Annotated in this window: 50 protein-coding genes (2 of these 50 running past the window's edge); 31 read left to right on the top strand and 19 right to left on the bottom strand. The window is 70.5% G+C overall.

The window, feature by feature from the left end:
• Window positions 1-1,125, bottom strand: partial view of an ABC transporter substrate-binding protein gene (locus GH747_RS13055; protein ID WP_149770000.1) — the 5' portion only. 78 nt of this gene lie to the left of the window's left edge; only the first 1,125 of its 1,203 coding nucleotides appear in the window; its start codon is at window positions 1,123-1,125; the stop codon falls past the left edge of the window.
• A gap of 208 nt (window positions 1,126-1,333) precedes the next feature.
• Here GH747_RS13055 and GH747_RS13050 point away from each other — a divergent pair, with 208 nt between their 5' ends.
• The 4 genes from GH747_RS13050 (at window position 1,334) to GH747_RS13035 (ending at window position 5,712) form a co-directional block, all read left to right on the top strand.
• Window positions 1,334-2,197: a branched-chain amino acid ABC transporter permease gene (locus GH747_RS13050; RefSeq protein ID WP_149769999.1), complete on the top strand. Its 864-nt coding sequence runs from the start codon at window positions 1,334-1,336 to the stop codon at window positions 2,195-2,197.
• A gap of 2 nt (window positions 2,198-2,199) precedes the next feature.
• A complete protein-coding gene (locus GH747_RS13045) occupies window positions 2,200-4,053 on the top strand; it encodes a branched-chain amino acid ABC transporter ATP-binding protein/permease (RefSeq protein WP_149769998.1) in 1,854 nt (617 codons plus the stop codon).
• A complete protein-coding gene (locus GH747_RS13040; protein ID WP_149769997.1) occupies window positions 4,053-4,790 on the top strand; it encodes an ABC transporter ATP-binding protein in 738 nt (245 codons plus the stop codon). The genes GH747_RS13045 and GH747_RS13040 overlap by 1 nt, the downstream gene beginning before the upstream one ends.
• Window positions 4,791-4,911: 121 nt before the next feature.
• Window positions 4,912-5,712, top strand: coding sequence for a FadR/GntR family transcriptional regulator (locus GH747_RS13035; RefSeq protein ID WP_163695585.1), 801 nt, complete (start codon window positions 4,912-4,914; stop codon window positions 5,710-5,712).
• On the opposite strand, the gene GH747_RS13030 is transcribed toward GH747_RS13035, so the two are convergent.
• Together GH747_RS13030 and GH747_RS13025 are read right to left on the bottom strand one after the other, a co-directional pair.
• A complete protein-coding gene (locus tag GH747_RS13030; RefSeq protein ID WP_149769995.1) occupies window positions 5,699-6,487 on the bottom strand; it encodes an enoyl-CoA hydratase/isomerase family protein in 789 nt (262 codons plus the stop codon). The genes GH747_RS13035 and GH747_RS13030 overlap by 14 nt on opposite strands.
• The gene (locus GH747_RS13025) at window positions 6,484-7,398 is read right to left on the bottom strand and encodes an LLM class flavin-dependent oxidoreductase (RefSeq protein ID WP_149769994.1); all 915 of its coding nucleotides are present in this window, start codon (window positions 7,396-7,398) and stop codon (window positions 6,484-6,486) included. The genes GH747_RS13030 and GH747_RS13025 overlap by 4 nt, the downstream gene beginning before the upstream one ends.
• A 112-nt stretch (window positions 7,399-7,510) precedes the next feature.
• Here GH747_RS13025 and GH747_RS13020 point away from each other — a divergent pair, with 112 nt between their 5' ends.
• From GH747_RS13020 to GH747_RS12980, 9 genes are all read left to right on the top strand, one after another.
• On the top strand, window positions 7,511-8,653 hold the full coding sequence (locus tag GH747_RS13020) for an acyl-CoA dehydrogenase family protein (RefSeq protein WP_194842911.1): 1,143 nt from the start codon (window positions 7,511-7,513) through the stop codon (window positions 8,651-8,653).
• Window positions 8,650-9,627, top strand: a complete 978-nt coding sequence (locus GH747_RS13015; RefSeq protein ID WP_149769992.1) for an acyl-CoA dehydrogenase family protein — start codon at window positions 8,650-8,652, stop codon at window positions 9,625-9,627. Before GH747_RS13020 ends, GH747_RS13015 begins: the two co-directional genes overlap by 4 nt.
• Window positions 9,628-9,643: 16 nt before the next feature.
• Window positions 9,644-10,180 (top strand): nuclear transport factor 2 family protein, encoded by a 537-nt coding sequence (locus GH747_RS13010; RefSeq protein WP_149769991.1) that lies wholly within the window; start codon window positions 9,644-9,646, stop codon window positions 10,178-10,180.
• Window positions 10,177-10,821, top strand: coding sequence for a PaaI family thioesterase (locus tag GH747_RS13005; protein ID WP_149769990.1), 645 nt, complete (start codon window positions 10,177-10,179; stop codon window positions 10,819-10,821). The genes GH747_RS13010 and GH747_RS13005 overlap by 4 nt, the downstream gene beginning before the upstream one ends.
• Window positions 10,818-11,813, top strand: a complete 996-nt coding sequence (locus GH747_RS13000; RefSeq protein WP_163695582.1) for a TIGR03619 family F420-dependent LLM class oxidoreductase — start codon at window positions 10,818-10,820, stop codon at window positions 11,811-11,813. Before GH747_RS13005 ends, GH747_RS13000 begins: the two co-directional genes overlap by 4 nt.
• Before the next feature lie 61 nt (window positions 11,814-11,874).
• Entirely contained in the window at window positions 11,875-12,885 is a 1,011-nt protein-coding gene (locus GH747_RS12995; RefSeq protein ID WP_163695579.1) for an acyl-CoA dehydrogenase family protein, read from the top strand.
• Window positions 12,885-14,045, top strand: a complete 1,161-nt coding sequence (locus GH747_RS12990; RefSeq protein WP_149769987.1) for an acyl-CoA dehydrogenase family protein — start codon at window positions 12,885-12,887, stop codon at window positions 14,043-14,045. Before GH747_RS12995 ends, GH747_RS12990 begins: the two co-directional genes overlap by 1 nt.
• Window positions 14,046-14,085: 40 nt before the next feature.
• A complete protein-coding gene (locus GH747_RS12985) occupies window positions 14,086-15,714 on the top strand; it encodes an AMP-binding protein (protein ID WP_149769986.1) in 1,629 nt (542 codons plus the stop codon).
• A gap of 25 nt (window positions 15,715-15,739) precedes the next feature.
• Entirely contained in the window at window positions 15,740-16,225 is a 486-nt protein-coding gene (locus GH747_RS12980) for a nuclear transport factor 2 family protein (RefSeq protein WP_149769985.1), read from the top strand.
• On the opposite strand, the gene GH747_RS12975 is transcribed toward GH747_RS12980, so the two are convergent.
• Complete coding sequence (locus GH747_RS12975) at window positions 16,222-17,178, bottom strand: NADPH:quinone oxidoreductase family protein (RefSeq protein WP_149769984.1); 957 nt, start codon at window positions 17,176-17,178, stop codon at window positions 16,222-16,224. The two genes, GH747_RS12980 and GH747_RS12975, sit on opposite strands and share 4 nt — an antisense overlap.
• 30 nt (window positions 17,179-17,208) lie before the next feature.
• On the bottom strand, window positions 17,209-18,432 hold the full coding sequence (locus tag GH747_RS12970; RefSeq protein ID WP_149769983.1) for an acetyl-CoA C-acetyltransferase: 1,224 nt from the start codon (window positions 18,430-18,432) through the stop codon (window positions 17,209-17,211).
• Window positions 18,433-18,522: 90 nt separating this feature from the next.
• Between GH747_RS12970 and GH747_RS12965 the strand changes: the two genes are divergently transcribed.
• Genes GH747_RS12965 through GH747_RS12950 form a run of 4 tightly spaced genes read left to right on the top strand, consistent with a single transcriptional unit; the run spans window position 18,523 to window position 22,686 of the window.
• Complete coding sequence (locus GH747_RS12965; RefSeq protein WP_149769982.1) at window positions 18,523-19,389, top strand: SDR family NAD(P)-dependent oxidoreductase; 867 nt, start codon at window positions 18,523-18,525, stop codon at window positions 19,387-19,389.
• A 3-nt stretch (window positions 19,390-19,392) separates the two neighbouring features.
• Complete coding sequence (locus GH747_RS12960; protein WP_149769981.1) at window positions 19,393-21,042, top strand: class I adenylate-forming enzyme family protein; 1,650 nt, start codon at window positions 19,393-19,395, stop codon at window positions 21,040-21,042.
• A gap of 4 nt (window positions 21,043-21,046) precedes the next feature.
• Window positions 21,047-21,925 carry a MaoC/PaaZ C-terminal domain-containing protein gene (locus GH747_RS12955; protein WP_149769980.1) on the top strand — a complete coding sequence of 293 codons (879 nt, stop codon included), beginning with the start codon at window positions 21,047-21,049 and terminating at the stop codon, window positions 21,923-21,925.
• A complete protein-coding gene (locus tag GH747_RS12950) occupies window positions 21,922-22,686 on the top strand; it encodes an enoyl-CoA hydratase/isomerase family protein (RefSeq protein ID WP_149769979.1) in 765 nt (254 codons plus the stop codon). The genes GH747_RS12955 and GH747_RS12950 overlap by 4 nt, the downstream gene beginning before the upstream one ends.
• A gap of 9 nt (window positions 22,687-22,695) precedes the next feature.
• Here GH747_RS12950 and GH747_RS12945 read toward each other — a convergent pair whose 3' ends face one another.
• Genes GH747_RS12945 through GH747_RS12935 form a run of 3 tightly spaced genes read right to left on the bottom strand, consistent with a single transcriptional unit; the run spans window position 22,696 to window position 25,333 of the window.
• Complete coding sequence (locus GH747_RS12945; RefSeq protein WP_149769978.1) at window positions 22,696-23,532, bottom strand: CoA-transferase subunit beta; 837 nt, start codon at window positions 23,530-23,532, stop codon at window positions 22,696-22,698.
• Window positions 23,529-24,416 carry a CoA transferase subunit A gene (locus GH747_RS12940; RefSeq protein WP_149769977.1) on the bottom strand — a complete coding sequence of 296 codons (888 nt, stop codon included), beginning with the start codon at window positions 24,414-24,416 and terminating at the stop codon, window positions 23,529-23,531. The genes GH747_RS12945 and GH747_RS12940 overlap by 4 nt, the downstream gene beginning before the upstream one ends.
• Before the next feature lie 5 nt (window positions 24,417-24,421).
• On the bottom strand, window positions 24,422-25,333 hold the full coding sequence (locus GH747_RS12935) for an enoyl-CoA hydratase-related protein (RefSeq protein ID WP_149769976.1): 912 nt from the start codon (window positions 25,331-25,333) through the stop codon (window positions 24,422-24,424).
• Window positions 25,334-25,430: 97 nt separating this feature from the next.
• Here GH747_RS12935 and GH747_RS12930 point away from each other — a divergent pair, with 97 nt between their 5' ends.
• Window positions 25,431-26,585, top strand: a complete 1,155-nt coding sequence (locus tag GH747_RS12930) for an acyl-CoA dehydrogenase family protein (protein WP_149769975.1) — start codon at window positions 25,431-25,433, stop codon at window positions 26,583-26,585.
• 115 nt (window positions 26,586-26,700) lie between these two features.
• Here the strand turns inward: GH747_RS12930 and GH747_RS12925 are convergent, their stop codons facing one another.
• From GH747_RS12925 to GH747_RS12910, 4 genes are read right to left on the bottom strand one after another with little or no spacing between them, the layout of a single operon-like run.
• Window positions 26,701-27,834 (bottom strand): NAD(P)H-dependent amine dehydrogenase family protein, encoded by a 1,134-nt coding sequence (locus tag GH747_RS12925; protein WP_149769974.1) that lies wholly within the window; start codon window positions 27,832-27,834, stop codon window positions 26,701-26,703.
• A gap of 41 nt (window positions 27,835-27,875) precedes the next feature.
• Window positions 27,876-28,766 (bottom strand): TIGR03619 family F420-dependent LLM class oxidoreductase, encoded by an 891-nt coding sequence (locus GH747_RS12920; RefSeq protein WP_149769973.1) that lies wholly within the window; start codon window positions 28,764-28,766, stop codon window positions 27,876-27,878.
• Window positions 28,763-29,515 (bottom strand): SDR family oxidoreductase, encoded by a 753-nt coding sequence (locus GH747_RS12915; protein ID WP_149769972.1) that lies wholly within the window; start codon window positions 29,513-29,515, stop codon window positions 28,763-28,765. The genes GH747_RS12920 and GH747_RS12915 overlap by 4 nt, the downstream gene beginning before the upstream one ends.
• Before the next feature lie 4 nt (window positions 29,516-29,519).
• Complete coding sequence (locus GH747_RS12910; RefSeq protein ID WP_149769971.1) at window positions 29,520-30,698, bottom strand: thiolase family protein; 1,179 nt, start codon at window positions 30,696-30,698, stop codon at window positions 29,520-29,522.
• Between the two features lie 117 nt (window positions 30,699-30,815).
• Between GH747_RS12910 and GH747_RS12905 the strand changes: the two genes are divergently transcribed.
• From GH747_RS12905 to GH747_RS12870, 8 genes are read left to right on the top strand one after another with little or no spacing between them, the layout of a single operon-like run.
• A complete protein-coding gene (locus GH747_RS12905; RefSeq protein WP_149769970.1) occupies window positions 30,816-32,396 on the top strand; it encodes an AMP-binding protein in 1,581 nt (526 codons plus the stop codon).
• Window positions 32,393-33,547, top strand: coding sequence for a CaiB/BaiF CoA transferase family protein (locus tag GH747_RS12900; RefSeq protein ID WP_149769969.1), 1,155 nt, complete (start codon window positions 32,393-32,395; stop codon window positions 33,545-33,547). The genes GH747_RS12905 and GH747_RS12900 overlap by 4 nt, the downstream gene beginning before the upstream one ends.
• Before the next feature lie 31 nt (window positions 33,548-33,578).
• Window positions 33,579-35,186, top strand: a complete 1,608-nt coding sequence (locus tag GH747_RS12895) for an AMP-binding protein (RefSeq protein WP_149769968.1) — start codon at window positions 33,579-33,581, stop codon at window positions 35,184-35,186.
• Window positions 35,183-36,049: an enoyl-CoA hydratase/isomerase family protein gene (locus GH747_RS12890; protein WP_149769967.1), complete on the top strand. Its 867-nt coding sequence runs from the start codon at window positions 35,183-35,185 to the stop codon at window positions 36,047-36,049. Before GH747_RS12895 ends, GH747_RS12890 begins: the two co-directional genes overlap by 4 nt.
• Window positions 36,046-37,128: an acyl-CoA dehydrogenase family protein gene (locus GH747_RS12885; protein ID WP_149769966.1), complete on the top strand. Its 1,083-nt coding sequence runs from the start codon at window positions 36,046-36,048 to the stop codon at window positions 37,126-37,128. Before GH747_RS12890 ends, GH747_RS12885 begins: the two co-directional genes overlap by 4 nt.
• Window positions 37,125-38,231, top strand: a complete 1,107-nt coding sequence (locus tag GH747_RS12880; RefSeq protein WP_149769965.1) for an acyl-CoA dehydrogenase family protein — start codon at window positions 37,125-37,127, stop codon at window positions 38,229-38,231. Before GH747_RS12885 ends, GH747_RS12880 begins: the two co-directional genes overlap by 4 nt.
• Complete coding sequence (locus GH747_RS12875) at window positions 38,221-39,045, top strand: enoyl-CoA hydratase/isomerase family protein (protein ID WP_205602922.1); 825 nt, start codon at window positions 38,221-38,223, stop codon at window positions 39,043-39,045. Before GH747_RS12880 ends, GH747_RS12875 begins: the two co-directional genes overlap by 11 nt.
• 52 nt (window positions 39,046-39,097) lie before the next feature.
• The gene (locus GH747_RS12870) at window positions 39,098-40,657 is read left to right on the top strand and encodes an AMP-binding protein (RefSeq protein ID WP_149769964.1); all 1,560 of its coding nucleotides are present in this window, start codon (window positions 39,098-39,100) and stop codon (window positions 40,655-40,657) included.
• A gap of 262 nt (window positions 40,658-40,919) precedes the next feature.
• On the opposite strand, the gene GH747_RS12865 is transcribed toward GH747_RS12870, so the two are convergent.
• From GH747_RS12865 to GH747_RS12845, 5 genes are read right to left on the bottom strand one after another with little or no spacing between them, the layout of a single operon-like run.
• Complete coding sequence (locus GH747_RS12865; RefSeq protein ID WP_149769963.1) at window positions 40,920-43,034, bottom strand: hydantoinase/oxoprolinase family protein; 2,115 nt, start codon at window positions 43,032-43,034, stop codon at window positions 40,920-40,922.
• Window positions 43,031-45,355, bottom strand: coding sequence for a hydantoinase B/oxoprolinase family protein (locus GH747_RS12860; RefSeq protein WP_149769962.1), 2,325 nt, complete (start codon window positions 45,353-45,355; stop codon window positions 43,031-43,033). The genes GH747_RS12865 and GH747_RS12860 overlap by 4 nt, the downstream gene beginning before the upstream one ends.
• A 5-nt stretch (window positions 45,356-45,360) precedes the next feature.
• Entirely contained in the window at window positions 45,361-47,460 is a 2,100-nt protein-coding gene (locus tag GH747_RS12855) for a hydantoinase B/oxoprolinase family protein (protein ID WP_149769961.1), read from the bottom strand.
• A complete protein-coding gene (locus GH747_RS12850; RefSeq protein WP_149769960.1) occupies window positions 47,457-49,550 on the bottom strand; it encodes a hydantoinase/oxoprolinase family protein in 2,094 nt (697 codons plus the stop codon). Before GH747_RS12850 ends, GH747_RS12855 begins: the two co-directional genes overlap by 4 nt.
• The gene (locus GH747_RS12845; protein ID WP_149769959.1) at window positions 49,547-50,605 is read right to left on the bottom strand and encodes a hypothetical protein; all 1,059 of its coding nucleotides are present in this window, start codon (window positions 50,603-50,605) and stop codon (window positions 49,547-49,549) included. Before GH747_RS12845 ends, GH747_RS12850 begins: the two co-directional genes overlap by 4 nt.
• A gap of 93 nt (window positions 50,606-50,698) precedes the next feature.
• Here GH747_RS12845 and GH747_RS12840 point away from each other — a divergent pair, with 93 nt between their 5' ends.
• From GH747_RS12840 to GH747_RS12830, 3 genes are read left to right on the top strand one after another with little or no spacing between them, the layout of a single operon-like run.
• Window positions 50,699-51,868 (top strand): acyl-CoA dehydrogenase family protein, encoded by a 1,170-nt coding sequence (locus tag GH747_RS12840; RefSeq protein ID WP_163695576.1) that lies wholly within the window; start codon window positions 50,699-50,701, stop codon window positions 51,866-51,868.
• Window positions 51,865-52,983: an acyl-CoA dehydrogenase family protein gene (locus tag GH747_RS12835; protein WP_149769957.1), complete on the top strand. Its 1,119-nt coding sequence runs from the start codon at window positions 51,865-51,867 to the stop codon at window positions 52,981-52,983. Before GH747_RS12840 ends, GH747_RS12835 begins: the two co-directional genes overlap by 4 nt.
• Window positions 52,980-53,765, top strand: a complete 786-nt coding sequence (locus GH747_RS12830) for an SDR family NAD(P)-dependent oxidoreductase (protein ID WP_163695573.1) — start codon at window positions 52,980-52,982, stop codon at window positions 53,763-53,765. The genes GH747_RS12835 and GH747_RS12830 overlap by 4 nt, the downstream gene beginning before the upstream one ends.
• Before the next feature lie 15 nt (window positions 53,766-53,780).
• On the opposite strand, the gene GH747_RS12825 is transcribed toward GH747_RS12830, so the two are convergent.
• Window positions 53,781-54,371: a TetR/AcrR family transcriptional regulator gene (locus tag GH747_RS12825; protein ID WP_163695570.1), complete on the bottom strand. Its 591-nt coding sequence runs from the start codon at window positions 54,369-54,371 to the stop codon at window positions 53,781-53,783.
• 303 nt (window positions 54,372-54,674) lie between these two features.
• Between GH747_RS12825 and GH747_RS12820 the strand changes: the two genes are divergently transcribed.
• The gene (locus GH747_RS12820) at window positions 54,675-55,274 is read left to right on the top strand and encodes a TetR/AcrR family transcriptional regulator (protein ID WP_149769954.1); all 600 of its coding nucleotides are present in this window, start codon (window positions 54,675-54,677) and stop codon (window positions 55,272-55,274) included.
• On the opposite strand, the gene GH747_RS12815 is transcribed toward GH747_RS12820, so the two are convergent.
• On the bottom strand, window positions 55,266-55,859 hold the full coding sequence (locus tag GH747_RS12815) for a TetR/AcrR family transcriptional regulator (RefSeq protein ID WP_149769953.1): 594 nt from the start codon (window positions 55,857-55,859) through the stop codon (window positions 55,266-55,268). The genes GH747_RS12820 and GH747_RS12815 overlap by 9 nt on opposite strands.
• 55 nt (window positions 55,860-55,914) lie before the next feature.
• Between GH747_RS12815 and GH747_RS12810 the strand changes: the two genes are divergently transcribed.
• Window positions 55,915-57,014: the 5' portion of an acyl-CoA dehydrogenase family protein gene (locus GH747_RS12810; protein ID WP_149769952.1), read on the top strand. 40 nt of this gene lie beyond the right edge of the window; 1,100 of the gene's 1,140 nt are visible here — the first part of the coding sequence; it begins with the start codon at window positions 55,915-55,917; its stop codon lies off the right edge, out of view.

Genomic DNA, 57,014 nt, shown 5'->3' with positions numbered 1-57,014 from the left:
CGGGAAGTGGTTCTCGGGTGAGAAACCGACCGGCATCACGTAGTTCGGCATGTCCTCCGGGCTCGCCTTCTCCAGGGCCTCCGTCATCTTCTCGGGGTCGAAGCTGCCGGCGAGCTCGGCGGCGTACGCGGCCAGCACCACGTCGTCGTACGCGACGAGGTAGGTGTTGATCGGGAACGGCAGCGTGCCGCCGGCCTCCTTCTTCACCGCCTCGTAGAACTTCTTGAAGGCCTCCGACTCCGTCTGCGGCGTACCCTTCACGTTGGCCGCGAGCTGCTGGAACTCGATGCCCTCCAGCGCTTCGGGCTCGGCGATCGAGTCGAGGTTGTTGGCGGAGAAGGTCTGCGCGGAGATGGTCGGAATGTCGGTGCCCAGCTTGGCCCGTGCCGCGACGACTGCCGTGGCGCCGGGGAAGTAGCCCGCGAGCACGAGAGCGTCAGGATCGTCCGAGAGGACCTGCTGCATCTGCGGGGTGGCATCCACCGCGCTCGGGGAGACGGCTGCAAAGGTCGCCTCGATGCCGGCCTCCTCGAGCGCCGGCTTGGCCACCGCTTGGAACGCCTGGCCAGAGGCGTCATCAGAGTTCAGCACTCCGACGCTCGTGTAGCCGTCCGCCTTCAGCTTGCCGACAAAGCTCGCGACGTAGTCGGGGATCGTGTGAGCGTTGCCGAAGACGAGTGGATACTCCTTCGGGTCGTTGAAGGTGTCGGCGGTGAAGTGCTGCGACGTGAACACCTTCGCGTTGTCGAGGATCGGGATCCCGGCCGGGATCTCCGACGCGCTGCCCGGCAGGACCGCGTGAGGCTTCCCGCCGGCGAGGAGCTCCTGTAGCTTGGCGGCCAGCTGGTCAGGGCTGCCGCCGCTGTCGGTGATGTTCAGCTCGAGCGGCTCGCCGAGGACACCTCCGTCGGCGTTGATCACGGCGACCGCCGCCTTGTTGCCGATCGACATCGCCTCGCCGACAGGAGCGACCGGCCCGCTGAGGGCCTGGAAGCTCTCGATCACCATCGGGCCTTCGGCCTCCGACGACGAGTCGGAACCCTCGGGATCGGAGCTGGCGCAGCCGCTCACGATCAGCAGCGCGGCGGCGAGTGTGCCGAACAGCGCAGTGCGTTCCAACCTCATTTTGCAGATCCTTTCCCGCGAAGTCTGTGACCATATAACCTCTATATGATTCAGATGTGACCCTAACCACACCTCTCGACGAGCGTCAAGGGAAGTTCACGACTTCGGATCCTAATCATTTAGTTGATTTGGGGTGACCGAAGTCATATGGTTCGGGGAACCGGCGAACCCGCTGGGCAGCTGACCTCCGTATGACAGGGGTGCACTCATGACCGTCGTTTGGGCTGGGTTGTCGGTCGGTGCGGTGTATGCACTGATCGCGATCGGCTACAACATCACGATGACGTTCGGTGGAACGTTCAACTTCGCCCACGGAGCGCTCGTCGTCCTTGCGGGCTTCTTCACCTGGTTCGTCGTGGTCGAGCAGGGCATGCCGTGGTGGGCAGCGGCGCTGAGCGGCGCCGTCCTCGGAGCGCTGGTGGCGGTGGTGGAGGAGCTGGTCGCGATCAGGCCGGTCATCAACAAGGACTCTCACGCGCTCCTGGTCACGACAGTCGGCGCGCTCGTCGTGATCGAGGGCGTCCTGATGGCGACCTGGGGTGACGAGCCGCGGTCGGTCCCCTTCTTCGGCGGGCAGGAGTCGTTCACGCTCCTCGGCGGCCGAATCTCGCCGGTCGACGTCTGGCTCATCGTCATCGCGGTCGGCGTCGGCGTCGGGTTCCATCTCTTCGCCCGACGAAGCCTGTGGGGTCTCGCTGCTCGTGGTGCCACCAGCGATCCTGACGCGGCGAAGGTACGAGGGATCAACGTGGCGGCCCTGCGTACGGGCTCGTTCGCTCTCGCAGGAGCCCTGGCAGGGCTCCTCGGCCCGGTTCTCGTCCCGAAGACCGGTGCGAGCGTCGGCATCACGATCACCCTGACCGTCTTCGGATTCGTCGCCCTGGCAGTCGGCGGCTTCGGCAGCTTCCTGGGCTCGATCGTCGGGGGGATGGTCATCGGGCTCGTCCAGGCGTTCGGCAACCGCTACCTGGGTGTCGAGTACCCGCCGTTGCTGCTCTTCGGGCTGCTCCTGCTCATCCTGCTTCTCAAACCCAGCGGCCTCTTCGGTCAACGCGGCGTCAGGACGGTGTGACCATGCTCGACAAGCTTCGGACCCTCACGATCAGCACGCCCTTCGTCGCCGTGCTCGTGTTCATCGTCGTGATCGAGCTGCCGCTGTTCGGACTGGATCTCTACTGGCAGCGCCAGGTGATGCTGATCGCGGTCTACACGCTCGTCTGCAGCGGCCTGAACCTCAGCTTCGGGTACGCCGGCGAGCTGGCCCTCGGACAGGTCGCGGTGTTCGCGGCGGGCGCCTACGTGGCCGCCATCCTGTACAACGAGGGCTACACCGACATCCTGCTCGCGATCGGCGCGGCAGTCGTGGTCGCGGCCGTCGCGGGGCTGGTCTCCGGCATCCCCGGACTGCGGCTGAGCCACTGGTCTCTCGCGCTGGTGTCGTTCTTCTTCATCCTGCTGATCCCCAGCATGGTCTCGATCTTCCACGGTGTCACCGGTGGCAGCGCAGGGCTCCCCGGCATCATCGGGCCGACGTTGTTCGGACGCGTGCTGTACGGGCCGGAGTTCTTCCAGGTGACGATCGCCCTGACCTTCATCTGGATGATCATCTTCCGGAACATGGTGGTGTCGCGCTTCGGCACCATCCTGCGGGTGTTGTCAGCCAGTCCGACTCTGACGGAGACGCTCGGAGGCTCGGTCTATCGGCTCAGGGTCCAGGCGTACGTCATCGGTGCGCTGCCGGCGGGCATCGCGGGCGTCTTCTACACCTACATGGCGGGGTTCATCAGTCCGGAATCGTTCACCATGACACTGACGATCGCGTTGCTCGCGGCCACGGTGCTCGGTGGAGCCGACAGCGTGTGGGGTGCGCCGGTCGGCGCAGCGATCCTCGTGCTCGGACCTTTGCAGGCCGCATCGTTCGAGCGCTACTCCGTTGCTGCATACGGCGTGTTCCTCATCGTGGTCGGGATCGCTCTGTCCGCCGGCCTCGCCGGCATCGCTCGCCGGGTGATCACGAAGCTCGATCGCCGCTACCTCGCCCGCCCGTCGCAGATCAAGAGCGTCGAGGCGGAGGCGAGCCTGGCGGTGCTCTCGATCCCAGGGCAGAGACTCGAAGTTCGCGGAGTGACCAAGGCGTTCGCCGGTCTCAAGGCGCTCAACGGCGTCGACCTGACGGTGGAACCCGGCACGATCACCGCGATCATCGGCGCAAACGGTGCTGGCAAGACGACGCTGCTCAATGCCGTGTCCGGTGTGCTGCACCCTGACGCGGGAACGATCCAGCTCGACGGCGTCGACCTCGTCGGACTCAAGGCCAACAAGGTGGCACGTCTCGGAGTCGGTCGCACGTTCCAGACGCCGCTCATCCCCAAGCGCATGACGGTCCTGGAAGTGGTCGAGACCGGAAGGCTCCGTCACGGTGGCCTCAACCTGATCGCAGCGATCCTGCGCCTGCCGGTCCACTACCGGGTTCGCCGCAAGGACCGCGAAGCCGCACTCGCAGCCTTGTCGTTCGCGGGCCTGGCGCACCTCGCGCACGAGGACGCACAGTCGCTCCCGCTGGGCACACGCCGGCTCCTGGAAGTCGTACGCGCCGTCGCTGGAGAGCCGCACGTCCTGCTGCTGGACGAGCCGGCCGCCGGCCTCGACGACGAGGGCCTGCGCGAGCTGGACCTCTTGATGCGGCGCACGCGCGACTCAGGCGGCACGGTCGTCCTGGTCGAGCACAACGTGCCGTTCGTGATGGAGACCGCCGACCAGGTCTTCGCGATGGAGCTCGGCACGGTGATCGCCTCCGGCCCTCCGGAGGTCGTACGTCGTGATCGGCGGGTCATCGACAGCTACCTCGGCCGTCGTGGCGATCCGTCCACAGAGGTCGTGTCGACTGCCGCGTCGAGCGCGGACGCCAACGAGACGGGAGCCGGCTGATGACGGTGGACAAGCACGTGGACGCTCCTGAGCTCGAGGTGGACAGCGTGAGCGTGGCGTACGGCGACCTCGTCGCCGTGTGGGATGCGTCGCTGGAGCTGCGGGCGGGCAGCATCACCGCGCTCGTCGGGCGCAACGGCGCCGGGAAGACGACCCTGATCTCGGGAGTGTGCGGGCTCCTCCCGCTGCGCTCGGGCAGTGTGCGGCTGCTCGGAGAGGACGTGACGGAGGTTCCCCCGTGGGGCCGGGTTCCCCGCGGGATGTCGGCGGTGCAGGAGGGCAAGCGAGTCTTCCGCGATCTCACGGTGCGAGAGAACCTGCTTCTCGGGCTCCGGGGCAACCGAGTGAAGCGTGCCCAGTTCGACAGCGCGCTGGCGGAGCTGTACGACCGGTTCCCGATCCTGGGGGAGCGCCGTGACCAGCGGGCAGCCGACCTTTCTGGCGGTCAGCAGCAGATGCTGGCGATCGGGACCGCGCTCGCGTCGCGGCCGAAGGTGCTGCTCGTCGATGAGCCGTCGTCGGGCCTCGCTCCGGTCTTCGTCGACGTGGTGTTCGAGTGCCTCGAGCGGCTGCGCGACGAGGGTATGGCGATCCTCCTGGTCGAGCAGCTGGTCGAGGAGGTGCTGGGCGGTATCGCCGACGAGGTGATCGTGCTCGAACGCGGTCGGGTCACGCTCCGTGACGCAGCTGCCAACCTCTCCGTCGATGACGTGGCGCGAGGCATCTATTCGTCGTGACGACGCCGCCAGGCGCTAGTGTCGGTGACCGAGCAAGACTGCGTAAGAGGCGGGTGCCACTCTCCCGCCGGAGAGGAAATCCATGGCTGGCAACGAGCGCGAGCCCACAACGGCGCGCGCCATGCCTCAGCCCCAGCGGCTCAACACCCCGAGTGTCGCGGAGGCGGTGGCGTCCCAGCTGCGTTCACGGATCCTCGACGGTGACCTCGTCGACGGGTCGGAGCTGCCGCCGGAGGCGACGCTGCTGGCGCAGTTCCCGGTCAGTCGGCCGAGCCTCCGTGAGGCCTTTCGCATCCTGGAGACCGAGGGGCTGATCACGGTCCGGCGCGGCAAGCGTGGCGGCATTCTCATCACGCACCCGCAGCCTGCCGGCGCCGCGTACCACGTCGGCCTGCTTCTGCACTCGCGGCACACCTCGCTCGCTGACCTGGCCGATGCTCGCAACCTCGTCGAGCCGTTGACGGCCGAGCAGGCCGCCCGCCGCCGCAACCATCGCAGGATCGGCCGGGAGCTGAGCGCTCTGACGCGTGAGGCTGAGGAGCAGCTGGAGGACGGCCTCAAGTTCACCGAGCTCTCGACCCAGTTCCACCACCACCTGGTCATGTCCGCCGGCAACGAGACGTTGCAGATCCTGGTCGGCGTCATCGAGGGACTGTGGAACACCCAAGAGCTCACCTGGGCCGCGTCGGCCGTCGTCGAGGGCCAGTACCCCGCGATCGCACTGCGGCGCGAGGTCGTCCGCGCTCATCTGCGCATCAGCGACGCGATCGAGCAGGGCGACGCAGACGAGGCACTCAGGCTGACCCGGGCCCACCTCAAGGCCACATCGCGGTTCGTCGCCTCGTCCGGTGGTGAGGTGCGCGTGCTCGACGAGCACGGCGGTCGGCGGCAGGTCCCGGTCCGGGTCATCACTCACGGCTGAAGACCGGCTTGGTCCGTTCGATGAAGGCGTCGATGCCGATGCGGACGTCGGGCCGGTCCATGTGCGCGGTGAGCAGGGCCTTCTCGAGATCGAGGCCTGCCGCGAGCGGACCGGCGTCCAGCCCACCCTTGATCGCCCGCTTCATCGCCGCGATCGAGGCTGGGCTGCGCTCGGCGAGCGTGCGGGCCATGTCGAGGCTGGTCGAGAGCACCTGGTCGGCAGGAACGACCGCGTTGACCAGGCCCGATGCGCGGGCGAGCTCCGGGTCGACCGGCTCGCCGCTGAACAGCATCCACGCGGCCAGTCGCGCCCCGACCATCCTCGGGAGCCGCTGGGACGCACCTCCACTCGGCATCAGGCCCCAGACCGAGTGTCCGTCACCGTAGTGGGCGTCGTCTGCGAGGACGACCAGGTCGCACGCGAGCGTCAGCTCGAACCCGCCGGCCACCGCCGCGCCGCGGACGGCGGCGATCGACGGCACCGGGCAGTCCGCCAACCGGTCCAGCACCCGTCTCCAGAGGTCGGCGTGGGCGCTGAGCTCTTCCGGATCGCTGACGCGCGCCCTGCCGGCGACGAGATCGGCGCCGGCGCTGAAGGCGCGGCCAGCACCCCGAACCACCAGACACCTGATGGTGCGATCCTCCTCGACCTGCGCGACGGAGGCCTCGATGTCGTGCAGCATCTGCGTGTCGATGGCGTTCAGCTTGTCGGGGCGGTTGAGGACGAGCTGGGCGACGGGACCGTCGGAGTCGAGGTAGGCGTGCGAACGAGTCATGAAGCGGCCACCTTCGGCAGGACCTCTGAGATCAAGGTCTGCATGACGCGTTGACGGTCCACGGGACCGTTCGCGGCGACTTGCAGGACGATCGTCTCTGCTCCTGCCCCGGTGAACTCGGCGATGCGGGAGCAGACGTCGTCGGAGGAGCCGAGAAGGAGGTACTGAGCGGCGAGCGGTGCGAAGTCCTGCTGATAGGTGCGGCTGACGTTCGCGGTGCCTGTCCGTCGTGCCCAGGCTGCGTCCTCGTCGGCGCAGACGAACGCGAAGAGCGCACCACGGATCGACGCGGGATCGCGTCCCGCCTCCTCTGCTGATCGTCTCGCCTTCAGCAGTCCCTCCGCGAGACGCTCAGGCGAGACCATGTACGGCATCCATACTCGCGCGACGCGTCCGGCGCGCCGCAGTGCACCATCGCCCCGTCCGCCGAGCCAGATCGGTGGACCTCCGTCCTGGACGGGCGGCGGATCGAGGGCCACGTCGTCCAGGACGGTGAACTCACCGTCGTACGAGACTCGCTCGCCGGTGAACAGCAGTCTGAGGACGTCGAGCGACTCGTCGAGCCGGCGGAAGCGCGTCGCGGGGTCCACCCCGGCGGCCGCGAACTCAGCCTCGTACTCTCCGCCGGCGCCGACGCCGAGATCGAAGCGTCCACCGGAGACCTGGTCGAGGGTCGTCGCGAGCTTGGCGGCCAGCGCCGCTGGATAGAGGGGAAGCAGGCTGACGCTGCTGAGGAGCCGGATCCGTGTCGTCGCAGCGGCGGCCGCTGCGAGCTGCACGTACGGGTTCGGGGCACCGCCGTGGTGGAACAGATGCTCGCCGACGGCCACCAGATCGAAGCCTGCGGCCTCGGCCTGCTCGGCCTCCGTCGCTACGAGGGCTGGATCGCTCAGGGTCAGGCCGATCGCCATGCCGCATCTCCTGTCTGCTCCCGGACACGTCGCCGCAGTTCGGGCAGAGGGTTGCTTGAACCCTCCTGGCTGATATAAATGATCTATATCATAAGCGACCGAGGGAGTGGATGTGGATCTCGATCTGGGCGACCCCGCCGATGCGCTTCGTGCCCGCCTGCGCGAGCTGCTGACGGAACTCCTCCCGGATGACTGGGCTGGGCCGTTCAGCGACGACCCCGAGGTTCGGCGTGTCGTCCGCTCCGTGCTTGACCGACTCGCCGACGAGCGCCTGCTCACCATCGACTGGCCCGTCGAGTACGGGGGCGCTGCCGCATCGGTGTGGGAGTCCACGGTGCTCCGCGAGGAGATGTGGGCCCACCTTGAGCCCCGCGGCCCGCAGTACATGGGGTTGAGCTGGGTCGGTCCAACCCTCATGGCATTCGGCACCGAGGCGCAGAAGAGGACGCATCTCCCGCCCATCGCGGCTGGGAGGCGGATCTGGTGCCAGGGATTCAGCGAGCCCGAGGCGGGGAGCGACCTCGGGTCGCTGTCGTTGCCCGCGACCGCCGACGACGACGGCTGGGTCATCAACGGGCAGAAGATCTGGACGTCGTACGCACCGATCGCAGACTGGTGCTTTCTCGCTGCCCGCACGAGCCATGACGTCCGCTCGAAGAACCGCGGCGTCACGATCTTCCTGCTGCCGATGGACCGTGCGGGCATCAGTGTCCGCCCGATCGCGTCGATGATGGGGGAGCAGCATCTCAACGAGGTCTTCTTCGACGAGGTTCGCGCGAGCCGCGCCGACGTGCTCGGGGAGGTCGACGAAGGCTGGCAGGTGATCAAGTACGTCCTCAACCACGAACGCGTCGGCATCCCGAGGTACGCGCGCGACGAGCGCCTGCTCGCCGAGCTTGCCGAGACCACCCGCGACGCGGACCCGGCCTCGCGCGCCGATTTCGCTCGCGCGCTGGTGCATGCCCGAACCGCGAGGCTTCTGAACCACCGTGCTATCGCCCTGCGGGAGCAGGGCGGGTTGACCGACCGCGCGGCGTCAGGTGCGCGGATCGCGTCGATCCAGCTCGACCAGGAGGTCGCCGGCCTGGTCCTCGACATCCTCGGCCCAGCCGGGCTGCGGCCAGGTACCGACGGGTTGCTCTCGCACGCTGAGGATGTCTACCGCTACGCCCGTTCGGCCACGATCGCGTCCGGAACCATCGAGATCCAGCGCATGCTCGTGGCTCGCTCCCTGATGCAGGAGGCCAAGCAGTGAACCGTGCGTGGGCACCAGAGGCGCGCGATCTCCAGAGCGCCGTACGGTCGTCGCTGGCCGGACTCGGGGGCGTCGAGCTTGCTCGTGCCGCCGAGGAGAAGGCGGCAGTGCGGGTTGAGCAGCTGCGACCCGCGCTGGAGTCCCTCGGGGTCCTCGAGCTCGATCCGTTGGGTGAGGAGGTGGAGTCGTCGGCGGCTGTGCTGGCGGTCCGTGCGTGCGGCGAGGTGGTCGCGCCGTACCCGGTCACTCGCGTCCTGTCGGTGCCGGCTGCGATGCGGCCCGGCGTCGACGCGCTGTACGTCGTCGACGGCTGCGCGGGCTTCTTGGAGCACGCTGACCTGTTCGAGCAGGCGATCGCGGTCGACGCGAACGGAGGGGGCGTGCGTCGCGCTGCCAACCGTTCTGCTGCTGTGCGCGCCCCGCTCGACCCCTTCGGTGCGGCCGTGGACCTCGTCGACGGTGCCGGTGGGGTTGCCGTGACCGAGTCGGCGGTACTGATGTCCTACGTGCTCGACGCGTTCTGGATCGCGGGTGCGCTGCAGACGGTCGCGACCGACGCGGCGCGATACGCCACGCAGCGTCGCCAGTTCGGTAAGGCGATCGCGACGTTCGGCGAGATCCGGTGGCGGCTCGCGGACATCGCCGTCGCCGTGGACGGCCTCGACGAGATGGCGACGTTCACCTGGTTCCAGGTCCGGCGAGGTCGTGCGAGCATCGCTGATGCCCTGGCCGTACGGCTGGCGATGCTGGAAGCCGCGGGCAGCGTGCTGCGCAACGCGCACCAGGTCCTCGGAGCCATCGGGCTGTGCGAGGAGCACGACCTGACAGTGGTCGACCGCCACGTGACGCCGACGTTGATCCGGCCGTTCGGGCAGGGCAGGACTGTGGCGCTGCTCGTCGATGCGATCGACCGCTTCGGCTACGGCGGGACCTTCGACGTGGCGCCGGGCGACGGTTCTATTCCAACCATCTAGTTGGTAGGGTACGCAGATGGACGACGAACTTGACCGGCTCCGTCGCGAGGTGCGGCAGCTACGTGACCACGAGGAGATCCGGCAGCTGCTCTTTCGCTACGCGCGAGGGGTCGACCGGGCCGATCTCGAGCTCATCCGCTCGGTGTACGCCGAGGGGGGCACGGATCACCACGGTCCGTTCGACGGGCCGGGGCACGACTTCGCCGGTGTCGTGGTCGACGGGGCGAAGGCGGTCTGGGATCACGTCGGCAACCACCACATCACCAACCACTACATCGAGCTCGACGGCGACCGTGCTCGCGCCGAGGTGTACTTCCTTGCCTGCCATCCTCATGCCGACAACGGCCATCCCGAGCTGGCCGTCATGTCGGGCCGCTACCTCGACGAGCTCGAGCGCCGTGAGGGCGCCTGGGGGATCGTTCGGCGCACGGTGATCTCGGACTGGACGCGCAACCACTTCGGTGGAGCCGAGTGGGAGAAGACGACCGAGCGCGGGGGCTACCCCGGCGGCCGCCGCGGCGGTGCTGACCCTTCGTACGAGTTCTTCGGGTGACTCGCGTGTCCGTGGACGACGACAACCGGATCGCGGTTCTGAGCCCGCACTGGAAGAGCTGGGCGGAGGCGGCCATCCGGCAGATGGCGCCAGGGTGGCAGGACATGACCGCCAGCCTCGGCAGCCTCCAGGACACGCTCGCCGGTGCAGTCCCGCCCGAGGATGTGGTCGAGGAGGCGACCGTGCTGATGGAGAGAGCACGCGCACTGCTCGAGCCGTACGAGGTCTCCGGGAGCGAGCAGATCTTTGGCCGTCTCCTCACCTCCGCGACCAGGGGGCAGACGTTCAGCCCGCCGTTGTGGGTCGACCGGTACGAGGACGACGAGCTGGCCGCGACGACCAGGTTCGGCAGGTTCCACGCCGGGAACAACGGCGTCGTCCACGGTGGAGCCATCGCCTTGATGTTCGATGATGCTCTGGGCGTCACCTCCGACCTCGGCGGGCGCGAGCGCTCCCGTACGGCGTCCTTGAAGGTCGACTTCCGCAGTCTGACCCCGCTGGACCGCGTCCTCGAGGTGCGGGTGCGTCTCACGCACCTCGACGGCCGCAAACGCACCCTGCACGGCACGCTGAGCGACGGAGGTCGCGTCTGCGCCGAGGCGACGGGACTCTTCATCGAGCTGCGACCGGAGCAGCAGTGAGCAGCCGGGTCGAGCACGGCGCGCGCCGACCGCAGCTCAGCGTCTCGGTACGCAACTACGCCGCGTCGGCGCCCGAGGACTGGCGGCACGTGCTGGATCAGGCGCGCGCCGCCGACGACGCGGGCATCGACCGCATCTACGTCAGCGACCACGTCGTCTTCGGCGGGGATCTCGGGGACTACTCCGATCCTCGGCGTGGGGGGCGAGCGAACGGTGCGCAGCCCACCGGCCCGGACGGTGAGTGGATGGAGGCGCTCACTGTGGTCTCTGCGATGGCGGCGGTGACCTCGCGGGTCCGGATCGGCACGAACGTGCTGGTCGCGCCGCTGCGTCCGCCTGTGCTGCTGGCCAAGATGGCCGCGACGATCGACGCGCTGTCGCACGGTCGCTTCGAGCTCGGCGTGGGGATCGGATGGCAGCAGGCGGAGTACGACGCCCTCGGCGTCGACTACGCGCGGCGCGGCAGCATCCTCGACGAGCAGCTGGCCGCCTGCCGCGAGCTGTGGACGGCTCCGGTCGCGAGCTTCGCCGGCGAGCACGTGACGTTCGAGGGCATCCACATGATGCCGAAGCCGGCACGCACGGACGGCGTGCCGGTGTGGCTCGGTGGCAGCGTGAAGCCCTTTGTCGCGCGCCGTCTCGCGCAGTATGCGCACGGATGGATCCCGTGGGGAGTACCCGCGGAGGACTACGCCTCGCACCTGGGTGAGATGCGGGCGCTCGTCGAGGCCGAGGGCGGTGACTTCGACCGGATCCAGGTCGCGTACGCGTTGCCGCCGCGGTTCACGGACGACCGGCAGGTCGACCATGACGCCCTCTTCGCCGATGTCGCGAGCCTCGTCGCCGTCGGTGTCACCGATTTCAGGTCGGGCCTGCGGGTGCCGCCGAGCTACGAGGCGGCGTACGAGATGTTCGCTGGGCTCGTCGCGGCATTCGACCGTGCAGCCGCGCACTCGCCGCTGTCGGCTGACGAGGGCTTGCCAACCAACTAGATAGTTGGGTATACAGTGATTGACCGAGGCCGCGGCGTCTCGGCACGATGAGGGAGTCGGCGTGGACTTTGAGCTCTCCGCGGAGCAGCGCGACATCGTGGCCGCCTTCGACCGGGCGTTGTCGCGAGAGTCGTCGATCGAGCGGGTGCGGGCCGCCGAGAAGGCCGGCTTCGACCCGGATCTGTGGCGGGTGATCGTCGACATGGGGGCGCTGGGCGTGGTCCAGCCTGCCGGCGCCGGAGGATCGGGAAGCGGAGCGGTCGAGCTCTCGCTGATCGCGGAGAGCCTCGGACGGCACCTCGGCTGCGTCCCGCTCGTCGAGGCGGCAGCAGCAACAGTTCTTCTGGCCGAGAGCGGGGTCCCGGTCGCGAGTGGATCCGCCGGTGACGGTCTCATCGTGTTCGCGCCGCGACCCGCACAGGGTGGCGTCGCGCAGGTGACGGCCGGTGCTGCGGCGGCCGAGGGGATCGTCGTCCTGGACGGGGCCGACCTCGTCCTCGCCATAGGAGCGGTCGCCGAGCCCGTGGACGACCTCGGGTTCACCGGTGCCGCTTCCGTGCGCCTGGACGAGCCCGGCGTCGAGCGGACGGTGCTCGCGCGCGACGAGGAGGCGTACGCATCGTGGCTTGGCGGCGTGGCCCGGTGGCACGCGGGCACGGCCGCGGTGCTCGTGGGGATCGCCGAAGAGGCCCTCCGGGTCGCCGTCGAGTACGCGACCGTGCGCGAGCAGTTCGGGGTGCCCATCGGGTCCTTCCAGGCGATCCAGCACACCCTGGCAGAGGTGGCCATCGAGGTGGACGGGGCACGGCTGCTCTCGCGGGCCGCCGCATGGAGCCTCGACCACGCCGAGCCCGACCGTGGCGGCGTGGCGACGGCGGCGTACGCCTTCGCGAGCGACGTCGCGGTCCGCGCGGCGGAGGCGTGCCTGCACGTCCACGGCGGCTACGGCTTCACGCTCGAGTACGACGCGCAGCTCTTCCTGCGGCGAGCCAGGGCGTTGCGACTCCACGGCGGAGACCCCGAGCAGCTCTGGGAAGCGGTCGGCGCGGCGACGATGGCAAAGGCACAGTGATGGACTTCGGAACCGACGACCACGCCGAGGCGCTTCGTACGGAGGTCCGTGCCTTCGCCGCGGAGCACCTCACTCCCGCGGTCCGCGCACGCGTGGCCGAGTCTGGCAACTATCACGACGACGCGTTCCACCAGGCGATGGCGGACCGGGGCTGGGTCGGCGCGCACTGGGATCCCGAGGACGGCGGTCGGGGCTGGCCGCGGGCGTACAGCGACGTGGTCTACGAGGAGCTCGCCGCCGCGGGCGCCCCCGTCGAGGGGCTGGCGATCACGCAGATCATCGGCGAGGCGATCCGCCGGGTGGGGACGCCGGAGCAGAAGGCGCGCTTCCTGCCGTCGATCTGCCGCGGCGAGGTTCTGCTCGCGCTGGGCTACAGCGAGCCGGCGTCGGGGTCCGACCTGGCCTCGGTCCAGACCCGGGCCGTCCGCGACGGCGACGGCTGGGTGATCGACGGCCAGAAGATCTTCACGACCGCCGGCAGCATCGCCGACCACGTCTTCCTGCTTGCACGGACCGACCCGACGGTCCCCAAGCACGCCGGTCTCACGCTCTTCCTCGTTCCCACCGACGATCCCGGCTTCTCGGCGGCGCCGATCTTCACCCTGAGCGGCCAGCGGACCAACACGACGTACTACTCCGACCTCCGCGTCGACGACACGGCTCGGCTCGGCGCGGAAGGGGCCGGATGGGAGATCGTCAACGTCGCCCTCGCGTTCGAGCGGGGCGGTGAGTTCGCCGCCCAGCTGCGGCGACTCGTCGAGGCGGCCGTCGCCTGGGCGCGGACGGGCGACCACGGCACCGATCCGCGGTTCCTGGCGCGGCTCGGACGTGCCGCGACGTCCGCGGAGGTCGCCCGGCTGCTCGGGGCGTACGCCTCGTGGTCCCGCGAGACCGCCCGCGCCGGTGCGGTCGAGGGCACGATCGCGAAGGTGTACGGCACGGAGGCCCTCCAGCGCGCGAGCAGCGCACTGCTCGACGGCGCCGGTGTCGAGGGCCTCGCGAGCGACCGTACGAACGAGTCGCCGGCCGCCGAGCTGCAGCACCTCTACCGCGAGTCCCAGATCGCCACCATCTACGGCGGCACCTCCGAGGTGCTCAAGACCGTCGTCGCCCAGCAGCGGCTGGGACTGCCGCGCCCCCCTCGTTCGTCGTCGCGCTGACGGCACCCCCAACCGGCTCGATCCCGCAGGAGGAACCACCATGGCTGCCGAGGTCCACGAGAACATCGCGACCGTCTGGGAGACGATCGCCGAGGTGCTGCCCGACGCGCTCGCCCAGGCGCACGGCGACCGTCGCTTCACCTGGTCCGCGTTCGAGCGGCGCGCCAACGGCGTGGCCCGCACCCTGCTCGATCCGCGCGCCAGCAAGGACGACCGGGTGGCGCTCTTCCTCCGGAACAGCCCGGAGTACCTCGAGGTCCAGCACGCGGCCTTCAAGATCGGCATCCCGGCGATCAACACGAACTACCGTTACCGCGACGAGGAGCTGCGCTACCTCTTCGACGACGCGGACGTCACGTCGGTCGTCTTCCACGGCTCGTTCACGGAGACCATGTCCTCCTTGCGGCCGGAGCTGAGCAACGTCCGTCAGTACCTCCACGTCGACGACGGCACGGAGGCCTGCCCCGACTGGGCGGTCCCGTACGAGCAGGCCGCAGCTGCTGATGCCGGCCAGGTCCGCTCCGCGTGGGGCCGTTCGGGCGACGACCTCTTCCTCCTCTACACCGGCGGCACCACGGGCATGCCCAAGGGCGTCATGTGGCGCGTGATCGACATGCTCCGTCAGATCAACGACGTCGCGGGTCTTTCGTTCGACCTTGAGAACCTCGAGGCGAGCATCCGAGGCACCCTCGTCGAGCCGGGGCCGGTCCACATCTCATGCAGCCCGATGATGCACGGCAGCGGCTGGTTCGGCGCGACGATGGCCATGCACAAGGGCGGCGCCGTCGCATCGCTGGTCGCGCCCTCGCTCGACCCCGCCGAGCTGCTCGACACGATCGACCGGCACCGAGTGCAGAGTCTGACCATCGCCGGCGAGGTGTTCGCCCGGCGGATCCTGGCCGCGCGGGCGGAGGATCCCGACCGGTGGGACGTGTCGTCGGTGCGCAACCTCCTGTCGTCGGGAGGCATGCTCAGCGAGGCGAGCAAGGAGGGTCTCCTCGAGCTCTGGCCCGAGGCGTCGATCCTCGACGGGTTCTCGTCGTCGGAGGGGTTCGGGATGGGGTGGTCCGTCGCCACGAAGGGCAACATCCCGCCGACCGGGAGATTCAGCCCGGGCGCGAACACGACGGTTCTCGACGAGGAGGGCAAGCCGGTCGAGCCCGGATCGGACGTGGTGGGCACGCTCGTCGTCGTCGGAAGGCTTCCCCTCGGCTACTACAAGGACCCGGAGAAGTCCGAGCGGACGTTCCCCGTCGTCGAGGGCGAACGACGGTCTGTCCCGGGTGACCGGGCCGTCGTGCTGGAGGACGGGACGATCCAGCTGATGGGGCGGGACTCGCTGTGCATCACCTCGGGTGGCGAGAAGATCTTCACCGAGGAGGTCGAGGGCGTCATCCTCGACCATCCCAGCGTGGCCGACGTCCTGGTGATCGGCCTGCCGGATCCGGAGTGGGGCCAGACGGTGGCGGCGGTCGTCAGCCTTGATCCCGAGGCTCCGGCGATCGGAGCCGACGAGGTCGTCGCTCACGTGAAGGAGCGGCTCGCGAGCTACAAGGCGCCGCGGCACGTGGCGATCGTGGAGACGGTGCCCCGCGGTCCGAACGGCAAGGCCGTCTACTCCGAGGCGCGGCGGATCGCCGAAGAGCTCCGTCAGCCGGCGTCCGCCTAGGGGACCGTAGGACGCGGAGCGTCGCGTGGCCTGTGACGAGGTGCTGATCCAGCAGAACGTGAACCTCTACGCGCTCGCCGTCGACGGCCGCCGCTGGGACCTGTTCGATCAGGTCTTCGCGGAGGACGTGCGCGCGGACTACGGACGAGGCGGGTACTGGTCCGACCGCGCGACGCTCGTCGCCGACTTCGCCCGCCTGCACGAGCGGTACGACCACACCCAGCACCTGGTTACAGGCCACGTCGTCCGGGTCGACGGCGACCGCGACCGTGCTGTCGCGTTCTCCCGGGTGTCGTGGCGCCTGGCCACCACGACCGAGGGCGGGTACGCCGGACGCGAAGGCGACGCCTGGTACGACGACGTGCTGCGCCGTACCGGTGAAGGCTGGCGGATTGCGGACCGTCGGTGCCGGATCACCTGGTCGCGAGCGATCGCTCCGCGGGGAGCGGGCGGTCCCGCGGCGCCGCGGGACGCCCAGCTCCACGCCGTCGAGCCGCGCCTGTGGACCTAGGGCCGCAGCACCAGCCGGCCGCGGGCACGACGGTCCTCGAGCGCACGCAACGCGTCCGCCGCGTCGTCGAGGGTGAGGATGCGGTCGATGACGGGCCGGAGGCGGGGGTGCTCGCGCATGAGGGAGACGAGACTGTCCCACTCCTCGCGCAGGGTCTCGGGCTGGTTGACGAGGTACGCGCCCCAGCCGACCCCGACGAGGTCGACCTGGTGCTCGAGTGTCAGACCGACGTCGATCGTCGGGATCGTCCCCGAGGCGAAGCCCAGCACGAGCGCCCGGCCGCCGGGCGCCATGCAGGAAAGAGACTGCACGATGCGGTCCCCACCGACAGGGTCCACGACCACGTCGACCCCGTGGCCTTCGGTGAGGGACTTCGTCCGCGCCGCGAATCCCTCGACCGGGACGACATGGAGCCGTGCGTCGACGATCGGCAGCGGGCTCGACGTGACGGCGACGACCTGCGACGCCCCGAGGGCGAGGGCGAGCTGGATCGAGGCCGTTCCCACACCGCCGGAGGCGCCATGGACGAGAACACGCTCGCCGGCCTGCATCCGTCCCCGCCTGCCGAGGCCGAACATCATCGTGAGGTAGTTCGCCGGCAGGCACGCCCCGTCCTCGAAGGTGATGTCGTCAGGCAGCGGCAGCACGCGCCCGCAGGGCACGCTGGCCTGCTCGGCGAACCCGGTGTAGCTGGAGCACACGACGCGGTCCCCTGGGGTGAAGGCGGAGCCCGACGGCGCGTCCAGGACGACGCCGGCGAACTCGCCGCCGAGGACGAACGGCAGCTCCGGGACCTCCTGGTAGCGCCCGTACGCGAGGAGCAGGTCTGGAAAGGTCACGCCCGCCGCCCGCACCTCGACCAGGACGTGGTCGGGGTGCGGGCGCGGGGTCGGCACGTCGCGCACGTGGACGCCGGCCGGTCCGGTCCGGTCCGTGACGAGAACGGCTCGCATGTCGCGTCCGGATCGCTCGCGCGCCCCGGCTCAGATCCGCTCGACGACGGTCGCGGTGCCCATGCCGCCGCCGGTGCACATGGTGACGAGGCCCGTCGTGCGGTCGCTGCGCTCGAGCTCGTCGATCAGTGTCGCCATCAGGATCGGCCCGCTCGCGCCGATGGGGTGGCCGAGGGCGATGGCGCCACCGTTGACGTTGACACGGTCGAGATCGACCTTGGCCTCGCGGCTGAACCGCAGGACGACCGAGGCGAACGCCTCGTTGACCTCGAACAGGTCGACGTCCTGGAGCGACATCCCCGCGAGGTCCGCGCACCTCTGGGCAGCAGGGCCCGGTGCGGTCAGCATGATGACGGGCTCGGCTCCGGCGGTGGCGGTCGCGACGATGCGGGCGCGTGGCGTCCAGCCCTGGGCCCGGGCGTACGCCTCGCTGGTGACGAGCACGGCGGCGGCTCCGTCGGCGAGTCCGGAGGAGTTGCCGGCGTGGTGCACGTGCTCGATCTCGTCGACCTCGGGATACGTCCGGATCGCCATCGCGTCGAACGGCTCGGCGTACCCCTCGAACGTCTCGCGCCCGAGTCCGCCGAACGACGGCTTGAGCCCGGCGAGCGCCTTGGCCGTGGTGGCGCGGGGGAGCTCTTCGTGGTCGAGAACGACCGTGCCGTCGGGCGCCAGGACGGGGACCATCGATCGCGCGAACCGGTGGTCCGCGATCGCCTCGGCCGCGCGACGCTGGGACTCGGCGGCGAGCGCGTCGACGTCGGTCCGCGAGAAGCCCTCGACCGTCGCGATCAGGTCGGCGGAGATGCCCTGCGGGATGATGGGGTAGCGCTCGCGCAGCCGCTCGTTGCCCGCGTCGAGCGTCATGCGGTCCGGCATCGGGTACTGCGACATCATGTCGACGCCGGCGGCGACGACCACGTCGGCCTGGCCGGACTCGACCATCATCGCGGCGGCGTTGATGGCCTGCTGGCCCGACCCGCAGGCGCGGTTGAGGGTGACGCCGGGGACGGTGGTGGGCCAGCCCGCGGCGAGGGCGGCCAGGCGTCCGACGTTGTCGCCGTGGGTGCCGACCGGGTTGCCGCACCCGGTGATGACGTCGGCGACGGTCGACGGGTCGAGGGCATTGCGGTGCTGCAGCTCGCGCAGCACGCCGGCGAGGAGCTCCTGGGGGTGGATGCTGCTGAGCGCACCGCCTGGCTTGCCCTTGCCTCGGGGGGTCCTGACGGTATCGACGATGACGACATTCTTCATGTCTCGGTACTTTACTGCCCGACTGGTTGGTTGGCTATACTTGGCGCCACGCGCGGCTCGGCAGGGTCGCCACGAGCTGGAGGAGCGCACATGGCAGAGCTTCGTTTCGACGACCGGGTGGCGGTCGTGACCGGCGGGGGCGGGGGACTTGGCCGGGCGTACGCGCGGCTGCTCGCCTCGCGGGGTGCGAAGGTCGTCGTCAACGATCTCGACGTCAAGGACGACGACGGTCGCACGCCTGCCGGTGCTCTGGTCGAGGAGATCACCGAGGCCGGCGGCACAGCCGTCGCCCACAACGGATCGATCGGCGAGGCCGGCGCCGGCGAGTCGGTCGTCGCGACCGCGCTCGACGCGTTCGGCCGCGTGGACGTCCTGGTGAACAACGCCGGCATGGTGCGCGACCGGTCGTTCGCGAAGATGTCCGACGAGGAGCTGTCCGACGTGCTCGCGGTCCACTACTTCGGCTCGTACGCCCTGACGAAGGCGGCATGGCCGCACCTGCGCGCCCAGGAGTACGGCCGCATCGTCTTCACGACCTCCGTCGCAGGGTTGTACGGCAACCTAGGCCAGGCGAACTACTCGTCGGCCAAGGCCGCGCTCGTCGGACTCGGCCGTACGCTCGCCGTCGAGGGCGCTCGCAGTGGCATCAAGGTCAACCTGATCTCGCCCGGGGCAGCCACCGCGATGACGGCGGCGATGCTTCCTGAGCGCCTGCACGAGAAGATGTCGCCGGACCGGGTCGCGCCGATGGTCGGCTACCTGTGCCACGAGTCCTGCGAGACCACCGGGGAGATCTTCCACGCCGTCGCCGGGACGTTCGCGCGCACGTTCATCGCTCAGACGCAGGGCTACGAGAACGCTGACGCGACGATCGAGGACATCGCCGCGAACCTCGGGCAGATCATGGACCTGTCCGAGTGGAGCATCCCCGGCCAGGCCGTCGAGCTGCCGGAGTGACCGATGAGCCAGACGAGTGCCGTTCCGACCAACGGGCGGAGACGCATCGGCTCCCTCGCGTACTGGGAGGCCGACCGCCTCGACGACGTGCTCGAGGAGTCGCTCCCTCAGATGCTCGCCCGCCGGCTGCCCGAGCTCGGCGATGCGCCGGCGCTGCGGTGGCGTGAGGACGGCGCCTGGCGGGAGCTGTCGTACGCCGCGCTCGACCGTGATGCCCGGACGATCGCGGGCGCCCTCGCCGGGCGGTTCGCGCCCGGCGACCGGGTAGGCGTCTGGGGCCGCAACTCCGTCTCGTACGTGCTGCTGCACTACGCGTGCGCGTACGCCGGGACGATCCTGACGCCGCTCAACACCGGCTGGAGCGACGATGAGGTCCGCCACGGCGTGGGGCTCACGACTCCGTCGATCGTGTTCGCGGGGGCGACGGTCGCCGGCGACGACCTCGAGCCCCGGGCGACCGGGCTGGTCGGCGGCATCGAGGTCGTCGCGCTCGACGACTTGCTCCCGTGGGCTGCGTCGCAGCCGGTGGGCGACCTCCCTGTGGTCGCGCCAGAGGACCCGTTCCTCATCCAGTTCACCTCAGGAACGACGGGCCGCGCCAAGGGTGCCGTCGTGAGCCACCGGGCCGCGGTCAACGGGGCGTTCCAACGCAACCACCACGATGTGATCGGCGACGACGACGTCTGGCTCAACCCTGTCCCGTACCACCACATCGGAGGCTCGTGCTTCGTCGTCTTCGGCGGCCCGCTCGGCGGGGGATCGTTCGTCGTGGTCGACCGGTGGAACCCGAGCGAGGCGACCGACCTCCTGCGTACGGGGGTGATCACCCGGCTCGGCGGCGTCCCGACGATGCTGGTCGACCTCCTCGACCGGCTCGGCGACGACGCGCGCGACGCGGGGATCGCCTCCGTCGGCCTCGGAGGCGCCACCGTGAGCCGTGCGGTCGTCGAGCGGATCCGTGACCAGCTGGGGGCGCCGACCGTGATCGGGTACGGCCAGTCGGAGTGCCCGCTCATCACCTCGACCGATGTCGCGGACGATCCGGAGACCTTGTCGCGTACGGTCGGCAGACCGCTCCCGGGAGCCACAGTCCGGATTGCTGATGTCCTGACCGGCGAGACCTGCCCGGTCGGTGTGCCCGGCGAGATCCAGGTGCAGTCCCCGAACGTGATGGCCGGGTACTGGCAGGACCCGGAGCAGACCGCGGCGACGATGACGGAGGACGGCTTCCTTCGTACCGGCGACGTCGGGGCGATGGACGAGCTCGGGTACATCGAGTTCCGCGACCGCGCGAAGGACGTCATCATCCGCGGGGGCGAGAACATCTACCCGGCTGAGGTCGAGGAGCTGCTGGTGCAGCTGCCACAGGTCGCGGCCGCGGTGCTCGTCGGTGTCGACGACGCGCGGCTGGGCGAGACGGTCGCCGGAGTCGTGGTGCCCGTCCCGGGGGCGGAGATCTCGACCGACGAGCTGACTGCTCACCTGACCGGCAAAGTCGCGCGGTTCAAGATCCCGATCGCATGGCGGTTCGTGGACCAGCTGCCGACGACCGCGTCCGGCAAGATCCGCCGGGTCACCGTCCGGCAGGAGACGAACGAAGCTCTGGCCACTGAACCCGGCAACCCCGAAGACCTCACCACCGCAAGGAGCTAGACCGATGCCCATCGACCCCTCCGCCGCCCTCGACGCACCGCCCTCGGTCACGCCGATCAGCTGGCAGGAGTCCGACGTCCTCCTCTACCACCTCGCGCTCGGAGCCGGCGCCGATCCGACCGACGTGCGGCAGCTCGCGTACGCGACCGAGCGCGGAGAGGAGGTGCTGCCGACCTTCGCGGTGGTCGCGCCGACCCTGCGCGCGACCTCACCGCCGGCGGTGAGCTTTCCGGGGGTCGACGTCGACCTGAGCACGATCCTGCACGCGAGCCAGCGGGTCGAGCTGCACCGCCCGATCCCGCGCGACGGCAAGGCCGAGGTGTCCACCGGGGTCGCCGCGCTGTACGACAAGGGGTCCGCCGCGATCATCGTCGTGGACAGCGAGGCAGTGGGCTCCGACGGCGAGCCGCTGTGGACGTCGAGCATGCGGATGTACTCCCGCGGTGAGGGCGGGTTCGGCGGTGATCGAGGCCCCGACGGTCCGCCGGCACCGCCCGACCGCGCGCCGGACCACATCCTGGAGACGACGATCCTCCCGCAGCAGGCCCTGCTCTACCGCCTCCTCGGAGACCGGAACCCGCTGCACAGCGATCCGGAGGTCGCTTCCGCGGCGGGCTTCCCGCGCCCGATCCTGCACGGTCTGTGCACCTACGGGGCGGTCTGCCGGGCCGTCGTCGACCGCGTGCTCGACGGGCGGTCGTCGGCGGTGCGGTCGCTCGAGGCGCGGTTCGCCGGGGTCGTCTTCCCGGGAGAGACGTTGCGTACCGCGGTGTGGGTCGCATCGGACAGGATCCTCTTCACGACTCAGGTTCTCGACCGCGACGGTGCGCCCGCGCTGTCGGGCGGGGAGATCGTGGTCGCCGCCCACGAGGCGACCGCATGAGCATCGATGTCGTCCGCGGCGACGGGGTCGTCGAGATCACCCTGAACGCGCCAGAGCGCCGCAACGCGCTCACGCCGGACGAGTTCGCGGCGCTCGGCGACGCTCTGCGCCAGGTCGCGGGATCGTCGGGCGACCGTGCCGTGCTGATCACCGGCGCGCCGGGCGCCTTCTGCTCGGGCGCACACCTCGCGGAGACGGTGCCGGACGAGTCGGTCGTCGCGATCATGGGACGCATCCAGGAGACTGCGCGCGCCTTGCACCGGCTCCCGCAGCCCGTCGTCGCCGCGGTCGGCGGCCCGGCGTACGGGGCGGGCATGAGCATCGCGCTGGCCGCGGACCTCACCGTCGCGTCGGAGCGTGCGGTGTTCTGCCAGGTCTTCGTCAAGCGCGGACTCGTCCCAGACTTCGGCAGCTCGTGGCTGCTGCCCCGGATCGTCGGAATGCAGACGGCGAAGCGGCTCGCGCTGCTCGGTGAGCCGGTCGGCGCGGACGAGGCGGCGGCGCTCGGCATCGTCGCGGAGGTCGTCCCCGACGACACCCTCCTCGCACGCGCCCGCGAGGTCGCCGGCAGGCTCGCCGCAGGCGCGCCGGTCGCCCAGAGGCTGACCAAGCAGCTCCTCCACGCCTCGTACGAGACGGCGTTCGACGCCCAGCTCGACGCCGAGGCGGCTGCTGCCGTCGTCGCGACCGGGACGACCGACGTGGCGGAGGCGTTCGCGGCGTTCGCGCAGAAGCGCGACCCGGTCTTCACGGGGCGGTGACCTCGCGGGTCACCGAGCGGGGAAGCCGCGTCGACGGTAGCCCTCGGGGTCGATCTCGTCGCGCAGGAGCGCCACCTGCGCGACGGTCGGCGCCGGGGTGACGGTGACGTCGTCGGCGATCACGGGGACGAACCCGGTGGCGGCGAGGACGTCGTCGACGGTGTGCCCTGCATGCACCGTACGGAGCCGCATCCGCTGCGAGGACGGCGCGAAGTCGAACACGGCGAGGTTCGTGACGACCAGCGCCGGCCCGCCTCCCAGGCCGCGGCGCGCGCGCTCGCCGTACCCGTCGAGAAAGCCGACTCCGGACCGGAAGTCGACGCGTTCGACCAGCGTGCGCGGGTCGTGGTCGGTGACGACGTACACGATCCGCTTGTCGAGCACGCTCATGTCGGCCAGACCCGCCGTCCCCGAGAGGCGTACGCGGGGGCGGTGGTAGTCGCCGACGACCGAGATGTTGGCGTTGCCGAAGGCGTCGAGCTGGGCGGCGCCGGCGAAGAACGTGCGGAAGCGCCGCGGGTCGGCCACCCAGTCCCACAGCTCGGTGGCCACGTCGACGTACATCAGCGCGCTGTCCCACAGCGGCCACTCGAAGGTGGACGCCGTCATCCTCGGGTGTGACGGCGAGACACCGGTCCCGCCCGCGACCCATACGAGGCCGGGCGCGTGCGTCCGCCGGGCCAGCTCGATCGCGCAGACGGGGACGAACGACGACAGGCCGTTGAGCACCTGGTCGTCGTCCGCGAGCTCCGCAGCGAGACGGCTCACGACGAGCTCGTCGACCGAGTAGCTGGTGGACGGAGCGTCGCCGGGCTGTGCCTCCGTCGACCGCTTCGCGCCGCTCACGACGCCCGCTCCATCGTGAGAGCGGACAGGCGGTCGGCACCGACGAGGGCGAGGTAGTCGTCGTGCGTCGCCGGTCCGTGCACGTACGAGGCGAGGAACGCCTCGGCGTCGGCGGGGTCGCGCGACGCGTCCACCCAGGCTTGGAAGGCCGCCGCGTCGTAGTCGTACCGCGGGAAGAGCGACGTCGGGTGGGCCCCGTACGGCGCGAGGACGACGGCGTCCACCGCGAAGCTCGGGAGGATGGTCTGCTCCGGATGCTCGCGGAGCGTGTCGGCGTCGACGATCTCCTCGACGCTGACGACCACCCGGTCGCTGGCACGCGGCAGCAGGGTGGTCATCGGGTGGCGCGGGCCGGGGTCGACCGCGACGTTGCCGTCGGCGTCCGCCCGATGGGCGTGCAGGAGCGCGACGTCGGGTCGCAGTGCCTGGCAGGCGACGACCGGCGGCCCCCCGAACGGGTCGTCGATCACCGCGAGATGAGCGTTGCCGACGGACAGGAGGTCGGAGCCGAGCATGCCGCGGGTGGGCAGGAAGGGGAGTCCTCGGGCGGCCGCGCCGAGGCGGGCGAGCAGAGCGGTCTCGGACAGCTCCTCGAACCCCACGACGCCCGACTCGACGGCACGCCGGACCTGGCGGCACATGCCGTAGCTCTCCATCGTCACGGCCGCGGTCGTGAGGCGGGTGAGCGCTCCGCTGGTCGCGAGCCAGTCCAGGGCCATCGACCCGCTGAGCGAGACAGCATGAAGGTCGCGCCGGCCGGCCCTGACGAGTGCGCGCACGAGACTCATCGGTGCGCACTGCGTCGGTCCGGCCTGGAGCCCGACGACGTCGCCGTCACGGATCAGCCCGACCGCCTCCGCGGCCGTCATCACCTTGTCCGGCATCGGTGTCAGTCCTTCGCGAGCCGCGGCGCGACGTACGCCGGCGTGGGAAGGGAGGCAAAGACGTCGGGGAGGTCGGTGCTGACGCGGGCGCGGAACTGCGGCGGTCGCTTCTCGAGGAAGGCCGTCACGCCCTCGCGGACGTCGGCGCTGGTGCTGCGGGCGTCGAGGGCGCGTGTCTCGATCTCGTGCGCGCGCATCGGATGAGGGAGCTCGAGCGACCGCCACAGCATCCGGCGCGCGAGCGAGGCCGAGACCGGGGCCGTGCGCGTGCTGATGCGGTCGGCGATCGCGTACGCCTCGTCCATCAGGCGGTCCGCCGGGTGCACCGCGTGCAGCAGGCCTTTTGCCAGGGCCTCGTCGGCCCCGATCTTGCGTGACGTGAGGATCCACTCCTGAGCGGTCGACATGCCGACGAGCCGGGGGAGGAACCAGCTCGAGCACGACTCGGGGACGAGCCCCCGTGCGGTGAACACGAAGCCGATCGTCCCCTCGGGACATGCCAGACGGAGGTCCGCAGGCAAGGTGAGCGACGCGCCGCCGCCGACGGCCGGGCCGTTGAGAGCGACGATGACGGGCTTGAGCGAGTCGTAGATCCGCAGGGCCATGACACCGCCGGCGTCTCTGCGCGGCTCGCGCCACGACGCCTGCTCGCCCGCATCGGCCGCTGCGCCGGCTGAGTCCCCGCCGCCGAACCAGTCGGCGAAGGTGTCGGCGCCTCCGCTGAGGTCGGCGCCCGCGGAGAAGGCACGGCCCGCGCCCGTGAGGACGATGCAGCGCACGTCGTCGTCGGTGTCGCAGCGGTCGAAGAGCGCGACGAGCTCGTCGAGCATCGAGTCGCTCAGTGCGTTGAGCGAGTCCGGTCGCGACAACGTGAGGGTCGCGACGTGGTGGTCGAGGGCGAACGCGACATCGCTCATGGATCCCCTCCGTGCCGGAACTGTCGCTCGACTCTAGTCAACCGACTAGTTGGCTGGCAAGGTGGGACGGAGCACCCGATCCGGCGAAGAGGTTGGCATGGACTTTCGAGAATCACCCGAGCACGCGGCGATCCGAGCGGCAGTCGCCGAGATCGGGGCGGGCTTCGGCCACGACTACTTCGTGAAGTGCACGACAGGCGGGGTGTTCGTCGACGAGCTGTGGAGCACCGTGTTCGGGCAGGGCTTCGGGGGCGTCAACCTCCCCGAGGAGTACGGCGGGGGTGGCGGCGGCATCTACGAGATGGCGATCGTGATCGAGGAGCTCGCGGCCCAGGGATGCCCGCTGATCTTCCTCATCGTCGCCGGCATGTGCGGCCCGATCATCGACGACTTCGGGACCGAGGACCAGAAGCGCCGCTGGCTTCCCGCGCTCGCGTCCGGACAGCAGAAGATGGCGTTCGCGATCACCGAGTCGGGGTCGGGGTCGAACGCCCCGAACCTCGCGACCACTGCGCGCCTCGAGAACGGGACATGGCGGCTGTCAGGGCAGAAGCAGTACATCACCGGGATCGACGTGGCCGATGCGGTGCTGGTCGTCGCGCGCACCGGGACCGATCCGTCGGGCCGTGCGGAGCTCGGGCTCTTCATCGTCGAGACCGACCGGCCGGGGCTCGAGTACCAGCCGATCGCGATGGAGATCAAGGAGCCGGACCGGCAGTTCTCGGTCTTCCTCGACGGTGTCGACGTCCCCGAGGCGAATCTCGTCGGAGGTGTGCCGGGGAAGGGGATGCTCCAGGTCTTCTCGGGCCTGAACCCGGAGCGGATCAACGTCGCGGCGCAGGCGGTCGGGCTCGGGCGCTACTTCATGGGCAAGGCCGTGTCGTACGCGAAGAGCCGGGACGTGTGGGGTCAGCCGATCGGTGCCCACCAGGGCGTCTCCCACCCGTTGGCGGAGGCGAAGATCCAGATCGAGCTCTCTCGCCTGATGGCCTACAAGGCCGCGTGGGAGTTCGACCACGGCGAGCCGACGGTCGGGGAGTCGGCCTCGGTCGCCAAGCTGGCCGCGGCCGACGCCGTGCTGTTCGCCTTCGACCAGGCCGTGCAGGTCCACGGCGGCAACGCGTTCGCCAGCGAGTACGGGATCGCCGACCTGTGGGGCCTCACGCGGCTGATGCGTTCGGCGCCGGTGAGCCGCGAGATGGTGCTGAACTACGTCGCGCAGCACACCCTCGGCCTGCCGCGCTCGTACTGACCCCTCCTGTCCTCTCCTGACCTCGCCGCGTTGGTGCGGGAGTGGTCACCGGTGTCGTCCGCGTGACCACTCGCGTACCAATGCGGCGTCGGGTCGAGGGGGAGGGGGAGGGCGGTCAGCGGATGAGGGTTGGGATGGGCCGCGGGCGGCGAGCGAGCGGGTCGGGGATGGTCCGCAGGTCGGCAGCCGGGTACGCGAATCCGGGGGCGAGCAGGATCCCGGGCGGCGCCTCCACGACGGAGGGTGCCGCCTGGACGAGCTGGACGGCGGTCGCCAGGTTCGCGGCGGACTGCCGGTCGTCGACGCCGAAGACGTCATGGGTGTCGGAGGTGAACAGGTCGGCGCGGGTCCGTACGTCGATCGGCAGGCCCTCGACGGCCACCTCGTACATGTCGGGAGAGCTCACCGTGATCGCGGGATCGACGAGATCGGCGTCGAGGTACCACAGCTCGCGGATCGAGATCACGGTCTCGCCACCGACCACGCCGGACCACGTGCCGTCGACGACGGCGACCGTGCCCTCCTCGACCGTCACCCCGGCGCACTCCAACGTCCGCGGGCTGGGGACGTAGACGACCTCGGCGACGATCTCGTCCAGCTCGAGCCCCAGCAGGTGGCCGAGCCCGGCGATGCACTCGAAGTAGTAGCGGCTGAGGATCTCCTTGCGCGTGCGGGACCCGAGACGCTCGGGTCGCTTGCCGAAGCCGATCGCCGCGATGATCTCGCCGGCGTGGTGGCTGAGGTCGCACACCTCGCGGACCGCGATCGACGACACCGACGTGCACAGGCTCGCGCTCGTCAGCGCGAAGCGCTCGACGAACCACCCCGGGTGCACCCCCGTCCCGTGCAGCGTCGTACCGCCCGCTGCACACGCGTCCTCCAGCGGCCGGACGTAGTCCTCGCCGTGCTGCCAGGGGAAGAAGTACGCGGTGGTGGTGACGACGTTCTTGCCCGAGCGCAGCAGCCGGGTGATCTCCTCGTGCCGCGCGGACTCGTCCGGCGTCGACGCCCCGGCGTACAGGACGACGTCGGCGTCGAGCGCGTAGATCGCCTCCTTGTCGTCGGTGATCGTGATGCCGCACGGCTCCTCTCCGATGTATGCCATGGCGTCCTGGCCGACCTTCGACGGCGAGTACGCCACGCATCCCACGAGGTCCAGCTCGGGCCGTCGAGCGATCTCCCGCAGCGCCTGCGAGCCGGTGTAGCCCGGGCCCCAGACGACGACGCGGTACGGACGGGTTCGCTCCATGGGCAGGGACCTCCAGGGGTCGGGAGAGATCGGGTCGAGGCTCAACCGGCGAGGACGTGCTCGGCGATGAGGTCGATGTTGCGGTGGTACGTCTCGTGGCGCGCCGGGATGTCGACGATGAGCTCGCTGACGCCGAGCTCGGCGATCCGGGCGAGCTGTTCGCGGGCCTCGGCCTTCTCGAGCCTGGGGCGCCGGAGCTCGCCGCGGTGCGGGATCGGGGGCCGTGGCGCGCCGTCCTCGACCGGGTGGACGAGCCAGCGCGCGACGATCGTCGGACACGGTTTGCCCACCTCGGCGGCGAGCGTGCGGAGCTGGGCGACCTTCGCCGCCAGCTGCTCGATCGTGCCCTGGCCGGGCGCCCAGCCGGCGTCGTGCTCGAGGGCGCGGCGCATCGACCGGGGGCCGTCGCCGCCGATGAGCACGGGCAGCGGCTGCTGCACGGGGCGGGTCAGCGGGCACAGGTCGCGGAAGCGCACCCACTCTCCCTCGTACGACGCGACGTCCTGCTCCCACAGCGCGCGCATCGCGCGCAGGTACTCGTCCGTCCTTCGCCCGCGCTCGTCGAACGGGACGCCCAGTGCCTCGAACTCGCCGCGAACGTGTCCGACTCCGACGCCGAGGACGACCCGTCCGTCCGAGAGCCGGTCGACCGTCGCCACCTCCTTGGCGGTGACGACGGGGTTGCGGTACGGCGCGACGAGCACGTTGGTCCCGAGGCGGACCCGCTCGGTGAGCGCGGCCACGTGGCCGAGCAGGGGGAAGACGTCGAGGTACGCGTTGCCGAACACGTCGGCCTGATCCTGCGGGATCGCGACGTGGTCGCCGAACCAGAGGCTGTCGAACCCGGCCTCCTCGGCGTGGCGACAGACCTCGGCGACGGTCGCGCCGTCGAACCAGCGCGCGTAGTTCGGGGGTGCCAGCCCGACCCTCATCCATGACCTCCCCGGTCGTGCCGTGCGCCGCCGTCGACGACCAGGACCGCGCCGGTGATCCAGGCGGAGTCGCTCGACAGGAGGAACGACACCGCTGCCGCGACGTCCTCGGGCGTCCCGAGGCGGGCGAGCGGGACCTGCGCCGTCAACGCTGCGCGGTCGTCGACCGGGATCTGCGCGGCCATCTCCGTGGCGATCAGGCCGGGCGCGACCGCGTTGACGCGGACCCGTGGGGCGAGCTCGAGCGCCAGCTCGCGGGTGAGGTGGGTGAGCGCCGCCTTGGTCGCGTTGTAGTAGCCGGTGTTGGGCGACGCCACGAGCCCGCCGATCGAGGTGATGTTGACGATCGAGCCGCCGTGCTCCCGCATCCCCGCCTCGTACGCCAGGCGGGACCACGCCAGCGGTGCCCAGAGGTTGACCTCGGCCATCTTCGCGGCCGCCGGAGCCTCGACGTCCAGCGACGGACCCCACTGCGGATTGACGGCGGCGTTGTTGACGAGGAGGTCGATGCTGCCGTGGGCGTCGGCGGTCGCGCGGACGCAGGCGGCCGCGGACTCGGTGTCCGCGGCGTGGCAGACGACGGGCGTACAGCGCTCACCGAGCTCCGCCGCGGCGGCGGCGAGGCCGTCTGCCTTGCGGCCGGTGATCGTGACGTAGGCCCCGGCGTCGACGAGTCGGCGCGCGATCGCCCTGCCGATCCCGCGCGAGCCGCCGGTGACGATCGCGACTCGCCCAGCGTGCTCGCCCATCCGCTCAGTCCAGGAGCTCGACGATGGTGGCGTTCGCCATCCCGCCGCCCTCGCACATGGTCTGCAGGCCGTACCGCGTGCCGGTACGCCGCAGGTGGTGCAGAAGTGTCGTCATGATCCGCGCCCCCGACGCGCCAAGAGGGTGGCCGAGCGCGATCGCGCCGCCGTTGGGGTTGAGTGCCTCGAGGTCGGCCCCGGTCTCGGCCAGCCAGGCGAGCGGGACGGGCGCGAACGCCTCGTTGACCTCGAAGCAGCCGATGTCGCCGACCCCGAGGCCCGATCGTGCCAGCGCCTTGCGCGTCGCCGGAATGGGGGCACCGAGCATCATCACCGGGTCGTCGCCGGCGAGCACGCTCGTGTGGATGCGGGCCATCGGCGTCAGGCCGAGCTCGGCGGCCTTGGCGGGTGTCGCGAGCAGCAGCGCCGCCGCACCGTCGCTGATCTGCGACGCGTTGCCCGCGTGGATCATGCCGTCGGGCTTGAACGCCGGACGGATCGCGCCGAGCGACTCGAGCGTGCCACCGAGCCGGATCCCTTCGTCCGCGCTCACGGGGTCGTCGTCCGGTCGCGGCACTGCGACGATCTCGTCGTCGAACACACCTCCGGCGGCCGCCTTGGCGGCGAGCTCGTGGGAGCGGAGGGCGAACTCGTCGAGCTGGGTCCGCGACAATCCCCACCGCTCGGCCATCATCTCGGCGCCGAGGCCCTGGTTGAACTGGTCGACGCCGTACCGATCCCGCATCGCCGCCGTCATCGGCTCGCCGAGGCCTTCGCCGAGCGTGGACCCCATCGGGACCCGCGACATCATCTCGACCCCGCCGGCGACGACCAGGTCGTAGTGCCCGGCAACCAGTCCGGCCGCCGCGAAGTGCACCGCCTGCTGCGACGAGCCGCACTGACGGTCGAGGGTCGTCGCGGGCACGGACTCGGGCCACCCGGCGGACAGCACGGCGTTGCGGCCGATGTTGATGCCCTGTTCGCCCACCTGGTGAACGCAGCCCCAGACGACGTCGTCGACCTCGGCCGGATCGATCCCCGTCCGCTCCTGCAGCGCCGTCAGCACGTGCGCGGACAGGTCGATGGCGTGCGTCCCGGAGAGGCCGCCGCCCCGCCGTCCGACGGGCGTACGGACGGCCGCGACGACGACGGCGTCGCGGTCGCTGGGGGTCGGGGTGAAGGTCATCACCGCTCCTCGTTCTTCGGTCGATCGGTGGGGTCTGCGCAGCTGCTCGGGCCTAGCCCGGGAGGTCTTGTTGCGGTAGCGTAACCCACCAACTGGTCGGTCTGGTAGGGAGACGATGTGACGAACACCGAGGCGGGCATTCTGCCCGCGAGGCTGGCGCAGCGGGTCGAGGTCGACCCGAGCGCGCACCTGGCCGGCGTCGACGGCGTATGGATCACGGTCAAGGAGGTCCAGGACGCCGCACGACGGCTGGCGTACGGGCTCCACCGGCTCGGCGTACGACCGGGTGACCGGGTTGCCTCGATCATGGCGAACCGGCGCGAGGCGGTCGAGCTCTTCTTCGCCTGCGCCGAGCTGGGTGCCGTCCAGGTGCCCCTCCACGTCTTCCTCAAGGGCGAGTTCCTGCGCTACCAGATCGCCGACTCCGACCCGTCGGTGCTGATCGTCGACCAGGAGGCCTTCGACGCCACGAAGAAGCTGATCGCTGCCTCCGGCATCGCGACGACGTTGATCGCGCTCGACGAGGGCGATGGCAGCACGCCTCGGCTCGCCGACCTCTACGTCGCGGGAGAGCGCGCGTGGGAGGAGCCGACTCCCGACTCGCTGCTCAGCATCCTCTACACGTCCGGCACGACCGGGCTCCCCAAGGGCTGCATGATCGACCAGGGCTACTTCCTGCACATGCCGAAGGCCCACATGATGTTCGACTGGTTCAAGCCGACGGACACCTCGATCACGACGCTGCCGCTCTACCACGGCTTCGGTCTGAGCTCCCTCATGGACGCGTTGGTCGCCGGGTGCCGTGTGGACTTCGAGTCGGCGTTCAGCGCGTCCACGCTGATCTCCCGGGCGTGCGAGGTCGGGGCGACGCAGCTCTGGGCGGTCGGAGCGATCGGTGCGGCGCTGCTGGCGACGCCGCCGTCGGACGCCGACCGCGACCACACGATCGAGCGGGCCGTCTTCATCCCGATGGCGCCGCAGGCGCAGCACGCGTTCGAGGAGCGGTTCGGCGTCGACGTGCTGGCGGAAGGCTACGGCCAGACCGAGGTGCTGCCCGCGACGATGGGCGGCGTGCGCCCCGGGCGCGACCAACCCAGCTGCGGCAAGGCGCTGCCGTGGCTCGACGTCCAGGTCGTGGACGGCGACGACCGCGTGCTTCCCGTGGGGGAGACCGGTGAGATCGTCGTACGCCCGCGCGAACCGCACTCGATCTTCTCCGGCTACTGGCGCAAGGAGGACGCGACGCTCGACGCGTGGCGCAACCTGTGGCACCACACGGGCGACATGGGCCGCTTCGACGACGACGGGATGCTCTACTTCGTCGATCGCTTGAAGGACGCGCTGCGGCGACGCGGCGAGAACGTGTCGTCGGTCGAGCTCGAGGTCGCGCTGGTCCAGCACCCCGGCATCGCGCAGGTCGCCGTGCACGCCGTGCCGTCAGAGCTGTCCGAGGACGAGATCAAGGCCTGCCTGGTGCTCGAGGACGGGTGCACGTTCGACCCGACGGAGATGTTCGGCTACTTCCGCGAGCACCTGCCGTACTACGCGATCCCGCGGTACGTCGAGGTCATCGATGCCTTGCCGGTGAACGCGATGGGACGCATCCTCAAGCACAAGCTCCGCGCCGACTGGGACACCCCGGAGACGGTCGACTTCCTCACGCTCGGGCTGTCCGTGGGCAGGAGCGAGCGCCGATGAGCGACGGACGCAGTGGCCCGCTGGCGGGCGTGAAGGTGCTGGAGATCCAGGGGCTCGGCCCCGGCCCGTTCGCGGGGATGATCTTGAGCGACTACGGCGCGGACGTCGTGCGTGTCGACCGGGTCGAGAACGTCGCCCCCGGACGCGAGGGTCCGCCTCCCGTCGACGTGCTCGGACGTGGCCGGCGCTCGGTCGGAGTCAACCTCAAGAGCCCCGACGGTGTCGCTCTCGTCCTGGCGATGGTCGAGCAGGCTGACGTCCTGATCGAGGGGTTCCGCCCCGGCGTGATGGAGCGCCTCGGCCTCGGCCCCGACACCTGCCTGGAGCGCAACCCCAGGCTCGTGTACGGCCGGGTGACGGGCTACGGGCAGGACGGTCCGTGGGCGCCGTACGCCGGGCACGACATCAACTACATCGCGCTGTCGGGCGCGCTCTGGTCGATCGGCCGCGACGGCGAGGCGCCCGTGCCCCCGCTCACCTACGTGGGCGACTTCGGCGCGGGCGGCATGTTCCTCGCGCTCGGGGTCTGCGCCGCCCTGGCGGAGCGGGCGACGTCCGGGCGCGGGCAGGTCGTGGACGCGGCGATGATCGACGGCTCCGCGGTGCTCGGCGGATTCCTGTACGGGATGCGTGCGGCGGGGATGTGGGGCGAGGAGCGCGGCAAGAACCTCCTCGACACGGGCACCCCGTACTACGAGACGTACGAGACGTCCGACGGGCGGTGGGTCGCGGTCGGCGCGATGGAGCCGAAGTTCTTCGCGAACCTGGTCACGACGCTCGGGCTGTCGTTCGACCCGCGAGACCAGGGCGACGAGGAAGCGTGGGAGAGCCTGCGCAAGGAGCTCGCCGCCACGTTCAAGACACGCACGCGTGACGAGTGGGCCGCCCTGCTCGACTCCGCTGAGGCGTGCGTCGCGCCGGTGCTGTCGCCGTGGGAGGCACCCGACCACCCGCACCACGTGGCCCGCGAGACGTTCACGACGAGCAACGGCCTCGTGCAGCCCAGCCCGGCGCCGCGCTTCGGGCGCACGCCGGGGCAGATCGCGGGACCTCCGCCCCGCCCGGGCGAGCACACCGACGACGTCCTGACCGAGTGGGGCGTCGATCCGGGTGCCGTGGCGCGCTTGAAGGCGTCGGGCGACGTCGCCTGACGTCGGACCTGATCGAAACGAGGGAGAGACCGTGAGCAGTGCAGGAACCGAGGAGCGCTTCGCCACCCGGACCATCTCGGCGGCGTTCCAGCGCCGGCTGGACCGCGAGCCCGCCGCGCCGTTCGTCCGGTGCGGCGGCGACTGGATCTCCGCTGCCGCCCTGGACGAGCGTGCCGACCGGCTCGCGACCGGACTGGCGTCGCTCGGCGTCGGCTCAGGCGACAAGGTGGCGACGATCCTGCCGAACCGGATCGAGACCGTGGAGCTCCTCTTCGCGGTCGACAGGCTCGGCGCGGTCCAGGTGCCGCTGAACTACTACCTCAAGGGCGACTTCCTCGAGTACCAGCTGAACGACTGCGGGGCCGAGATCCTCGTCGCCGACGCCGCCGGGTACGAGGCCGCGCGCGGGCTGCTCGCCGCGACGCCCGTACGCCATCGGGTCCTCGTCGACGACCCGGAGCCCGGTGCAGTCCCGTACGGCGAGCTGCTCACCGCGTACGAGACCCACGCGCGGGAGTCGGCGCCGGGCGACATCGTCTCGATCATGTACACCTCCGGCACCACCGCCGCGGCGAAGGGCTGCCTGCTCAGCACCGGCTACTACACCGCCGTCGGGCGGGCGTACGGGATGCGCCGGTGGGTGGTCCCCGGTGACCGGATGTTCACGGGCTTCCCGATGTTCCACACGAGTGGCCAGATGGTCGCGTTCATGTCCGCGCTGGTCAACGACGCGACGATCAGCATCGCGCCGGAGTTCCACGCCTCGACGTTCCTGGCCGAGGCGGCGGCGGACGAGGCGACGATGCTCGTCGGCGTCGGCCCGATGGGGCAGATGCTGCTCGCGCAGCCCGAGCGCCCCGACGACGCCGCGCACCCGTTCCGCCTGGCGGTGTGGGTGCCGATGGGGCAGGACGACCAGCGCGCCTTCGAGGAGCGGTTCGGCACGCCGGTGATGTCGGAGGGCTACGGGCAGACCGAGTGCGTCCCGATCACGAACACCGACCCGGGCGGCCCGCGCGACCGGGCGACGTCCGGCCAGGTCTCACCGCTGATCGAGGTCCGCATCGTCGACGACCAGGACAACGAGGTGCCGCTGGGGGAGGCGGGTGAGATCGTCGTACGCCCCCGCGAGCCGCACGTGATGTACAGCGGCTACTGGAACAAGCCCGAGACCACCGTCGACACCTGGTCGAGCCTGTGGCACCACACCGGTGACCACGGGCGGATGGACGAGAACGGGTGCGTGACGTTCGTGGACCGCAAGAAGGACGTCATCCGCAGGCGCGGCGAGAACGTGTCGGCGCTCGCGGTCGAGGGTGTCTTGCGCGCACACCCGGCGATCCAGGACGTCGCTGTCTCCAGCGTCCCGTCGGAGGTCGGTGAGGAGGAGATCAAGGCCAGCCTCGTGCTCGCGGGCACGCTGACACCGGAGGAGCTCTTCGACTTCGCCGAGGCACGGCTGCCCTACTTCGCGGTCCCCCGCTACGTGGACGTCCGCGACGCGCTGCCGGTCAACGCGTTGAGCCGGGTGATGAAGCACGTGCTCCGCGACGAAGGCGTGAGCGACACCATGTGGGACCTGACCGCGCTCGGACTGGTGGCGACACGCCGCGGCCGTACGGATCGGGTCCGCGCGTGAGCGGGAACGGGGGCGGCGCGACGGCGCCCGACGTCCTGGTCGAGCGCCAGGGCGGCGTCATGGTCGTGACGTTGAACCGCCCGGACCGGCACAACGCGATCGGCGGCACGATGCTGGAGGGCATCGCCGAGGCGTTCGCCGAAGCGGCCGCGGACGACTCCGTACGCGTGGTCGTGACGACCGGGGCGGGGTCCACGTTCTGCGTCGGCGCCGACGCTGCCGACCTCGGCGGCGCGGGGGACGCCAGCGCGCGCGAGATCCTGTCGGGCACCAGCCTCGGGGGTCGGAAGGGCCTCCCCGATCTGACGGCGTACGAGCGGAGCCTCGACGACCTCGGCAACGCCGGTCGGTGGACCGAGAAGATCTGGCGGCTCGAGAAGCCGACGATCGCGGCGGTGAGCGGCGTGGCGGTCGGTGGAGGCTTCGGCATCGCGCTGCTGCACGACCTCATCGTGGCCGACCCGGCCGCGCGGCTGGGGGCCGGGTTCGCGCCGATCGGCCTCGCGCCCGAGCTGGGGATCAGCCTTCTCCTTCCGCGGGTGACGGGCCTGTCCCTCGCGGCGGACCTGCTGTTCACCGGGCGGCTGGTCGACGCCGTCGAGGCCAAGGAGATCGGGCTGGTCAACCGGATCTCTGCCGAAGGCCGGGCTCTCGACGCGGCGATGACGCTGGCCGAGCGCGTCGCCTCCATGCCTCCGCTGGGCCTGCGCGCCGCGAAGCGGGTCCTGCGCCGCTCGATGACCAGCACGATGGTCGAGCAGCTCCGCGAGGAGCACGCGGCCCAGCTCGTGCTCTTCGACCACCCCGACACGCATGCGGCCTTCGCCCGGCTGTCGCGCCGGCTGTCGGAGAAGGCGGGGTGAGCGCGGTGAGCACGACGACCGCCTCCCGTGTGCACACCGACCCGAGCCGGTGGCGCGACCTCGTCGACTCCGACGAGCGCGCCGAGTTCGCGGCTTCGGTCCGTGCGCACCTGGGCGCGCGGTTCGGACCGGATGCGGCCCGCGCCTGCTTCGATGCAGCCCAGCCTGCGGAGGCCTGGCGCGAGATCGCGGCCGCCGACTACCCGGTGATCGGCCTCCCGGAGGCGATGGGCGGCGCCGGGTCGATCGTGGACGCCGTCGCGATGGTCGAGGCCGCAGGGCCGGCACTGGTCCCCCTGCCGCTGGTGAGCACCGTGACGGCGTGGCAGACCGTGGCGCACGCGGGCCGGCCGTCGGAAGGCCGCGCGTACGAGGTCTCCTCCGAGCGCCGTGCGGCGCTCGCCGTCGTGGACGGGACGGACGAGCTCGTCGTGCTCGACGGGGCGCTGGCGGACGAGGTCGTGCTGGTCGACGTCCGCGGTGCCGCGGTGAGGGTGTCGGTCGCCGACGTCTCGGACGCGGTCACGGCCGTTCACCGCCACGTCGACCCCGGGCGACCGACCGCGGTTCTCGACCGTACGAGGCTCAGCGAGACCGTGCTGGCCGACGGACGGACCGACGTCGACGCCGTCCTCGCGCCGGCACGGACCGTGCTCGCTGCCGACCTCACCGGCGTCGGCGCGACCGCGCTCGACCGCGCGGTCCGGCACGCGCTCGAGCGCGAGCAGTTCGGCAAGCGGATCGGTGCGTTCCAGGGGATCAAGCACCGGCTCGCCGACGTGTACGTGGCGGTCGAGCGCGCGCGGTCGCTCACCCGGGCTGCCGCGGTCGCCCTCGCGAGCGACGGGACCAGCGACCTGTCGGCGGCCGAGCTGGCGCTCCTCGCGAAGGCCGCCGCGACCGACGCTGCAGTGGACTCCACCCGGGCGTACGTGCAGGTGCTCGGCGCCATGGGCATGACGTTCGAGGCCGATGCCCACCTCTACTTCCGCCGTGCTCAGCAGACCGCACCGTTCCTCGGGTCCGCAGCGGACTGCTACCGGGCGGCGGCCCTCGTCCGCAGGGAGGACCACCGATGAGCGACGTGCTGGCCGCGTACGACCGGTTCCTCGGAGAGGCACTTCCCGAGGACTACGCCGCGCGGGTCGACCACTACCGCCACGACGACCACCTCCGTACGGAGTTCCAGGTCGCCTCGTTCGAGGCAGGCTGGCTGGTGCCCGACTGGGAGCCTGGCCTCGGAGGCCAGGGTCTGTCGTCCGGCGACGCGCTCGCCGTACGGGTCGAAGGCGCACGACGCAGGGTCCCCAAGATCCACAACGTCCAGGGGGTCGGCGTCGTGGCACCCGGCCTGCGGCGCTTCGGCACGCCGGCGCAGCAGGACCGTCTCCTGCGGCCGGTGCTGCGGGGCGACGAGTGGTGGGCGCTGGGCATGTCCGAGCCGGGTTCCGGCTCCGACCTTGCGTCGTTGCGGACGCAGGCGCGGCGCGAGGGGGACGTCTTCGTGGTCAACGGGTCGAAGATCTGGACCACGCAGGCACGCGAGTCGCGCTGGGCGACGTTGTACGTCCGCACCGATCCCGACGCGGCTCGACCGCATGCGGGGATCTCGTGCCTGATCCTCGACCTCCGCAGTCCCGGCGTGGACGTACGCCCGATCCCGCGTGCCGCGCAGTCCGTCGACGCGTTCTGCGAGGTCTTCCTCGACGACGTGCGCATCCCCGCCGACAACCTGCTCGGCCCGCTGAACGGCGGGTGGCGCGTCGCGTCGGAGAGTCTCGAGCACGAGCGCGACATGATCTGGGTGAACAACTGGGTCGAGATCGCCCAGGCGGTCGAGCCGGCGCTGCGTCGTCCCGACCTCGGCGACGATGCGCTGACCGAGCTGGGCCGCATCCTCGCCGACGCGGAGGCCGTGCGGTTCACCGGACTGCGGACGGTCTTCGGACGGTTGTCGGGCCGGGACCCCGACGAGTTCTTCATCCTGAAGCTGCTCGGCTCCGAGGCCGCCCAGCGGGCGACGCGCTTCGCGATGGAGTCCACCGGCGTGGACGGCCTGCTCGACGCCCAGCTGATGGAGGACCGCGTCGAGTCGCTCGGCGCGACGATCTACGGCGGCACCTCCGAGGTGCAGCGCAACATCATCGGCGAGCGCGTGCTCGGACTGCCCCGTGACCGCTGACCTGCCCGTCCGCGAGGAGCCCGCACGAGAGGAACGACGAGTGTCGTACGAGACGATCGAGGTCGAGAGGCGTGGCGAGGTCCTTGGCGTACGCCTCAACCGCCCCGACCAGCTCAACGCGTTCGACTGGGCCATGACCCAGGAGCTGACCGAGCTGTGGCAGAGGGCTGCGGCCGATCGTTCGATCCGGGCGGTGGTGCTGACCGGTGCGGGGCGCGGGTTCTGCGCGGGCGCGGAGGTCTCCGACCTCGCCGCGGAGCGCAGACCACGTGGTGAGGGCGTCGAGGCCGAGCTCTCGTTCCTCCCGGGCCCGCACCTCGAGGTGCCGGTCATCGTCGCGGTCAACGGTGTCTGCGCGGGGGGAGGCCTGCACTTCGTGGCCGACGCCGACATCGCGATCGCCAGCGAGGCCGCCTCGTTCGTCGACCCGCACGTGAGTGTGGGGCAGGTGAGCGCGCTGGAGCCGGTGTCGCTCGCGCTGCGCGTCCCCCTGCCGCGCCTGATGCGGCTGGCGCTGCTGGGCAAGGGCGAGCGGCTGACCGCGGCGGAGGCGATGGCAGTCGACCTGGTGACCGAGGTCGTCCCGTCCGACGCGCTGGACGCACGGGCGTACGCGCTGGCCGAGCTGGTCGTCAGCGGTTCGCCGGCTGCCGTCGCCGCCACGCGCCGCGCGCTCCGTGCGTTCGAGGCGCAGGTCGTGCGGCCGGCGATGGAGCGCGGGTGGGAGGCCGTCCAGGCGCACTGGGACCACCCGGACTCGCAGGAAGGTCCGCGCGCGTTCGCCGAACGGCGTCCGCCTCGGTGGCAGTCATGACAGCCTCTACGGAGGAGAGAGAGGGAGTGGTTCAGATGGTGGTTTGTCCGCGATGAAGGAGCTGGTGTTCCCGCGTCTGCTCGTGCCGACGGTCGAGCGGGTTCCGGACAACCTGGCGGTGATCGCCGAGTACGACGACGGCACCTCGTACGAGGCGACCTTCGCGCAGCATCTCGACCGCGTGCTGCGGCTGAAGCGGGCGCTCGCGGAAGGGCTCGGCCTCGGGCCGCAGGACCGGTTCGCGGTGATCGCCGACAACAGCCACCGCTACCTCGAGCTGTGGCACGCTGCGCTCTTCGGGGCGGGGGTCATCAACCCGCTGAACGCGCGCCTGGCCGTGCCGGAGCTGGACTACATCCTCAACGACTCGCAGGTCGAGACGATCTTCGTCGACAGCACGTACGCACCGGTCGTCGAGAAGCTCCGCGACACCACGGCCCTTCGTACGGTCGTGCTCATGGACGACGGCGACGGCGCCCATGATCTGCGGTACGAGGACCTGCTGGCGGCACACGCTCCTGCGGACCACGCCGAGCCGGATGAGGACGCGATCGCCGTGCTGATGTACACCGGCGGCACGTCCGGCAAGCCCAAGGGCGTGCAGCTGACCCACCGTGCAGAGGCGCTCACGGTCTATCGCATGGACTTCGCGTACCGCTACTTCGGCGTCGACGACGTCTTCCTCATGAACACCCCGATGTTCCACGTCGCCGGCTGCCTCGGGCTGATGGGGATGCCCGCTGCCGGGAGCCGCGTCGTGATCCTGCCGCGCTTCGACCCGGGCACGGCCCTCGCCGCGATCGAGAAGCACAAGGTCACGCGGCTCGGAGTCGTCTCGATGATGCTCGCGATGGTGATGGCGCACCCTGACTTCACGCCCGAGAAGGTGGCGTCGGTGCGTGCCATCGCGTACGGCGGCTCGCCGATGCCGGACGACCTGATGCGTCGCCTCGGGGAGGCGTTCCCGCACAGCGAGCTCTTCCAGATCTACGGGATGACCGAGATGGCTGCCGTCCTCACGGCGCTCACGCCCGCCGACCACCGTGCCGGTGGCGGACGCACGCGGTCAGCGGGGCGTGCGCTGCCGGGCGTACGCCTCCGGATCTGCGACCCGGTCTCCGGGCAGGTGACGCCGACGGGCGAGGTCGGGGAGATCGTGGTCCAGTCGGGTGCCGCCATGACGGGCTACTGGAACCTGCCCGAGGAGACCGCGCAGGTGCTGCGCGACGGCTGGTACTACACGGGCGACATGGGTCGCCTCGACGACGAGGGCTACCTGTACGTCACCGACCGACTGAAGGACATGATCGTCACCGGCGGCGAGAACGTGTACTCGATCGAGGTCGAGAACGCCCTCTCCACCCACCCGGCGGTCGCGCAGGTCGCGGTCATCGGCGTCCCGTCCTCGACGTGGGGCGAGGCGGTGCACGCGGTCGTCATGGTGCGGCCTGGTGAGGAGGTGACCGAGCAGGAGCTGATCGACCACGTCCGCGCGAAGATCGCGGCGTACAAGGCACCGAAGTCGGTCGAGCTCCGTACGGACCCCCTCCCGATGTCGGCGGCGGCGAAGATCTTGAAGCGCGAGCTCCGCGCGGCGTACTCCGCTCCCTGAGCGCCTCGCCGTCCCTCCGCCCACGCGTTTGCCTCGCCGTCCCTCGGCCCGCGCGTTTGCCTCGCCGTCCCTCGGCCCACGCGTTTGCCTCGCCGTCCCTCGGCCCACGCGTTTGCGGTGCTAGCACCGCAAACGCCGGGACCCCACCGCAAATTCGCGGTGGGGTCCCGGCATTTCAGGTGGTAGCACCGCAAACGGGGGAGGCGGGGGAGACGGGGGAGGTGGGAGCGCGGCGCCGCGGCGCGGAGGCGGCGGAGGAGGCTCAGGTCTCGATCACGATGCTGTCGTAGGTGTCGACGATCGCACGCTGTCCCTGCCGCAGGACGAGCGTGGTGTCGACGAACTCGACGATCGCAGGCCCGACGACGCGGGAGCCGGAGGTGAACTCCGAGCCGCGGTACACCGGCGTACGCACCGGGTCCGGTCCGAGCTCGTACCAGATCACGTCGCGCTCGCCGGCGGGTGCGACGTCGTGCGGTACGCCGTCACCGCGCGCGGTCAGCTCCGCGGCCGCCATCTGTGCCCGGGCGCTGACCCGCAGCGACGTGACCATGAACCCCGCCACGGGGTAGCCGCTGCCCTGCCCGTACAGGCGCTCGTACTCCTCCTCGAACGCCGCCACCAGCTGCGTGACCTCGTCGGGGCCGTAGACGCCGTCGGGCGCCGGGATGCGGATCTGGTTGACCTGCATCGTGAAACGCATCTCGGCGGAGCGTTCGAGGACCGGGTTCGCGTCGCGCATCCCCTCCGGCATCGCTGCGCGAACCTCCTCCTCGAGCTGTTTCCACGCGTTGTTGAGCGCGTCCGGATCGAAGGGCGATGCGAGGACCAGCGGCATGTCCTGCACCAGCATTGCGTCGGACGACGCGACGCCGAAGGCCGACCAGCCCGCCGCGAGGTCGCCGAGCGGGATGACGAGGGTCCGGATCCCGAGACTGCGCGCGACCTGCGGGCAGTGCACGGCGCCCGCGCCGCCGTACGCGTACATCACGCACGAGCGCGGATCGTACCCCTGCTGGATGCTCGAGAGCCGGATCGCGTCGGCCATCTGGTCGTCGACGATCCGGGCGGCCGCGGCGGCCGTCTGCTCGGCGGTGAATCCGAGCGGGCTGCCGGCGCGCTCCAGTGCGTCGCGGGCGGCCTGGGTGCCGAGGGCGATGTCACCACCGAGGAAGTACTCCGGGTTGAGGTAGCCGAGCACGAGGTCGGCATCGGTGACGGTGGCCTTCTCGCCGCCGCGCAGGTACGCCGCCGGGCCGGGGACGGCGCCCGCGCTCTGCGGACCGACGCGAAGGCTCGCGGTCTCCTCGTCGTACGCGACGATGCTGCCGCCACCCGAGCCGACCGAGCGGACGTCGAGCGTGGGGACGAAGTACTCGTACTGTCCATAGCGGGTCTCGCTCCGCGTGACGGGCTGCCCGCGACGGATGACGCCGACGTCGAACGTCGTCCCGCCCATGTCGCCCGTGAGCACGTTGCCGTCGTCCGCGGCGGTCCCACCGCCCATCGCCTGCGCCAGCTTGCCGGCGCCGATCAGCCCGGCCACCGGTCCGGAGCCGATGGTGAGCAGCGGGAGGCGGCTCGCGCGCGCGGCGTCGATCAGGCCGCCGGTGCAGCTCATCACGGCGAGCTCGCCCGTGTAGCCCAACGCCTGCAGCCGCGCGGTGAGCTGCTGCAGGTAGGTGCTGGTGACCGGGCCGATCATGGCGTTGATCGCGGTCGCGACGCTGCGCTGGTACTCACCCGGACGCGGACTGACCTCGCAGCTGAGCGACAGGAACGCGTCAGGCGCCTCCTCGCTGATGATGCGACCGAGGAGCCGCTCGTGCCGGTCGTTCGCGGTCGACCACAAGAAGGTGACCGCGAAGGCCTCCACCCCGTCGGCCACCAGTGCCCTGACCTGGTCCCGTACGCGGTCCTCGTCGAGCGCCACGATCACCGACCCGTCGGCGGCGACGCGCTCGTCGACCTCGACCACGAGGGACTTCGGGATCAGCGCCTCGGGCTTGGTGTGCCCCGCCAGACGGGCGATCTGGCGGGCATCGAGCCCGGCGAGCCGGTGCCCCGCCTGCATGAAGGACAGCGTGTCGCCGTGCCCGGCGGTGGTGAGGAGCGCCGTCCGCGACGTCCGCTTCTCGACCAGCGCGTTCGTCGCGACCGTGCAGCCGTGCACGATCGCGCGCGCTTGGCCGATCAGCACCTCGGCACCGATCCCGATCCGGGCCGCCGCGACCTCGATCGCGGCGAGGAACCCCTCGTGGAAGTCCGGCGGGGTCGACGGCGCCTTGCCGATCGCGATCCGGCCCTCGTCGTCGAGGAGCACGCAGTCGGTGAACGTGCCACCGATGTCGACACCGATCACGTAGCGGCCGGTCATCGGAACACCACCTCCGTCAGCATCGGCTCGCTCGCGCGAGCGATCTCGATCGTCATCAGCGTCTGGCAGCCCGGGCAGCAGTAGCGCCGCAGGACCATGTCCTCGTCGAGGAAGGCGCGAGGATCGTCGACCCGGGGGAGGACGTCGACGCCGGTCTGGTCGACGAGCAACCCACGCTTGTAGTTGTCGCGGTAGTCAGACAGGACGTGGTTGCACGTCGCGCACGCGAGCACACGGCGCTCGCCGTCGTCCCGGGCGACGACGTACTCGTGGACCGAGACCGCCGGCTCGGCCGTCGCCGACGCGACGTCGTACGGGGCCGTGCCCTCGAAGACCTCGGCCGCAGGTCGCCACGTCGCCCGCTCGGCGCGGACCTCCGTACGCCGTACGCCGGTCGCCCCCGCATCCACGGCGTCGCCGTCCAGCACCACGCCGTACAGCGCGGCGGCTGCCTCGACCGAGACCCGTCCCTGCGCCACGTCGTCCGCGATGCGCTCGGGCTCGCGGTCGAGCGGGTCGCCATACCCACCGCCGCCGCACACGACGAGCAGCAGTACGTCGTCGGCGTTCAGCGGGGTCCCGTTGGACTTGCCGCGCAGCGTTTGGGCCTCGCGTCGCGTCAGCTCGGCGACGTCCCGCGGCATCTCGCCGTCGGTCCAGCGGTCACGGATGTCGGTGCCGGCCAGCACTTCGTACCGGGCCGTCGGCGACGGGAGACCCCCGAAGACCCCGACGGCCTGGTTGGTCGAGACGCCCTGCCCGCCGGCGTTGGTGACGATGTCGATCGCGGCCGCGTGGTACGGGGTGATCGCCACCTCCATGCCGACGCCGCCGCGCCACCGCCCGGCGCCGCCGCTGTCGGGTGCCGCTCTGCGATACATCACGAGCATCGGGTAGAACTGCTCGCTCGCCTCGATGTTCGGCATCCGGATGAGCGGGATGTACGAGGCCCCGCTGGTGTCGACCCCGTCGGAGTGCGACCGCGCGCCGCCGCCGAAGCCGGAGGCCTCGGTCAGCGCCGTACCGAACACACGACCGCCTTCGTCGGCTCCCGCGATCACGGTCAGCGGGACGTCGGGGCCGGAGACGACCAGGTCCTCCTTGAGCTGCGGGTCGCAGGCCATCAGGCGGGAGAACACGTTGTGCAGCCGCATGTACGCGCTGCTGACGTTGAGCACGCTGCCGCTGACGGCGGCGGGGTAGTCGACGCAGCTCAGTGTCCCGGGGCGCGGGCGGAAGTCGATCTGCCGCTCCGCTCCTCCGACCGAGAACGTGTGCTCGTGGAGCATGGTCTGGCCGACGACGCCGAGCACGATGCCGGCGAAGTTCATGTACGTGAAGCCGATCGGCCCGTCGACCTGGGGGTCGGTGCCGACGTTGTCGATGATCAGACGTGACCCGCGCTTGGTGACGTTGAACTGCACGCGGTGCGTCGTCCGGTCGCCGGGCATCAACTCGTCGAAGTAGAGGACGTCGCTGAGCGTGCAGTCCGGGACACGCTCGAGCTTGCGCGCGAACGCCGCCTGGGCGTTGTCGAGAATGCTCCGCATCGCCGCCTTGACGGTCGAGGCTCCGAACTCCTCGCACGTCTCCTGCAGCCGTTGTGCCGCGAACCGGCACCCGGCGAGCTGGGCACGCAGGTCGAGGGCCACCATGTCCGGGAGGCGTGACTGCCGTCGGAACATCTCCTCGAGATCGGGCCGAAGCACGCCCTGCTCGACCAGCTTGAACGGTCGGAAGATGATCGGGTCGCTGAAGATGTCGGGTGCGTTCTGCGGCCATCCGCCAGGCACGATGCCGCCCAGGTCGTACTGCTGCGCGGCGTTGGACACCCACGCGAACAGCTTGCCGTCGACGAACACCGGCGCCGCGATGCAGACGTCCATCTGGTGCGAGGCGCCGATCCACGGGTCGCTGGCGAGGAAGATGTCGCCCTCCTCGATGCCGGGGTTCTCGCTCAGTCGCTCCATCAGGTAGCGGATCATCAGCGGCGAGCCGGTGTTGAGGTACTGGATGAACGGCGCGCCCATCACGATCTCGCCGTCCTCGGTGAGGATCGACATGTTGAAGTCGAGCGCCTGGAAGATCGGTGAGCCCGACATCCGCGAGAGCGTGTCGCCGTGGGCGAGGTTCAGCGTCCACAGCCGGTTGCGGAGGACCTCGAACGTCACGGGATCGAGGTCCTCGTCGGCAGCCGTGTCGATCGCGAGCGTCGAGGAGACCCGGTCCCGCCAGTCGGGAGAGGGGCGGTAGCTGTGCTGCACCCCGTCCCACACGATGTCGTCGTACGCGTCCAGATCGTCGGTGTGGACGGTGGTCATCGCCGTCACGCCTTCGTCCAGTGGTCGGGCTGGGCCGCGATGCTGAGCGGCGACCCTGACGGGACTGCCTCGACCAGCAAGGTGCGTCCCGTCTGCGGATCGAGGTACGTGCGCTCGATGATGGCGGGGGCGACCTGGCGTTCCAGCGTCGGGCACCCGTCGGTCCAGGAGTCCGGCGCGTGCGCGAGGAGCGCTCCGCTCTGCGCGGCGACCGCGGTCGCGCCGCGCCGCTGGACGCCGACGAACAGCGGGTACGGCGCCTGCTCGAGGTCGCCCGCCCGCGCGGGTCCGGTTACCGGCTTCGTCGCCGGCTGGGCTGCCGCGAGCCGCTCCGCCCGGATCTGCTCGCGTCGTCGCGCGGTGGCGTCGAGGTCGGGCAGGCCGTCCTCGACGACGACGCCGTACGACGTCAGCGCCACCTCGGTCGTGATGCGATGACACCGTACGTCGCGAGCGACCCTGTCCGGCTCCCGGTCCAGCGGGTCGCCGTAGCCGCCCGCCGTGGCCAACGCGAACTCGACCGCGTCGCCCTCGGCGAGCACCACGTCGCTGCTCTTGCCCGGCAGCGTGTCGCTGGTGCCGTCGGCGAGGTGCAGCGTGAACTCGCACACCCCGCCCGGGAAGCCCCCGGCCGCACCGTTGAGCGGGATGTCCTCGCGGATCGCCAGGCACTGCCCGACGATCTGGGGGATGCCGTGCGGCCGCAGCTGCATGTGGGCGCCGCCGCCGCTGCGGAACGTGCCCTCGCCGAACGCGCCACCGCGGGCCCGCTTGAAGTCGACGAGCATGGGGTACGCGGATTCCAGCGACTCGACGTCGCTCGCCTCCATGATCTGCGCGCGCGACACCATGAAGTTGGACAGGTCGATGCCGTCGTGGTCGTGAGCCGCAGCGGCCCCGCCCATCGCGCCGTCGAGCATCATCCAGCCGTCGGGGCCGGCGGGTCCGACGTACGCCCAGATCTGGATCGCCAGCGTGGTCGACGCGATCGGGCCGGTCGCGAGGTGTGCGACCTCGCTCTCGTCGGAGGCGGCGATCGCCATCATCACGCACTCGGTGGCCGCGGTGGACGCCGCGAGGGCGACGTCGCAGTGTGCGGAGGCCACCGGTGCCGGCGGCGCGCTGTGCATGATCGTGCCCTTCGGACAGTTCACCGTGACCGGCGCGAACATGCCCTCGTTCAGTGGCAGGTCGTACGTGAGCACGTCGGAGATGTCGCCGACGACGCCCGCGGTCACGATGTGCGGTTGCGTGTTGAAGAAGTGGTCGGCCTGCGGCGGGGCTCCCTCGAAGTCGAAGACCAGCTCGTCGCCGCGCACGGTCATCCGGGTCGGCACCTCGTACAGCTCGTCGTGCCACTCCACCCACATGTCGTAGCGGTACTCGCCGTCGGCGAGCTGGCCGATGCGGCGGCGCATCTCGGCCTCGGCCAGACGCCGCAGTTCGGCGACTCTGTCGACGAACCCCTCCGTCCCCATGCTGTCGGCGATGGCGACGAGCTTGTCCGCGGCAACCTGGCAGCCGGCCACCAGGCTTCGCATGTCCATCTCGACCATGTCGGCCTGACGCACGTTGGTCCGCAGGATGCCCCACACGTCGGGCTGCTCGACGCCCGCCCGGAACAGGCGTACGGGCGGGAACCGCAGCGCCTCCTGGTAGCACTCGGTCGCCGCGGGGGTCCACGAGCCGAATACCATGCCGCCGAGGTCGATGAGGTGGCCGGAGTTCACCACCCACGCGATCAGCGTGTCGCCGTGGAACACCGGCATCTGCACGACGACGTCCTGCGGGTGCAGTCCACCCCCGTTGTACGGGTCGTTCGACAGGAAGACGTCCCCGGGGGAGATGGTGCCGTGGCTCGCCATCGTGACGTGGACGGCCGGGCCGCAGATGCCGAAGTGGTGCGAGATGGCGCCGCCGGCCACCATCATCGAGCCGTCCGCCTCCAGAAGCGTGCAGGAGTAGTCGCGGCTCTCGATGATGATAGGGCTGATCGCGGTGCGCTCGATGGTGATCGCGCCCTCCTCGGCCACGGCCTGCAGGCGGGAGCGCAACACTTCCAGGGCGATCGGGTCGGACGCCGTCCGGTGGTCGGTGAGGGTCATTTCGCTGCCTCCAGGTGCAGGTTGCGGTAGGAGTCGACGGTGGCGGTGAAGGTCTCGGGGATCCAGATCGTGGTGTCGGCGGCGTCGATGACGGCCGGACCCGTGAGGCGGTGCCCGGGCTGCAGGGTGTCGCCGACGACGGTGGGTACGGAGGTGGGCTCGCTGCCGCGGGTGAGGTGTATCAGGCGCTCGCCGCTGGGTTCGGGTACTCCGCCGGGACCGTCGTCGTACTGGGCCAGGGACGCGCGTACGGTCGCACCGAGGCCATACGCCCGCAGCGTGACGAGCTCGACCGGCGCACCGGTGGACACGGCGCCGGAGCCGTACCGCGAGACGTACTCGCTCGTGAACCGCTTGACCAGTGCGGCCTGACCGTCCTCGTCGAGGCCGCCGTCCCACGGGATCTGCAGCTCGTAGTGCTGACGGAAGAACCGTACGTCCGCGATCAGCCCGATCGTGACGTCCTCGTCGGGTACCTCGTCGGCCGCGAGGTCGGCGCGGACCTCGTCGGCCAGCTCCTTGGCGGTCTGCGCCAGCACGTCGCTGCCGTCGGGGAGCAGGACCGACACCGCGCGGCTGCGCTCGCGGCGTACGTCCGACGTTGCGGCGCCGAACGCGGACAGGACGGAGGCGAGCTCGGGGACGACGACTCCGCGCAGCCCGAGCTCGTGGGCGATCTCTGCGCTCGACAGTGCTCCGCAGCCGCCCATCGTGATCAGCGAGAACTCGCGCTGGTCGACGCCCTGCTCGGCGAACCGGGCTCGCAGCGCGCGGGTCATGCTGGACTTGGCGACCTCCCAGATCCCCCACGCGGCCTCGACCGCGCTCATCCCCAGCTGCCCGGCCAGCGTCTCGCAGGCCGCCATAGCGGCATCGCTGTCGAGGGTCATCGTGCCGCCGAGGAACTGGGCGGGGTCGATATAGCCGAGCACCACTAGCGCATCCGTGACCGTCGGTTCCGAGCCACCCCGGCCGTAGCAGGCGGGGCCGGGGTTCGCGCCGGCCGAGCGCGGCCCGACACGCAGGATGTTGAGCGAGTCCACCCAGCCGATGGACCCGCCGCCGGTGCCGATCGAGTTGATGTCGATCATCGGCAATGCGGTCCAGATCCCCATCAGCTCACCGGTGCTGCGCCGTGACGCCACGCCGTCGGAGATGAACGAGACGTCGAAGGACGTGCCGCCGACGTCGCCGGTGACGGCGTTGCTGACCCCGGTGGCGGCGCAGATGGCCTGGGCGGCGATGACACCGGCGGCGGGTCCGGACTCGGCCATGGTGGCAGGGACGTTCCGGCCTTCGGCCACGCTGATCGACCCGCCGCCGGAGTGCACGAGCAGCGGTGACACCCGCAGGCCTCGCGCGGCGAGCTCGGCGGCGAGCGTGTCGACGCCGTCGAGTGCGCCGCCGGTGTACGCGTTGAGCAGGGCGAACTGGGTGCGCTCGAACTCCTTGACCACGGGCAGCAGCTCCGCCCCGGAGGTGAGGGGCAGGTCGGGGAAGCGCTCACGGACCGCCGCGACGGCCGCGCTCTCGTGGGCGTCGTTGACGCACGACCACAGGAAGGAGACGGTCAGACCCTCGATCTGGTGGTGGTCCACGAGCCACTGGACCTCGGCGACGACGTCGGCCGGATCGAGCGCAGTGAGCACGGTGCCCGTGCGGTCGACGCGCTCGCGGACACCGCGGATGCGTTCCCGGTCGACCAGGGAATCGGGGGTGGTCAGCCAGCCGTCGACGTGGGTGCGCATCGCCCGGGCCATGGGGACCAGGTCCTCGAAGCCCTGCGTGGTCACGAGCCCGAGGCGACGACCGGTACGCGAGGCGATGGCGTTGGTCACCGCGGTCGTGCCGAGCCCGAACCGGGCGACGCTCGGGAGGAGCGCGTCGAGCGTGGTGCCGGCCCGCTCGGCCACCCGCTCGCAGGCGTCGAGCACGCCGGCCCCGAGGTCGCCGGGCGTGCTCGGGGCCTTGGCGCGCCACACCGTCGTACCGTCGGACAGAATCGCGTCGGTGAACGTGCCGCCGACGTCGACGCCGATGCACGTGCTCCCCGGTGGTTGTGTCCCGTGTTCCGTGTCGAGAATGGTCATTCGTCGTCTCCTCTGCGCGAGCGTGCGAACGGGAAGTTGCCGGCCTGCGTGCCCCACTCGTGGACGACCTCGCCGTCGATGCGGGTACGCGCGCCCCAGTGGTGGATCTCTGCCTCGATGCGACCGACCTGGCGGCAGTAGTAGGCCCCGGCGACGCCGTTGAGCTCGAACTGGTCGCTGACCCGGCCGTCGACGAGGCGGGCGAAGAAGTCCCGGTGTCCGTCGGACGCCTTCAGGGTGACGACCTGCGGGCGGGGGAGCGCCGTGTCCGGTTCCGTCACGAAGCGCTCGACGTTGCTGGAGAACGCGAAGGTGCTCAGGACGGGCTCGCTCCCGCGGTAGAGCACGAAGGGCGTGAAGTGCCGGTAGCCGAGCTGCTCGGAGGCGGCTGAGTCCGTCCAGATCCCGGTGTAGTCGCCGCAGGTGAAGTGGCCCCACGTCCACATGGACTGGGCCGAAGGGGCGCCAGCCTCGCCCGCCAGCGGGAGTGACGACAGCTGCTTCTCCAGGTGAGCGGTGCCCTTCACCTCGACGTCGTCGCCGTCGACCGTGATGCGGCCGACGACGTCCACGCGGGGAGCGACCGGCCACCAGCCGACCGCCGTCCCCGTCTCCTCGCGGTAGTGCGTGTAGCCCGGTGTCGCGGACGTGAACTTCACCCCGGAGCAGACCACCGCGCCGGAGAGATCGACCCGCACGCCGCCGACGGCGACCGACAGGCGAATCGACTCCGGCCTCCCGCGGGAGTCGAAGGTGCCGACGAGGACGTTGGCGTCACCCCACTGCCCGCCGAACTCCGCCGGCGCGAAGGCGTCGGCTGCAAACGTCTCGTGGACCTCGACGAACTCCTCGCCCGGCCGTACGAGGTTGAGCGTGATCGCCGGTCGACCGCCGTCGTGGGGGCGGGAGCGGTAGAAGCCGACACCGACCTGCCAGCCGTTGTCGAGGCCTGCGTCGAGCCAGAACAGGTCGACGAAGTCCGGGTCGTTCTTCCCGAGCTCGCTGTGCCAGGCGATCTCGGCCGGAGTGATGTGGTGGAAGTCACGGTCGCTCACCCGGCGGACACTACACAACCGACCAGTTGGTTGACTAGACCTTCGTGACGCCTCTAGCCTGAGGGCGGTAGTCGAGCAGCCGTGGAGGCACATGTGAAGACCGTCCTTGGCCCCGATCAGCGGTCCTTCCTCGCCGAGCTGAGGTCCTACCTCGACGGGCTCGATCCCGAGCTCGTCGAGTCGACCCGGGCGGAGAACATCGCTGATCCGATGCAGCCACGCGAGCACGGACGCCGGTTCCTGCGCCAGCTCGCCGCTGACGGGTGGCTGGGCGTCTCCTGGCCGACCGAGTACGGCGGGCAGGGTCGCACCGAGATCGAGCACTGGCTGTTCGCCGAGGAGCTCTACAGCCGCCGGCTCCCCAACGGCCTGCTCACCCTCAACGTCATCGGCCCCACGCTCATGCTGACCGGGACCGAGGAGCAGAAGGCCGACTACCTGCCGCGGATCATCAACGGCGAGCTGGTGTTCGCGATCGGCTACAGCGAGCCCGACGCCGGCAGCGACCTCGCGTCGCTGCGGACGCGGGCCGTCCGCGACGGCGACGAGTACGTCGTCAACGGGCAGAAGCTCTGGACCACCGGTGGGCACGTCGCCACCCACTACTGGCTGGCAGCGCGGACGGGCAAGCAGGAGGACCGCCACCGCGGCGTCAGCCTGTTCATCGTGCCGATGGACGCGCCCGGCATCACGGTCACCCCGATCGTCACCCAGGGTGGGGAGCGGACGACGTCGGTCTACCTCGACGACGTCCGAATCCCTGCGTCGCAGCGCATCGGCGAGGAGAACGAGGGCTGGGCCGCGATCGTCTGCGCTCTCAACTTCGAGCGGATGTTCTTCCACAACGAACCCCGCTGGGAGCTGGAGCAGCTCGCAGACTGGGCGCGAGAGCAGGGTCTCCTCGAGGGCGAGAGCGCGGACGCGTACGCCCTCCAGGAACGCATGGGAGAGCACGCCGTGGACGTCGAGATCTGCCGCCTCTTCGCGCTGCGGGGGGCGAGCATGCTGGCCGACGGGAAGGTGCCGGTCGCCGAGGCGTCGGCCAACAAGATCTGGTGGGGCGAGCTTCGCCAGCGCATCTGCAACACGGGACTGGACCTGATCGGCGAGGAGGGCGCGATCGCGCACGGTTCGCCGTACGCCCCGGCGCACGGCCACCTCGAGCACGGCCTGCAGTCGTCGCCGGTGTGGCGCTTCGGCGGGGGCACCAACGAGATCCAGCTCGACATGATCGCCAACCAGGGTCTGGGGATGCCGCGATGACCGCGTTCACGCTCTCGGAGGAGGAGACGCAGGTCCAGGCGACCGCGCGAGCGTTCCTTCGTGACTTCGTCGACAACACCTACCTCAACGAGCAGGAGGAGTCCCCGACGGGATTCGAGGCGTCTCGGTGGGGCCGCATGCGCGACCTCGGCTGGAGCAGCGTCCACCTGCCGGCACGGGTCGGCGGCGCCGACGGCACGCTCGTCGACGCGGCACTCATCACACGCGAGTGCGGGCGCGCGGCGTACGCGAGCCCGCTGCTGCAGACGCTGCGGTCGGCGACGGTCCTCGACGCGATCGCTGCCGACAAGACGTACGACGACGTGCTGGCCGGCATCGTCGGTGGCGCGATCGCGACCCTCGTCGCGCCCCCGGACAGGACGGTGATGGCCGAGTCCGTGGCGGACGGTTTCGCCCTCAGCGGCCCGCCGGTGGTCGTCGAGTGGCTCGCGCAGGCCGAGTGGGTTGTGCTCGTGCTGCCGACCGTCGAGCGGGGCTGGCTCGGCGCCGTCGTGACCGCGGACTCCTTCGGGGAGCGGGCGGTCGACGTCCCGAGCATCGACAACGAGCGGATGGTCCGGCTGGACCTCGATGGGATGGTGCTCCCGAGCGAGGCTGTGCGGACGACCGACCTGTCCGCGGAGGATGCGGCGTACGCCCTCGCCAGGGCCGACCTGCTCCGCGCGAGCGCGATGGTCGGTGGCGCCCAGGACGTCGTCGAGCGCTCCGCGACGTACGCGCTGGAGCGGCACCAGTTCGGGCAGCCCCTCGGGAAGTTCCAGGCCGTACGCCATCACCTGGCGCGGATGGTCATCGCCGCGGATGGCGCCCAGCTGCTCTGCGACGACGCCCTGAACCGTGCCCTGCCCGGAGCGCAGGAGACGGCCGTCGCGCGGGCGGCTTTGTTCGCGGCGGGGAGGTCGTACATGGACGTGGTGCTCACGGCGGCACAGGTGCACGGCGGGGTCGGCACGACAGTCGAGCACGTCCTGCACCACCACTTCCGGCGCGCGAAGGCGATGCAACTGCGGTCGGGGCGGCGATCGTCCCGGTTGCGCGAGCTCCACCAGGGCCTGGTCGTACGCCGGGAGGCCGTCGAAGGCAGCTTGTGGTGACCGCCTCGCGGGTGGCTGTCGTTACTGGAGGCGGTCGGGGGCTCGGGCGGGCGACCGCCCTCCGGCTCGCGCGCGATGGGATCGATGTCGCCGTGGTCGCGCGGTCGCTCGACGAAGTCGCCGACGTGGCCGCCGAGGCGAAGGCCTGCGGCGTGCGCTCTCTCGGACTCTCGGTCGACGTCACCTCGACCGAGGCGGTCGACGCCGCACGCGACGCGATCACGCGCGAGCTCGGGACGGTCGACATCCTCGTGAACAACGCCGGCAACCTCCTCTACAAGCCGTTCGTTCCGCTTCCCGGTCGCGAGGACGCCTACCCGGGCTTCGACACGCCGATCGCCGACGACGAGTGGGCGAACGTGATGGAGGTCCACCTCGGCGGTGCCGTGCGGATGCTCCGCGCACTCGGCCCCGGAATGCTCGCGAAGGGCAGTGGCCGTGTCGTGAACGTCGTCAGCAACGTGGTGCGACGGGCCGTGCCGTACACGGTGGGCTACGACACCGCGAAAGGAGCGCTCGTTCAGCTGACGCGCTCGCTCGCGCGTGAGTGGGGACGCTACGGCGTCACCGTGAACGCCGTCGCGGCCGGACACTTCGAGACCGAGATGACGCGAGAGCAGTTCGCGAACGAGCGCGCTCGTGAGCAGATGATCAGCCGGGTCGCGATGCGGCGGACCGGTGAGCTCGAGGAGTTTGCCGACCTCGTCGCGTACCTCTGCGGCGATGCCGCGGGCTTCGTCACGGGTGAGCTGATCGCGATCGACGGCGGGGAGACGCTCTGAGGTTGCGGCTGTCGATCAGTCTCGGGGCGCGAGCACCCCTGCCAGGACGAACTCCGTCAGCTCGTCGACGAGCGAGGCCTTGCCCCGTCCGGAGCGCGGACGGAACCAGTTCGGAATGTACGCGAGGACGCCGACGATCGAGTAGTGGACGATGCTGACGTTGACGGGCCGGAACTCACCGGCGTTGATGCCCTCCTTGAGGAGCTTCTGGGAGAAGCTGCGGTACTTCTCGACCCGCCGGAGGACGTCGCTCGCCTGCTCGCTGGGGAGATTCCGCTCGACCCAGGGCAGCTCCTGGAAGAACACGACAAGCTCGTCCGACGCTCCCGCTGCTTGAGCTACTTCCAACCGAATGAGCTCGCGGAACCGCTCTGTCGGCGTGCCCTCGGCGGGGACCTTCGCGAGCAGCTCCATCGTCGTGTCGAGCTGGCCGGCCAGCAGCTCGTAGAGGATCGCGCTCTTGGAGGGGTAGTAGTGGTAGAGCGTGCCCTTGTTCAGTCCCACGGTGTCGGCGATGAGGTCCATCGTCGCGGAGTTGTAACCGTGCTCACGGAACAGTTGAGCAGCGGTCGAGCGCACATCGGCACGTCGTGAAACTCGAGGCATGGCGTTCCTTTCCTTCATGTCACCGTGGATGTGCGAGCTGCTGCGGCGCTGGGTGGCTTCGTCGCCGCCGTCCGCGATCGTATCGCCGGTCTAGGGCCGTCGTCTCGACAGTTCGAGGCCGCGCGTGTCTGTGCGTGACCGGTCCGCTGGGGTCCGGCCCGTCGATGGGTCGTTCATCACGCTTCACTCTCCCCGCCCTGGTCTCAAGACTTGGTAGGGTATTTCTACCAGCCGAACAGTCGGTTGGGTTCATCGAGGTGGCGTGGTCGATTTGCCCGTCACGAGACGGCCAGGTGTAAGCACATGCCCAAGATCTCCCGGCGTGACGACGTGCGCGCGACCGCTGCACGGGTCTTTCGCGAGTACGGATACAGCTCGGCCACGATGGACCTCATCGCCGACACCGTGGGGCTGAACAAGGGCACGCTCTACCACTACTACCCCTCCAAGAGCGCGATCCTCTTCGAGCTGCTGTCCGATCAGATCGACGAGACGATCGCACTCGCTGACAAGGTTCCGTCGGATGCTCAACCGTCCGAGCGCTTGCGCGAACTGGTTCGGCTGCAGGTGGAGCGCGTGGCGGGCGTCTCTGACGAGGTGGCCGTCTTCTTTCACGAGATTCCCTGGATCGAGAAGAATCTCCCTGCCGAGCAGGTCAAGGACCTGCGTCAGCGGATCGACACCTACCGCCGTATCACCGAGGGTCTGCTGACCGACGGGTCTGCCGCAGGAGAGCTGCGCGGGATGGACGTCGCGATGATCCAGTACTCGATCATCGGCGTCCTTGCCTATGTCCCGGAGTGGTTCCGGCATCGCTCGCCAGAGGCGACGGCGGAGGTGGTCGACGGGCTGTCGACGTTCGTGATGTCTGGCGTGCTGCGCTCTGGGTTCGGGTCAGCGTGAGGTGCTGGTGGTCGGGGCGCCGATGCCCTTGACGATCAGGTCGGCAAGAAGGTGGTACGCGGTCGCATCGTCAAGCGCAGTCATGGCTTCCATCTCGCCGCGCTGGATGCTTTCCATGACCTGTGCGGTCACCATTCCGATGAAGGCGGCGTTGACCGGGGCGCTGGGCCCGGTGGCCTCTCGGACGAGACCTTGGACGCGCCGAGCGGCGATCGCAGTGTTCTCCGAGTAGAGATCGCGTGCCGGCGCGAACTGCTGGAGGTTGACGAAGAACTCTTCCGTGGCCGGCGCCAGCTCTCGCGCGATGGCGTCGAGGTACGTGCCGATCCGGGCGACCGGATCGGACTCCCGTGCGACCTCGGCCTCGACGCGCGCCGTGGCGCGCTTGAAGAACGCTCGAACGGCGGCAGTGATCAGCTGCTCCTTGCTCGGCGCGATCTCGTACAGCGTCGACTTCGAGCACCGGAGACGGCTGGCAAGATCCGCGATGCCGAACCCGAGGAATCCCTCAGCGAGGTACAGATCCACGAGACCGTCCAGAACGGCCTCGCGGCGTCGACTGCGGGTGACAGCGTCTCGAGCCATACTCTAGACTGTACCAAGGTATTCATTTCAGTACACCAGCACCGCGAGAGGTCCTATGCCTGCCGAACGGCTGATGCCGACCGAGGAGTCCATCGATCTGATCGCGCTGACCCGTGACATCGTCGACCGTGAGCTGCGGCCTCGGGTCGATGCGGCCGAGCGTGCGGCGTCGTTCCCGCGCGAGGTGTTCCGGACCTTGGGTCGCGCTGGCCTGCTGGGGCTGCCGTATCCGGAGGAGTACGGCGGTGGCGGGCAGCCGTACGAGGTGTATCTGCAGGTCGTGGAGGAGATCGCGTCCGCGTGGGCGTCGGTCGGCGTCGGCACGAGTGTGCACGCGTTGTCGTGCTTCGGGCTGTTCACCGCGGGCACCGACGAGCAGAAGCAGCGGTGGCTGCCCGACATGCTCGGCGGTGAGCTCCTCGGCGCGTACTGCCTGTCCGAGGCGCACGCCGGTTCCGACCCGGCCGCGATGCGGACCCGCGCCGTGCGCGTCGGTGACGAGTACGTCATCGACGGTGCCAAGGCCTGGACCACCCACGGTGGTGAGGCCGACTTCTACAAGGTGATGGCACGGACGTCCGAAGGAAGCCGGGGGATCTCGTGCTTCCTCGTGCCCGCCGACACGCCCGGGCTCGTCGCGGACAACCCGGAGGACAAGATGGGCCTGATGGGGTCCACGACGGCGACGATGCTGTTCGACGGTGTCCGGGTGCCCGCCGAGCGTCGGCTCGGCGAGGAGGGCCAAGGCCTGTCGATCGCACTGGCCGGGCTCGACTCCGGCCGCCTCGGCATTGCCGCGGTGGCCACCGGCGTCGCCCAAGGGGCGCTCGACGTTGCCGTCGCCTACGCCCGTGAGCGCGAGTCGTTCGGCAAGCCGATCATCGAGCACCAGGGCCTCGCGTTCGTGCTCGCCGACATGGCGGCCGCGGTCGAGTCGGCACGCGCGACCTATCTGGCTGCCGCGCGGCTCAAAGATGCCGGCCGCCCGTTCAGCCGGCAGGCGTCCATCGCCAAGCTGGTCGCGACCGACAACGCCATGCGCGTGACCACCGACGCCGTGCAGGTCCTCGGCGGCGCCGGCTACACCAAGGACTTCCCCGTCGAGCGCTACATGCGCGAGGTGAAGGTCATGCAGATCTTCGAGGGGACCAACCA

The organism is Mumia xiangluensis, from assembly GCF_010994095.1.
GTDB classification, from domain to species: Bacteria; Actinomycetota; Actinomycetes; order Propionibacteriales; family Nocardioidaceae; genus Mumia; species Mumia xiangluensis.
The sequence above is the reverse complement of the archived record's forward strand: the minus strand, read 5'-3'. Positions and strand labels throughout refer to the sequence as shown.

What these genes read in the sequence shown, in the direction of transcription:
- GH747_RS13050 (WP_149769999.1), top strand. Translation starts at nt 1,334, where the DNA reads ATGACCGTCGTTTGGGCTGGGTTGTCGGTCGGTGCGGTGTATGCACTG.
- GH747_RS13045 (WP_149769998.1), top strand. Translation starts at nt 2,200, where the DNA reads ATGCTCGACAAGCTTCGGACCCTCACGATCAGCACGCCCTTCGTCGCC.
- GH747_RS13040 (WP_149769997.1), top strand. Translation starts at nt 4,053, where the DNA reads ATGACGGTGGACAAGCACGTGGACGCTCCTGAGCTCGAGGTGGACAGC.
- GH747_RS13035 (WP_163695585.1), top strand. Translation starts at nt 4,912, where the DNA reads ATGCCTCAGCCCCAGCGGCTCAACACCCCGAGTGTCGCGGAGGCGGTG.
- GH747_RS13030 (WP_149769995.1), bottom strand. Translation starts at nt 6,487, where the DNA reads ATGACTCGTTCGCACGCCTACCTCGACTCCGACGGTCCCGTCGCCCAG.
- GH747_RS13025 (WP_149769994.1), bottom strand. Translation starts at nt 7,398, where the DNA reads ATGGCGATCGGCCTGACCCTGAGCGATCCAGCCCTCGTAGCGACGGAG.
- GH747_RS13010 (WP_149769991.1), top strand. Translation starts at nt 9,644, where the DNA reads ATGGACGACGAACTTGACCGGCTCCGTCGCGAGGTGCGGCAGCTACGT.
- GH747_RS12990 (WP_149769987.1), top strand. Translation starts at nt 12,885, where the DNA reads ATGGACTTCGGAACCGACGACCACGCCGAGGCGCTTCGTACGGAGGTC.
- GH747_RS12985 (WP_149769986.1), top strand. Translation starts at nt 14,086, where the DNA reads ATGGCTGCCGAGGTCCACGAGAACATCGCGACCGTCTGGGAGACGATC.
- GH747_RS12975 (WP_149769984.1), bottom strand. Translation starts at nt 17,178, where the DNA reads ATGCGAGCCGTTCTCGTCACGGACCGGACCGGACCGGCCGGCGTCCAC.
- GH747_RS12970 (WP_149769983.1), bottom strand. Translation starts at nt 18,432, where the DNA reads ATGAAGAATGTCGTCATCGTCGATACCGTCAGGACCCCCCGAGGCAAG.
- GH747_RS12965 (WP_149769982.1), top strand. Translation starts at nt 18,523, where the DNA reads ATGGCAGAGCTTCGTTTCGACGACCGGGTGGCGGTCGTGACCGGCGGG.
- GH747_RS12960 (WP_149769981.1), top strand. Translation starts at nt 19,393, where the DNA reads ATGAGCCAGACGAGTGCCGTTCCGACCAACGGGCGGAGACGCATCGGC.
- GH747_RS12955 (WP_149769980.1), top strand. Translation starts at nt 21,047, where the DNA reads ATGCCCATCGACCCCTCCGCCGCCCTCGACGCACCGCCCTCGGTCACG.
- GH747_RS12950 (WP_149769979.1), top strand. Translation starts at nt 21,922, where the DNA reads ATGAGCATCGATGTCGTCCGCGGCGACGGGGTCGTCGAGATCACCCTG.
- GH747_RS12940 (WP_149769977.1), bottom strand. Translation starts at nt 24,416, where the DNA reads ATGCCGGACAAGGTGATGACGGCCGCGGAGGCGGTCGGGCTGATCCGT.
- GH747_RS12935 (WP_149769976.1), bottom strand. Translation starts at nt 25,333, where the DNA reads ATGAGCGATGTCGCGTTCGCCCTCGACCACCACGTCGCGACCCTCACG.
- GH747_RS12930 (WP_149769975.1), top strand. Translation starts at nt 25,431, where the DNA reads ATGGACTTTCGAGAATCACCCGAGCACGCGGCGATCCGAGCGGCAGTC.
- GH747_RS12925 (WP_149769974.1), bottom strand. Translation starts at nt 27,834, where the DNA reads ATGGAGCGAACCCGTCCGTACCGCGTCGTCGTCTGGGGCCCGGGCTAC.
- GH747_RS12920 (WP_149769973.1), bottom strand. Translation starts at nt 28,766, where the DNA reads ATGAGGGTCGGGCTGGCACCCCCGAACTACGCGCGCTGGTTCGACGGC.
- GH747_RS12915 (WP_149769972.1), bottom strand. Translation starts at nt 29,515, where the DNA reads ATGGGCGAGCACGCTGGGCGAGTCGCGATCGTCACCGGCGGCTCGCGC.
- GH747_RS12910 (WP_149769971.1), bottom strand. Translation starts at nt 30,698, where the DNA reads ATGACCTTCACCCCGACCCCCAGCGACCGCGACGCCGTCGTCGTCGCG.
- GH747_RS12900 (WP_149769969.1), top strand. Translation starts at nt 32,393, where the DNA reads ATGAGCGACGGACGCAGTGGCCCGCTGGCGGGCGTGAAGGTGCTGGAG.
- GH747_RS12880 (WP_149769965.1), top strand. Translation starts at nt 37,125, where the DNA reads ATGAGCGACGTGCTGGCCGCGTACGACCGGTTCCTCGGAGAGGCACTT.
- GH747_RS12870 (WP_149769964.1), top strand. Translation starts at nt 39,098, where the DNA reads ATGAAGGAGCTGGTGTTCCCGCGTCTGCTCGTGCCGACGGTCGAGCGG.
- GH747_RS12865 (WP_149769963.1), bottom strand. Translation starts at nt 43,034, where the DNA reads ATGACCGGCCGCTACGTGATCGGTGTCGACATCGGTGGCACGTTCACC.
- GH747_RS12860 (WP_149769962.1), bottom strand. Translation starts at nt 45,355, where the DNA reads ATGACCACCGTCCACACCGACGATCTGGACGCGTACGACGACATCGTG.
- GH747_RS12855 (WP_149769961.1), bottom strand. Translation starts at nt 47,460, where the DNA reads ATGACCCTCACCGACCACCGGACGGCGTCCGACCCGATCGCCCTGGAA.
- GH747_RS12850 (WP_149769960.1), bottom strand. Translation starts at nt 49,550, where the DNA reads ATGACCATTCTCGACACGGAACACGGGACACAACCACCGGGGAGCACG.
- GH747_RS12835 (WP_149769957.1), top strand. Translation starts at nt 51,865, where the DNA reads ATGACCGCGTTCACGCTCTCGGAGGAGGAGACGCAGGTCCAGGCGACC.
- GH747_RS12825 (WP_163695570.1), bottom strand. Translation starts at nt 54,371, where the DNA reads ATGCCTCGAGTTTCACGACGTGCCGATGTGCGCTCGACCGCTGCTCAA.
- GH747_RS12820 (WP_149769954.1), top strand. Translation starts at nt 54,675, where the DNA reads ATGCCCAAGATCTCCCGGCGTGACGACGTGCGCGCGACCGCTGCACGG.
- GH747_RS12815 (WP_149769953.1), bottom strand. Translation starts at nt 55,859, where the DNA reads ATGGCTCGAGACGCTGTCACCCGCAGTCGACGCCGCGAGGCCGTTCTG.